We start from the raw sequence: 57,671 nt of genomic DNA, 5'->3' as shown, positions 1-57,671 counted from the left end.
AGCAAAACCTGATTTTAGGATCTTGATATTAGATTCGCTAGCAGGAAGTGATGCATTAGAACAGGCTAGACATTTTGAAAATAATGTTGGATATGATGCAGTAATTCTTACCAAAGTAGATGCAGATGCTAAAGGTGGAATAGCTCTTTCATTAGCGTATGAATTGAAAAAACCTGTAGTATATATGGGAGTAGGTCAGAATTATGACGATTTAATTCCCTTCTCACCAGACTGGTTTGTAGAAAGGATATTCAGTAGTTAAAGTTAAAATTCGTAAATGAAAGTTTTTAGTATAATGAAAATTTCTGACATTATAAAAAGGCTACGAGAAGACTGGAAGAGAATAATTAGTGTAGCCAAGAAACCAGACAAAGATTCATTTAATTACAGTATTAGGCTTACACTTTTAGTTATGGCTGTAGTTGGTCTCATCGCTTACATTGTACAGTTAACTACATCACTAATAATAAGGTAAAAAGGTGCTGTGAATGGAGGACTTCAAGTACAGAAATTATTACGTCCTAAGAGTTACAGGAGGACAAGAAATTAACGTGGCTCTTATTTTAGAAGAAAGAATAAAAACAAATAATATAAATGAGATCTTTTCCGTAGTAGTCCCACCTAATATAAAGGGTTATGTGATACTTGAAGCCACCGGACCTCATGTAGTAAAATTAATTTCATCAGGGATAAGACACGTTAAAGGAGTAGCTCATGGACTAATTCAGAAAGAAGATGTTACAAAATTTGTTTCTAAGTCGGTTGCATTACCCGCTGTGAAAGAAGGAGACTTAGTAGAGGTAATTAGTGGTCCATTTAGAGGTATGCAGGCACAAGTGGTGAGAGTAGAATCAACAAAAAATGAAGTAGTTTTAAATATTTTAGAATCCTCATATCCTGTTCAGGTTACAGTTCCTTTGGAACAAGTTAAACCTGTTAAGAGGTGACAGATAATTGCCTACTAAGACAATAAAAATAATGGTAGAAGGAGGTAGTGCTAAACCAGGTCCACCATTGGGACCTACCCTATCACAATTAGGACTTAATGTTCAGGAAGTTGTTAAAAAAATAAATGATGTTACAGCACAATTTAAAGGAATGTCAGTACCAGTCACAATTGAGATCGATAGCTCAACTAAAAAATATGATATAAAAGTTGGAGTACCTACAACAACATCATTATTACTTAAAGCAATAAACGCTCAAGAGCCTTCAGGAGACCCAGCCCACAAGAAGATAGGCAATTTAAACTTAGAACAAATTGCTGACATAGCAATTAAGAAAAAGCCTCAACTTAGCGCAAAAACTCTAACAGCTGCAATAAAGAGTTTACTAGGAACTGCAAGGTCAATAGGTATAACTGTTGAAGGAAAAGATCCTAAAGATGTGATAAAAGAGATTGATCAAGGAAAATACAATGACTTATTAACTAATTATGAACAAAAATGGAATGAAGCAGAAGGGTGAAGAAAGTGTTAGCGGATAAGGAATCATTGATAGAAGCCTTAAAATTGGCACTTAGTACGGAGTATAATATAAAAAGGAACTTTACACAAAGTGTGGAAATTATACTTACGTTTAAAGGAATTGATATGAAGAAAGGTGACCTTAAACTTAGAGAAATAGTTCCCTTACCAAAACAGCCATCTAAAGCAAAGAGAGTTCTTGTTGTTCCGTCCTTCGAACAACTCGAATATGCTAAAAAAGCGTCTCCAAATGTTGTGATAACTAGAGAAGAATTACAAAAATTACAAGGACAAAAAAGACCAGTGAAAAAATTAGCCAGACAAAATGAATGGTTTTTAATTAACCAGGAATCTATGGCACTGGCAGGAAGGATATTAGGACCCGCCTTAGGACCTAGAGGTAAGTTTCCTACACCTTTACCCAATACAGCTGACATCAGTGAATATATTAATAGATTCAAGAGATCAGTTCTAGTAAAGACCAAGGATCAGCCACAAGTTCAAGTATTCATAGGAACCGAGGACATGAAGCCTGAAGACTTAGCTGAGAATGCAATAGCCGTATTAAATGCAATAGAGAATAAAGCAAAGGTAGAAACTAATCTAAGAAATATTTATGTTAAAACAACAATGGGTAAAGCTGTAAAAGTTAAAAGAGCGTGATCGGTTTGGCAGTTACTACAACTAAAAAAATAGCAAAATGGAAAGTAGATGAAGTAGCTGAACTTACTGAAAAATTAAAAACCCATAAAACTATAATAATAGCTAATATAGAGGGTTTTCCTGCAGATAAACTTCATGAAATAAGGAAAAAATTAAGAGGAAAAGCCGACATAAAAGTAACTAAAAACAACTTATTTAACATAGCACTTAAAAATGCAGGGTACGACAGTAAATTATTTGAAAGCTATCTAACTGGACCTAATGCGTTTATATTTGCTAATACTAATCCCTTCGAATTACAGTTATTCCTATCAAAATTTAAATTAAAGAGATATGCCCTGCCAGGAGATAAGGCAGATGAGGAGGTTGTTGTTCCAGCAGGAGATACAGGTATTGCAGCAGGTCCAATGCTTAGTGTGTTCGGAAAGTTGAAAATAAAAACAAAAGTCCAGGATGGAAAAATTCACATATTACAAGACACGACAGTTGCAAAGCCTGGAGATGAGATACCAGCTGATATTGTACCAATATTACAAAAACTAGGAATAATGCCAGTATATGTAAAATTGAACATTAAGATAGCCTATGATAATGGGGTAATAATCCCAGGAGATAAATTATCAATCAACCTTGATGATTATACTAATGAAATCAGAAAAGCTCATATTAACGCATTTGCAGTAGCCACAGAAATAGCATACCCAGAACCAAAGGTCCTTGAATTTACAGCAACAAAAGCTATGAGAAATGCATTAGCTTTAGCCAGTGAGATAGGTTATATAACCCAAGAGACAGCACAGGCAGTATTTACTAAAGCAGTAATGAAAGCATACGCTCTTGCCTCTTCAATAAGTGGAAAAGTAGATTTAGGAGTTCAAATACAAGCACAACCACAGGTCTCTGAGCAGACAGCTGAGAAGAAAGAAGAAAAGAAAGAAGAAGAAAAGAAAGGACCAAGCGAAGAAGAGATAGGCGGAGGCTTATCATCACTATTCGGTGGATGAGTTTAAATATCACCTCTTTATGTATTTTAAGGTGATTATATATGGAGTACATATACGCAAGTTTACTATTGCACGCAGCTAAGAAAGAAATAAGTGAGGAAAACATAAAGAATGTATTAAGTGCAGCAGGAATAACAGTGGATGAAGTTAGACTAAAAGCTGTAGCAGCTGCTTTAAAAGAAGTAAATATAGACGAAATATTGAAGACAGCCACTGCCATGCCTGTAGCAGCAGTAGCAGCCCCTGCAGGTCAACAGACACAGCAGACAGCTGAGAAGAAAGAAGAAAAGAAAGAAGAAGAAAAGAAAGGACCAAGCGAAGAAGAGATAGGCGGAGGCTTATCATCACTATTCGGTTAATAAGAAAGTCTTTTTTACCATTTCAAATATCATTTTTACCATGGTCAAAGCAAACGAGAACGAGTACAGGTTAAACTTTTTTCTGTCAAGAGGATATGAGAGAAAAATTTGTAGATCCTGTTCTACTCCATTTTGGACTTTAGATAAGTTAAAGGAAAATTGTTCAGATGTTCCTTGTACTGACTATTACTTCTTTGATATCAACATTAAATCTCCCCCATTAACAGTAAGAGAATCAAGAGAAAAATTTCTAAGATTCTTTGAGAAGAGAGGACACACCATAGTTCCACCTAAACCCGTAGTTGCCAAGTGGAGAGATGATCTTTATCTCACTATAGCTAGTATAGTTGACTTTCAACCATTTGTAACGAGTGGATTAGCTAAACCACCTGCAAATCCACTAGTAGTTTCTCAGCCATGTATAAGACTAGAGGACGTGGATAACGTAGGAATAACATTTGGAAGGCACTTGACCACATTCGAAATGGCTGCTCATCATGCATTCAATTATCCTGATAAACAAATTTATTGGAAAGATGAAACAGTAGCATTTGCTAAGGAGTTTTTCACAGAAGAACTAGGAATCCCTGAAGATCAGTTAAACTTTAAAGAATCATGGTGGGAAGGAGGAGGTAATGCTGGTCCATGTTTCGAAGTAACAGTAGGAGGCTTAGAATTAGCAACACTAGTATTTATGCAATATGAAATTAGGGGACAAGATTACGTACCCTTAAAACTTAAGATTGTTGATACAGGATATGGTGTTGAAAGAATCGCATGGTTTACACAAAGAACCCCAACAGCCTTCCATGCAATTTATGGTAATTTAGTGGGTTCATTCTATAAAAAGATTGGCGTTAGCGAAGTAAACAATGAGTTACTTAAAGCTGCTGCTATATACGCAGGTAGAATAGATCCTGACATAAAAGAGACCATAACTACCCATAGAGAGCATTTAGCAAAACAATTAGGTCTCGATTTGAAGTATGTAAATGAGGAACTTACCAGAGCTGCCAGAGTATTTCAGGTCCTTGATCACACAAAAACAATTGCCCTCATGTTAGCAGATGGACTTGTACCCTCTAACTCAGGTGAGGGATATCTAGGGAGGTTATTAATTAGAAGAGCTCTCAGAGTCCTTAGATTATTAGGTAGTGATGTCAAGCTACATGAACTAATAAAGGATCAAATTGATTATTGGAAAGAAGATTTTCCACAGATGTTAAAGAATAAAAACTATATAATTGACGCAGTAATAAATGAGGAGGAGAAGTATAATGATACAATAAGCAAAATTCCTTCTATACTCTCAACGTTATCTAAAAAGAGCAAAGTTGACTTAGATGAACTAATTAACATATACGATTCTAATGGTATTTCCCCAGATCTAATATTAGATGAAGCTAGAAAAAGGAATATAAATATTAGTGTTGAAATTCCTCATAACTTCTACTCCATTGTAGCAAAGAAACATCAAAATGCTCTAGTAAGAGAAAATAAGAAGGATAAAATTCCCAAAGAAGTTATTGATGAAATAAACAATAAAAAAATAGAGCCAACTGTTCCTCTCTACTATAAAGATCAATATCTGAGGACATTCAATGCAAAAGTATTATTAAATTATAAAAATTTCCTAGTACTAGATCAAACAACATTCTATCCTGAGGGTGGAGGTCAAATAGGTGATACGGGAATTATAAGATCAATTGAAGGTAATAAGCAGGTCAAAGTAGTTGATACGCAAAAGTATAAGGGAGTTATTGTACATATACTTGACAAAGATTCCCCCTTCATTCAAGGAGAACAAGTATATGGTGAAATAGACTGGCAAAGAAGATATAGAATTATGAAGCACCACACAGTTACACATGTGATTTTATCAGCCACAAGAAAAGTATTGGGAGAACATGCATGGCAAGCAGGAGCTGAGAAAACAGAGTATAAAGGGAGACTTGACGTAACTCACTATAAGTTGCCTACAGAAGAAGAGATAAGGAAAATAGAAGATTTTGCTAACTACATAATTAATGACCGCAGAAAAGTTAGACCACTATATATTGAGAGGACTGAAGCTGAAATGAAATATGGAGTTTCTATATATGCTGGAGGAATACCTGAAGGATCTGAGATAAGACTAATAGAAATAGAAAATTGGGATATAGAGGGATGCGGAGGGACCCATCTCATAAACACCGGAGAAATTGGAGGAGTTAAAATAGTGAACGTCGAAAAACTTCAAGACGGTGTAATAAGACTAGAATATGTAGCTGGTGATATGGTATCCAATTATGCAAGACAACAGGACGAGAAATTAAATGAAATCTCGAAATTACTGAATTCGCCTATATCTCAGATTAATGTAAGACTCAAAAAACATTTAGAAGAACATGAGAACTTGCAGAATTTGTTAGACAAATACCGTAAAATCTTATTGGATAGAATACAAGAGATTGCAGAGAGAATAAGCGTCAATGGAATTACTATATATATATTGAGAGACTTCATAGATGAACAGCTTATAAAAGAAGTAATGAGGAAGATCACATCTAACAATCAAAATATTGTAATTAGTATCAGAGGCAAAGATACAAAGAACGTTGAAATAGCGACATCAAAGGACATAAAGGTTGATAAAATCGTGGATGAATTAAGGAAAATTGGTGGAAGAGGAGGAGGAAAAGGAACATATGGAAGTGTTTCAATAACCGTTGAAGAGGAAAAGATAATTGATACAATTAAGTCAGCAATTACTAATGGCGTATGAAGATTATAAGTACCTTTTAAACAGAGGATATAACAGAAAACCGGCTTTGGATCTAATTAGTTCAAGATACAATTTAGATAAAAAATCAAGATTGTTATTATATAGATGTGTCCACAGTGACGAAGAAATTCAACATATAAGAAGTAAAAGCGTGAAAAGTGTAACCTATGTAATACTAGACGGTTACAATTTAGCACTAACATTACTCTCTTTAATTTATGGTGATGAAATCTTTCTTTGTGACGATGGTTTTTATAGGGACTTAGGACTAGGTAAGAGAAAAAATAATTCAGAGGAAATCTTTGATATGTTGATCCTTCTCTCAGAATATTTAGATCAGAATAAGATAAAATTCGAAATCATTTTAGATTCACAGATAAGTAGGAGCGGAGAGCTCGCAGGTAAACTTAGATATAGAGGTATATATGCTAAAACTGTTAGAAAGACGGACTTAGAATTAATTTTAAGCAACCATGTAATATGCACGAATGACTTTTTGGTTTTGAACAAGGCAAGGCAAATATATAACCTTTTAGCAAAATTCATAAAAGATAGTAGGCTTGATACAACATTTTCCTTTTATAAGGAAAATCTTTAATTCTTAACCTGGCGAATATATTATCATGGACCCGTAGCTCAGCCAGGACAGAGCGCCGGCCTCCTAGTCGGCGCTGAGAAGACAGCCGGTGGTCCCGGGTTCAAATCCCGGCGGGTCCGCTATACTTTTAATTTAGTTTAATGAAATGTAAACTGTGTTTGCACCTTTACTTGACATTATACATGATATGAATGAAGAGAAAATTGTTGAAGCTGCAGACAAATTATTGAAACTATTGAAAGATACACAAGAGGAAGATCTATTAAAATTAGCTTATGAATTAGAGAAAGAAATTAGAAATTTAAAAGAGGAAGACGAGTTACTTAGATTTTCCATTCCTGAATTAGTAGACCAACTAAAACAAACAATTAAGGAGCTGAACGAATATAGAAAGAGAAAGATTAAGCTCTTAATTTCCATTCTTGTTATTAAACTAAGTGAAAATAACTTCCTTATAAGAGAATCAGTACTGAAAGGAAAAGTTGAAATAAAGCCACAGACCTATATGTAAAGGAGAATAATTATACTCTTAAAATTGATACAGTATTGACTACATGATACTAAATGGAAAGAAAGCTTTTTAGTTAAAATATAACAAAGTATACTTAGCCGGGTCGTCTAGCGGTCAAGGATCCAGGGCTTTGGCCCCTGGGACCAGGGTTCGAGTCCCTGCCCGGCTACCTTTGAAAGGTTAGGGGGATGAACCCTAATACTCCCACTTCTATCTTTCAATTTCAGGTAAGTCTTGACTACGTCAACCAAAACACTAACGTAAGTCTACTTCGTCTCACCACTTGGCTCTTCTCTATAAAGTAAACATAATACCGTCCATAGACTTCCCTTATTCCTATATCATCATATGATTTTATTATTTTATATTTCTATTAAATAAGTCTCGCTTATCAGAACAAATAATAGTTTTAACTTATATGCTAAATACTCTAATAACTCGACAATAATAATAAGAATTTAATTAGTTCTAATAAGTATTTTTCACTCGAAACATTTAAATATATTAACATGTAATTTCTATTCAAACAGCATGTTTTCGTTCGGTGGAAATCTTGAAAAGAATAAAGGGATCTTTAAGTTATGGGCACCTTACGTTAATAATGTTAAGCTGAAGTTAAGTAAAAAACTTATTCCAATGGAAAAAAATGATGAGGGATTTTTCGAAGTAGAAATAGACGATGTAGAGGAAAATTTAACCTATTCTTTCGTTATAGAAGACAAGAGAGAGATACCTGATCCCGCTTCACGATATCAACCTTTAGGAGTTCACGATAAATCGCAACTTATAAAAACAGATTATCAGATTCTTGATCTTGGAAAATTAAAAATAGAAGACCTAATAATATATGAACTCCATGTGGGTACTTTTTCTCCAGAAGGAAATTTCAAAGGGGTAATAGAAAAGTTGGATTACCTCAAAGATCTAGGAATCACAGGAATTGAACTGATGCCTGTGGCACAATTTCCAGGGAATAGAGATTGGGGATATGATGGTGTTTTTCTATATGCAGTTCAAAATACCTATGGTGGACCATGGGAATTGGCTAAGCTAGTAAACGAGGCGCATAAAAGGGGAATATCCGTAATTTTGGATGTTGTATATAATCATATAGGTCCTGAGGGAAATTACCTCTTAGGATTAGGTCCTTATTTTTCAGATAGATATAAAACTCCATGGGGATTGACATTTAATTTCGATGATAGGGGATGTGATCAAGTTAGAAAATTCATTTTAGAAAATGTTGAGTATTGGTTTAAGACCTACAAAATCGATGGCTTGAGACTTGATGCGGTTCATGCAATTTTTGATAATTCACCTAAACATATCCTTCAAGAGATAGCTGAAAAAGCCCATCAATTAGGAAAATTTGTTATTGCTGAAAGTGATTTAAATGATCCCAAAATAGTAAAAGATGATTGTGGATATAAAATAGATGCTCAATGGGTTGACGACTTCCACCATGCAGTTCATGCATTCATAACAAAAGAAAAAGATTATTATTATCAGGATTTTGGAAGGATAGAAGATATAGAGAAAACTTTTAAGGATGTTTTTGTTTATGACGGAAAATATTCTAGATATAGAGGAAGAACCCATGGTGCGCCTGTAGGTGATCTTCCACCATGTAAATTTGTAGTTTTCATACAAAATCATGATCAAGTAGGAAATAGAGGAAATGGGGAAAGACTTTCCATGTTAACCGATAAAAAAACATACCTTATGGCAGCCACACTATATATACTCTCACCGTATATACCGCTAATATTTATGGGCGAGGAGTACTATGAGACAAATCCTTTTCTCTTCTTCTCTGATTTCTCAGATCCCGTATTAATTAAGGGTGTTAGAGAAGGTAGATTAAAGGAAAATAATCAAACGATAGATCCACAATCTGAGGAAGCATTCTTGAAGAGCAAACTTTCATGGAAAATTGACGAGGAAGTTTTAGATTATTATAAACAACTGATAAATATCAGAAAGAGATACAATAATTGTAAAAGGATAAAGGAAGTTAGGAGAGAAGGGAACTCTATTACTTTGATCATGGAAAAAATAGGAATAATTGCATCATTTGATGATACTGTAATTAGTTCTAAAATTACAGGTAGTTTACTTATAGGCAGAGGATTTCCAAAAACATTGAAAAAAGATGAATTAATTAAGGTTAGTAGAGGTGTTGGGGTATATCAATTAGAATGAGAGATCGACCATTAAAGCCTGGTGAACCTTATCCTTTAGGAGCAACCTGGATAGAGGAAGAAGATGGGGTTAATTTTGTGCTATTCTCTGAGAACGCCACAAAAGTAGAACTGTTAACGTATTCTCAGACTAGACAAGATGAGCCAAAGGAAATAATAGAACTTAGACAGAGAACAGGAGATCTCTGGCATATTTTTGTACCTGGTTTAAGACCAGGTCAGTTGTATGGGTACAGGGTGTATGGTCCCTATAAACCAGAGGAAGGGTTAAGGTTTAATCCTAATAAAGTACTGATAGATCCTTATGCAAAAGCTATAAATGGATTATTACTATGGGATGATTCGGTCTTTGGATATAAAATTGGAGATCAGAACCAAGATCTCAGTTTCGATGAGAGAAAAGACGATAAATTTATACCTAAAGGGGTCATAATAAATCCTTATTTTGATTGGGAGGACGAGCATTTCTTCTTCAGAAGAAAGATGCCTTTTAAGGATAGTATAATTTATGAGACACATTTAAAAGGAATAACTAAATTAAGGCAAGATTTACCGGAGAACGTTAGAGGCACTTTTTTGGGTTTAGCATCAGATACTATGATTGATTACCTCAAAGATTTAGGAATTACAACCGTTGAGATAATGCCTATTCAGCAATTTGTAGATGAGAGATTCATTGTCGATAAAGGGTTAAAGAACTACTGGGGTTACAATCCGATAAATTATTTCTCTCCTGAATGTAGATACTCAAGCTCAGGCTGTTTAGGAAATCAGGTCATTGAATTTAAGAAGTTAGTAAATTCTTTACATAACGCTGGGTTAGAGGTAATAATAGACGTTGTATATAACCATACAGCAGAAGGAAACCATCTTGGACCCACTTTGAGTTTCAAAGGAATAGATAATAGTTCGTATTACATGCTGGACCCTAAAAATAAACGTTATTATATTGACTTCACAGGAACAGGGAATACACTTAATTTATCTCATCCAAGAGTTTTGCAATTGGTTTTAGATAGTTTACGCTATTGGGTTCTTGAGATGCATGTAGATGGTTTCAGATTTGATCTCGCATCTGCCCTAGCAAGACAACTATATAGCGTGAATATGTTATCGACTTTCTTTGTTGCTATACAACAGGATCCTATCTTATCACAAGTTAAGCTAATAGCGGAGCCATGGGATGTAGGACCTGGCGGTTATCAAGTAGGTAATTTTCCATATCTATGGGCTGAATGGAATGGTAAATATAGGGATACAATAAGAAGATTCTGGAGAGGGGATCCGGTACCTTATGAGGAGTTAGCAAACAGGTTATTAGGATCTCCTGACCTTTATGCAGGTAGTAATAAAACTCCTTTTGCCAGTATAAATTACATTACTTCTCACGACGGCTTTACATTACAAGATTTAGTGAGTTATAATCAGAAGCATAATGAGGCTAATAAACTGAACAATGAAGATGGAATTAATGAAAATTATAGCTGGAATTGTGGAGTAGAAGGAGAAACTAACGATTCTAATATTCTTTATTGTAGAGAAAAACAAAGACGAAATTTTATGATAACATTATTTGTTAGCCAAGGTATACCAATGATTTTAGGGGGAGACGAAATAGGAAGAACACAAAAAGGCAACAATAATGCTTTTTGTCAGGATAACGAGATAAGTTGGTATGATTGGAACCTTGATGAGAATCGTGTAAGGTTTCATGATTTTATAAGGAGACTTATCAATTTTTATAAAGCCCATCCCATATTTAGGAGGGCTAGATATTTTCAGGGTAAGAAGTTACATGGTTCCCCGTTAAAGGATGTGACGTGGCTAAAACCCGATGGCAATGAAGTTGATGATTCGGTATGGAAATCTCCAACAAATTATATTATTTATATATTAGAGGGTAGTGCTATCGATGAAATAAATTATTATGGAGAAAGGATAGCTGATGACACTTTTCTAATTATTCTAAACGGAGCAAGCAGTAATCTTAAGATAAAAATACCTCATGGAAAATGGGAGTTAGTGTTACATCCTTATCCACATGAGCCATCTGACGATAAAAAGGTAATAGAAAACAACAAAGAAGTAGAAATAGATGGAAAGACTGCACTAATTTACAGGAGGATAGAATTCCAGTGATATCAGCAACCTACAGATTACAGTTAAATAAGAATTTTAATTTTGGTGACGTAGTCGATAACCTATGGTATTTTAACGATTTAGGGATTTCCCATCTCTATCTCTCTCCTGTATTAATGGCTTCGCCAGGAAGTAACCATGGGTACGATGTAATAGATCATTCAAGGATAAACGATGAACTTGGAGGAGAGAAAGAATACAGGAGATTAATAGAGACAGCTCATACTGTTGGATTAGGTATTATACAGGACATAGTACCAAATCACATGGCTGTAAATTCTCTGAATTGGCGACTAATGGATGTATTGAAAATGGGTAAAAAGAGTAAATATTATACGTATTTCGACTTTTTCGCGGAAGATGATAAGATACGATTACCTATACTGGGAGAAGATTTAGATACAGTAATAAGTAAAGGTTTATTAAAGATAGTAAAAGATGGAGATGAATATTTCCTAGAATATTTCAAATGGAGACTTCCTCTAACAGAGGTTGGAAATGATATATACGACACTTTACAAAAACAAAATTATGCCCTAACGTCTTGGAAAAATCCTCCTAGCTATAGACGGTTCTTCGATGTTAATACTTTGATAGGAGTAAATGTCGAAAAAGATCACGTGTTTCAAGAGTCCCATTCAAAGATCTTAGATTTATATGTTGATGGCTATAGAATAGATCACATTGATGGATTATATGATCCTGAGAAATATATTAATGACCTGAGGTCAATAATTAAAAATAAGATAATTATCGTAGAAAAAATTCTGGGATTTCAGGAGGAATTAAAATTAAATTCAGATGGGACTACAGGATATGACTTCTTAAATTACTCCAACTTACTGTTTAATTTTAATCAAGAGATAATGGACAGTATATACGAGAATTTCACGGCGGAGAAAATATCTATAACTGAAACTATAAAGAGGATAAAAGCGCAAATAATTGATGAGCTATTTAGTTATGAAGTTAAAAGATTAGCATCACAACTAGGAATTAGTTATGAAATATTGAGAGACTACCTTTCTTGTATAGATGTGTATAGAACTTATGCTAATCAGATTGTAAAAGAGTGTGATAAGACCAATGAGATAGAGGAAGCAACCAAAAGAAATCCAGAGGCTTATACTAAATTACAACAATATATGCCAGCAGTATACGCTAAAGCTTATGAAGATACTTTCCTCTTTAGATACAATAGATTAATATCCATAAATGAGGTTGGAAGCGATTTACGATATTATAAGATATCGCCTGATCAGTTTCATGTATTTAACCAAAAACGAAGAGGAAAAATCACACTAAATGCCACTAGCACACATGATACTAAGTTCAGTGAAGATGTAAGGATGAAAATAAGTGCATTAAGTGAATTTCCTGAAGAATGGAAAAATAAGGTAGAGGAATGGCATAGTATCATAAATCCAAAAGTATCAAGAAATGATGAATATAGATATTATCAGGTTTTAGTGGGAAGTTTTTATGAGGGATTCTCTAATGATTTTAAGGAGAGAATAAAGCAACATATGATAAAAAGTGTCAGAGAAGCTAAGATAAATACCTCATGGAGAAATCAAAATAAAGAATATGAAAATAAGGTAATGGAATTAGTGGAAGAAACTTTTACCAATAAGGAATTCATTAAAAGTTTCATGAAATTTGAAAGTAAGATAAGAAGAATAGGAATGATCAAGAGCTTATCCTTGGTCGCATTAAAAATTATGTCAACTGGTGTACCTGATTTTTATCAGGGAACAGAAATATGGCGATATTTACTTACAGATCCTGATAACAGAGTCCCAGTGGATTTTAAGAAATTACGCGCAATATTAGAAAAATCAAAAAAATTTGAAAAAAATATGTTAGAGTCTATGGATGATGCAAGAATTAAGATGTATTTAACATATAAGCTTTTATCCCTAAGAAAGCAGTTAGCTGAGGATTTTTTAAAGGGCGAGTATAGGGGATTAGATCTAGAAGAAGGACTATGTGGGTTTATTAGGTTTAACAAAATTTTGGTCATAATAAAAACCAAGGGAAGTGTCAATTACAAACTAAAACTTGAAGAGGGAGTAAGCTACACAGATGTATTGACCGGAGAAGAAATTAAAAGAGAGGTACAGATTAATGAGCTACCTAGGATACTACTTAGAATGTAAGTTATAATAATCCGATTTTTATGTAACAAGATATTGCGCCTACGAAAAGACTGTTAAATTAACTTTTATGTGAATTATGAAACGTAAATTATAAGTTTCCTGAGGATAAACATATATATCTCTATCTCTCATTGATATCACATGAGTATTAGATTAAGGGGAAGTAACTCTTACGGACATTCAGGCTGGTTTACAGTATACTGCAGAATATGTAATAGGAAAATAAGAATAGGAACGGACTTAGTCTACAAATGTCCTAAATGTGAAAAGAAGTATAACGCATTCTTCTGCGAAGCAGATGCTAGGGGATTAAAGAAAAAGTGCCCATACTGTGGTACTGAACTTGTCAGTGCAATTTAAGACTCAAATAGAAGGTAAAAATATTTTTATATTGAATAATGACTTGTTTTACGCTGATAGCAATATAGTTATTCGAAATCAAGATTTTATTAAGAAACTCAACTTTACACAGTATAATAAGATCGCCTATATTGACATGAATATAGAAACAAATGAATTTAAGATATTAAGATTAGTAGTGTGTAAAACTAGAATAAATATTTATGTTTGCAACGTAATTGGTAAATTGAAAGAAACTAATTTTGAAAATCTAGAGGAGATTTATGGTAAAATATTAGAGGAGATTGATAAAGTTATAAGATAACCTTTACTTTTCAGCTTAGATGATACCTCATTTATTAACTCTGCTAGTTTTTTTGCATTAGTAGAGGAAAATCTGACATGTATTTCCAGTTTTCTCAACTGATTAAAAATTGTAAAAACGACTATCAAAGAATCATCAGAAGGAGAACATACTAAAGAACCACCTGTTCTCACCACACTACAAAGATCCATTAACTCTTTTTCTACGATATCAATGACCGTAGCCGACATAACATACTCTGCGTTAGGAGGTAGAATTTTATATTCTAATTCAAACATTAGCTCACCAACTTTACATTAACTCTCTTGATAGGTATCTTTAATTTCTCAAAAATCTTTCTTACATAATCTGCGTAAGCAGGATTTCCTGATACGATTTTAAGTTTAAGTTTACGATAATTCATCTCTAGAACAGTCCTACCATCATTATAAACATATGCCTTCCCTTTTACCCTGCCATAAACATTCTTTATAAACATTAACTGTATAAAAGTTCCCTTATCGGGTATTATCACTAATTGACGAGTTCCGTTCTTGTAAACTGGATTGAGTTTAGATTTTACTTTTATCTCCTTAACCTCTACTATATTCTCTCCTTCTACTTTAAATAATAGAGTTCTTATCGCATGTTTACCAGATTTACTACTAGAGTTTTCTAAGTAAACTTCCACCTTTTATCGACCTCACAGATTCTGCTATCCCCTCAAAAGTTATTTTATCCTCTAGATATGCATCTATTAGAATCTCGTTCTTAAAAAACAATCTTAAAAATTGCTTCCTTAGAGAAAGCGATGAGTTAAGATATAACTTTAGAAACATGTGTTGAACAGAAATTGCGTCATGTATTTTTTTAAGTTCTTCTGATAGATATTTGTTAAAATCTTTCCCATTCTTAATAGCCTCAAACGCTTTTACTGCTGAAATTGCAGAAGGTCTTATTCCTTCACCACTCAATGGGAATAACAAACCCCTAGCTTCTCCTATCTTATAATTCGTTTCATGAATAGGAGAAATCGATATTGGGGCACCTCTTATATCCATTATTTTGTATTCCCTATCACCCAATTTCTCTTTTATATATTTTAACGTTAAATCTCTAGAATTTTTATCTTCAATGAAACCTGCACCTATGTTATAAACTCCGTCTTCAGATGGAAATATCCAATAAAATCCAGTGTATTTCGTATTAAATTCAATTACTGCCTCATCATCAAATTTATCGGTTTTAAGAAGAACTCTGGTTGTGTAAACAACTTTTCTATCTAAATCGTATGGACCTTTTGAGTCTATTGTCATATCAAACTCTTTTCCATTAAAATTACCAACATACGAGAAATCCACTTCTTTCCTCATATCATTGATCCATTTCCACTTATCAATTACTATCCATTTAGTACTCCTATACTGAATGTCGTAAACTCTCTCGCCATCTAGATAAAATGCGAACCTCTTTATATCGTACTTCCTAGGCCACGAATTAGGAGGTTCGAAAACATTAGGTACGATATCTCCACAAGGCTTTATGTACCTATCTTTGATATCAAAAATCTTAACATAATTATTGGTATATTTTTTAATGAGATAAGCTAATAATGATCCTGAGACTCCTCCACCTAATATTGCAATTTTAAGCACATGACTATTTCTGCGTTAGAACTTATAAGCTACTATACTAAGTTTTTATCAATGTTATCTCAAGACGAGATAAACAAGAAACTTGAGGAATGGCCTAAACATTATGATCCTAAGGGGATCGAACTAAAATGGCAAAATTTATGGATGACCAAAGAGTTTTGGGAAAAAGTTTTTCGATTTAGAGACGAAGATGAAAAATCTCCTGTATTTGTAATAGATACTCCACCTCCATTTACGAGCGGAGAACTTCACATGGGTCATGCGTATTGGGTTACTATCTCAGATACCATTGGTAGGTTTAAGAGACTTGAGGGTTATAACGTTCTGTTGCCTCAAGGTTGGGATACACAGGGCTTGCCTACAGAATTAAAAGTACAATACAAACTAAAAATACCGAAAGAAAACAGAGAATTATTTCTGAAAAAATGTATAGAATGGACTGAAGATATGATAAGAAGTATGAGAACAGCAATGATCAGATTAGGATACAGAGCAGAATGGGAGAGGTTTGAATATAGAACCTACGAGAGCAAATATAGAAGAATCATACAAAAAAGTTTGATAGATATGCACAAAATGGGTTTAGTGGAAATGAGAGAAGGACCGGTCTATTGGTGCCCTAAATGTGAAACAGCGTTAGCACAAAGTGAAGTAGGATACAAAGAAGAAGATGGAGTATTAGCTTACATACTTTTCCCATTTGTAGATGGTGAAGGAGGAGTTACTATAGCTACGACTAGACCAGAACTGTTAGGAGCAACTCAAGCAGTGGCTGTAAACCCTGATGATGAAAGATATAAGTCTTTAGTAGGCAGAAAAGTCAAAATACCGATCTTTGACAAGGAAATCAGTATAATTGCAGATAAGGCTGTTGAGATGACATTTGGAACTGGAGCTGTAATGATAAGTACATACGGAGATCCTCAGGATATCCGTTGGCAATTAACGTATAGGTTACCTGTTTATGAAGTCGTAGATGATAAGGGAAAGATCAAAAATACTAACGGGTTGCTGGATGGATTAACAGTTAAAGAGGCTAGGAAAAAAATTATTGAAATATTAAAAGAAAAAGGTTATCTGATAAAAGTAGAGAAAATAACTCATAATGTTTTGGCTCATACGGAAAGAAGTGATTGTTTATCTCCCATAGAGTTCTTGATAAAGAAGCAAATCTACATAAAAGTATTAGAGTGGAGGAATAAACTGCTAGAAGATTATAAGAAAATGAAATTTACCCCACAGAGAATGAGCTATTACCTTGAGGAATGGATAAAAAATCTTGAATGGGACTGGAACATTAGTAGACAAAGAGTCTACGGTACACCAATACCATTCTGGTATTGTGATAATGGGCATTTAATACCTGCCTCAGAGGAAGTGCTACCAATAGATCCCAGTAAAGTAAATCCACCCATAGAGAAATGCCCACATTGTGGATTAGATTTAAAACCTGTTAAAGATGTTGCTGATGTCTGGGTAGACTCCAGTGTTACAGTATTGTATTTGACAGGATTTTATGATGATAAAAGTAGATTTACAAAGACATTTCCATCGTCCTTGAGACTGCAGGGCACTGATATAATAAGAACATGGTTATTTTATACCTATTATAGGACTCTAGCCCTTGCAGGGAACATACCTTTCAAAGAAGTCTTAATTAACGGTCAAGTTTTAGGACCAGACGGAACAAGAATGAGTAAGAGTAAGGGTAATGTAGTTAGTCCCTTAGATAAGGTTGACGAGTATGGAGCTGATGCAATAAGGTTAACATTACTTGATGCGAAAATAGGAGACGACTTCCCATTTAAATGGGATACTGTAAAATCTAAAAAGCTACTACTTCAGAAGCTATGGAATGCAGGTAGATTATCTTATCCATTCATAGGTAAAAAGAAGGTAAACAAACCAAGTAAAATACATGAAATAGATAAATGGATCCTTCAGGAACATAAGAAATTTGTACAGCAATCTATAGAGGCATATAGAAACTATGACTTCTACATTGTGGTTGAGTCCATATATTCTTATTTCTGGGAAACTATTGCAGATGAGTACTTAGAACTAATAAAACACAGGTTATTTATGGAGGATGAGTCAGCAATATATACATTAAGCAGAATAATCAAAGACCTACTTATCTTACTATATCCTATTGCTCCCCACATAACTGAAGAAATGTACGAAAGACTTTACGGTGATAAGATGAGTATAACCCTAGAGAACTTACCTGATATAAGTGATTTAGAGGATGATAGAGAAGCACAGAAATTAGGAGAATATATCAAAAAAGCAACTTCAGCAATAAGGACACTTAAAATACAAAATAGGTTAGCTATACCTACTCCAATTTCGGTTAAAATTTATGGACCTGATGATTTCATTGCAAAAATAAAAATAATAGAAGAAGATCTAAAGAAAACCTTGAAATTAATTGATATTATTTATCAAGAAAATAATGAAATAAAAGTAGAGCTATTATCAGACCATGGGAGTTAAGCTCATCCATCGCTTTTTAACTTCTCATCAACTGATTTATGAACTCGCTCATTCTTTGAACGCCTTCCTTAATAACATTTTCGTCGACAGCAAAACTTAACCTTACAAACTCTTTACCTGCATCTAATGGAAACACTTCTCCTGGAATAGTTACTACTCCTTTTTCTTTAATTAGATTAACAGAGAAATCTTTTGTGGACATACCACTCTTTCTCAGAATTTCGCCCAGATATGGAAACATATAGAAAGCTCCCTGACTCTTATTAACCTGTATTCCCTTAATTTTCTTTAATTCAGAATACATCACATCCCTTCTTTTCTTAAATGTATCTATCATTTTCTTTACGTCATCAAACGTATCAAAGGCAGACACAGCTGCTTTTTGAGCGAAACTTGTTGGACATGTATAAACATTAGCAGCAATCTCAGACATTTTCTTTATTACGCTTTCTTTAGCTACTACATATCCTAATCTCCAACCAGTCATGGAAAAGGTTTTACTAAACCCATTAACATATATGCTGAAGTTTTTCCAGTCTGGATCCTCGAGTACACTTCTCATCTTCCCTTCATAAACAAAATAGTCGTATATCTCGTCCGATAGGACTATCAGATTTTTAGATTTAGCTATTTCTATCAACTGATCTATCTCTTTAGGATCAAATACCATTCCGGTAGGATTATGGGGATTATTTAGTACTATCATCTTCGTTTTGTCAGTAATTTTGTTCTCAAGATCATTGAGATTAAGGGAAAATCCTGTATCTTCTCTCCACTTCATCTTAACATAAACAGGTTTTCCACCTAACATCTTGACTACTTCAGGATAGGAGTAATAGGAAGGATCAAATATTATAACTTCGTCACCTGGGTTTACGTACAGTAGAAATGCTAGATATAAAGATACTTTAGCTCCAGGAGTTATAATAACTTCCTTGCTGGATATATTAGTATTGTATTTACTACTGAGAAAACTTGCTATTTTAGCTCTTAACTCGTCAATACCATATGCTGAAGTATAAGCAGTAAAACCACCATCAAGAGCTTTTTTAGCTTCATCTCTTATCTTTTGGAATGTAGGAAAATCTGGCTGACCTATGCCAAAGTTGACGATTTTTATTCCTTTCTCCTTTTGAACACTCCTAGCTATATCTTGATATAACAGTGTAGTCTCGCCTGATATGGCTAAAGCTCCTTTAGAGAAATTATCTAAGCTCATCAGTATAAGTATTAAATCAACTCCTTTATTTTATTCTGATCCTTTAATAAGGATGTACCTATGAGGAAAGCGTCTGCACCGGAAGCTTTGAGTTCCTCAATGTCTTGTCTGGTACTAATACCGCTTTCAGCTATTTTTAATCTATCCTTAGGTATCATTTGAAGTAATTTTTTAGTTCTATCTAAACTTACTTCCAGTGAATTAAGATTTCTTGCATTTACCCCTATGAAATCATAATTACCTCTTAAAGCTACATCTAAGTCCTCCTCGTCTGATACTTCTACTATTGCCTCTAGTCCATAAGATTTAGCATACTTATATAAACTGACTAGCTCTCTCTCCGTCAATATTTTTGCTATTAATAATATAACATCTGCTCCTATATTATATGCAGAATCTATTTGTTTTTCACTAACTACAAAATCTTTCATTAGTATGGGTAATTTCACATTCTTTGCAACTAGTTCCAGGTCATTATAACTACCGTTAAAGAACTTTTCTTCTGTTAAAACACTTATTCCTATCACGCCATTATTCTCCATAAATCTTACATATTCTATAATGTTAATATCTACATTTATCCCAGAGGGAGACCTTCTTTTATATTCTGCTATTATAGGATTTAATCCTGAATTCTTAGCAGAAATTATACTTTTTTTTAAGGAGAAGATAGGTCTATCTCTTACCTTTTCTATTTTAGGTCGAGAGAGGGAGACTTGTACAACATCAGCTAACCAACCACTTAGAAATCTCGGCATCAAGTTTACACTTTATTCAGAAAGTTATAAAATATTCTCCTACCATATCCTGTTCCCACACTCTCAGGATGAAACTGAACTCCATAGATCCTGTATTCAATATGATGCACTCCCATAATCTCCTTATCTTCTTCCGAATACGCATCAATAACTAAAGGTTCCTTTACGTTATCAATAACTAAACTATGATATCTAGTTGCTTCAAAACGATTCGGAATCCCATCATATAGTGTAGAGGAAGAAGAATGTACTATTTTGCTTATCTTCCCATGATAAATCGTTTTTGCTCTCCTTATAACTGTACCGAAGGTAAATCCGATAGCTTGATGACCTAAACATATCCCAAGGATAGGAATTCTTCTGCCTAAGTATTTAATCACATCATTAACAATTCCTATATCCTCTTTTTTATCTGGAGAACCAGGACCTGGAGATATAACAATTCTATCAGGATTTAATCTTTCAACTCCCTTTAGTGTTATTTCGTCATTTCTTATAACTATCGGATAACTACCAAGTTCACCTATAAGCTGAGCTATATTGTATACAAAACTATCGTAGTTATCAATTATCAACGTTATGTCCGTAATTTTACACCCCCATTGCAACTTTCAAGGCTCTCATCTTATGCTCAGTTTCAAAATATTCCATTTCAGGAACAGAATCATAAACTATGCCAGCACCTGCTTGAATTCTTATAATATCCTTATTTACAAAGGCGCTTCTTATAGTTATTGCAAATTCTGCATCACCATTAGACGAGAAAAACCCTACGCCTCCAGCATATGGACCTCTCTTATAATGCTCAAACAATTCAATAAGATTCATGGCCATAGGTTTTGGTGCACCACTGACCGTACCCGCAGGAAAAGTTGATTTCAAGACATCAAAAGAAGTTAGATTCTTTCTCAAAGTACCAACCACTTTACTAACTATATGTTGAACATATGCATACTTTTCAACATACATAAACTCAGGAACTCTGACAGAACCCATATAACAAACTTTGCCTATATCATTTCGTGCTAAATCAACCAGCATAAGATGTTCAGCTCTTTCTTTTTCTGATGATAATAAATCCCTTTCTAGTTCTAAATCTTCCTCCAATGTTTTACCTCTAGGTCTGGATCCGGCAATAGGATATGTTTCTACTACTCCTCCCTGAACACTAAATAGAGTCTCAGGGCTCGAACCAATTATCTCCCTATCCATGAATTTCATGTAAAACATATAAGGAGAAGGATTAACTTTTCTTAAATTATTGTAAAACCTCATCAAATCTCCATTATATATGTACTTATAAAACCTAGAAAGAACCACCTGAAAGATATATCCGCGCCTTATATAGTCTAATGCTTCTTTCACTATCCCCTCAAATTCTTCTTTCTTTAGGGATTCTTCATAATATGAAAATTTTGTTTCGTCTGATGATATACAATTATACTTAGTAGGTAAGTCGCCATCTAGATATACTTTCCCCTCTGCATGATCATAAACTATTATATTTTGAGGGATGAAAAACTCTGCATAGGGCCATTTCTCAGGCTCAGGCTTCAAATCCTTAATAGTTTCCCAATATCTAACTCCATCATAACCCATATATCCAAATATTCCTCCTTTGAACTTACCTGGAACATTAAGGCTCGGTGCCTTATTTAAAAATTCTGATAAAACCTCTATTGGATCATAGAACTCCTTGACTATATCTCCTGAACTTTTGTTATTATACAGAGATACGTAGCCCCTTCTACCCCAACCAATCATGCTATATCTTGATTTGTATTGGGGACCTGAGCCACTCTCTAATAGAACCGCAAAGTCTTCATCTTTCTTTATACAACTAAAGACTTCATTAGGTTGAGCAAAAGCAGTTATTGGGTATACTTCCACTTTCTAACACCTTCTATTATCTTTAACATTTTACTAGGATCCTTTTTCCCCTTGTATTTCTCGATCCCTGAAGAAACATCAATCCATTTTGGATTTATCGATAGAAAATCATGGAGGTTATCTGGTGATATTCCTCCGCCTATTCCAATTTCGTATTCTTTAGCCCAGCCTCTCGCTAAATCTAGATTGACCTTGCTACCTTTTATCTCTGAGTCAACCAATACATTGAAGCCCATACTCATAACACTCCTGAAATATTCTTGATACGTATCCGAAGAGGGAACATAAAGTATTACTTTCTTTCTATACATATGAATCTCGTCTAATTCTCGTCTAGTTAGTACCCTATGTATTTGGATTAGGTCTGCCTTTGTTTTATCAATTGATTCAGATACATTTCCCTTTACTATTACTTCAACAGTCGGAATTGTTACATACCTTTTCACAAAACCAATAAAATCTTTCTTAACAAATCTAGGGCTCACCGTATCAGTAACAAACCCTAAAAAGTCAGCGCCAAGTTTTTCAGCCAATATTGCATCCTCCAGGTTAGCTATTCCACAGAATTTAACCTTTACCAACTTGCCTCACTAACTGATCAAATTTTTTAATGTCACCGTTAGATTCTATAATCCTTCTTAGATGCTGAATTGTGGATTCCATTAGTTGCATAGCATACTCGAATCCATCCCTAGCGTCTTCCGCTTTACCTATAAGTTTGAGACCTACAGCAACATTAATTCCTATAAAGTCTCTAATATCACTGTCAATCCCCATAACCCCTCTAAGTATTTTTATAGCAGACTCGTTTGCACTAGTGGCAGTAATTTTTTCAATCGGTATCTGTCTCTTCAGACCAAAATCAGTGTAATGAAGTCTATATTGCTGTATTTTCCCATTAGTAATTTCATAAACGGTCGTATACCCATAAGGGCTAATTTCATCAATACCTGGCTCTCCATGATATATGAAAACTTTTTTATAATCTAATAGTGAGGCTGCTCTTGCTACTATATCCATGACTTTAGACGAAAACAGTCCAATTAGTTGATATCTTGTACCCGCTGGATTAGTTAAGGGACCTAGGAGGTTAAATATAGTTCTTATGCCTAAGGTCTTTCTTACATTCGCAACGTTTTTCATAGCTGGATGGTATATTTGAGCAAAGAGAAAGACGAAATTATTCTCTTTTATAAGCTTATTAGCTAACTCAGGGGCAATATTTATGTTATAACCCAGAGCTTCAAGAACATCTGCACTACCTGACTTACCACTCACAGATCTATTGCCGTGCTTAGCTACCGGAAATAATTGACTTAGAATTATTGCCGTAATAGTACTTATATTTATGGTACCTAGTCCATCTCCACCAGTTCCTGCAGTATCAAGAGCTTCTGGATAACTTATCTTGATTGCGTTGTTTCTCATAGCTCTTGCGAAACCCACTATCTCTTCAAAACTTTCTCCCTTCATAGCTAAAGAAGCCAATAAAGCAGAAACCTGAATCTCAGGAATTTCTCCCTTCATTAAAGCATTAGCTATAGCTTCACTATCTTCAGCCGAAAGATCTCTCTTCTCAAATACAATCTTTTTTAGATAATCAGTAATATTCATCCAGCACTCCTCTCAATTTTCTTATGAGCTCAAGTGCTCCATTCACTCCGTTTTTATCAACTTCTTCTATTAGAGATGTCCCAACGGCTATTCCGTCTGCTCCTACTGACATCGCTTTCTTTATATCTTCAATACTATTCAAACCAAAGCCTACAATTAACTTACTTTGAACCATAGTTCTTATTCTATTTATTAGAGAATCAATACTTATTGGAATAACTACACCTGTAGTTGGTCTTACTCCGTAATAAAGAAATAGATCAGTTAGTTTAGATGCTTTAATGATCAGGTCATCCGGCATTAAGGGAGCTGTAAACAAAACAGTTTTTATACCTTCATTCTTTATCAAATTGACATATTTTTCATATTCGTCAACATAATCTATCAGTAAATCTGGTAATAAAACCCCATCTACTCTACTTTCTTTTAATTTTAGTAAAAAATCTCCTAACTTATCTACGTACTCTTCCAGATATGTTAAAATAACAACTGGAATTTTGATCCTCTCTTTGACCTCATGAAGTATCTCGTAGTAGTTCCTTATATTATTACTAACGATTTTATATGTCTTCCTTATTACAGGTCCGTCATATTTAGCATACTTTGGCGGAATCCCAATTTCTAAAATATCTACCCCAAAATCCTCCACATTATCGACGAATTCGTAGAAATCATTTACATTAGGATAGCCTAACGTCATATAGGCTACCAGATACTTTTTACTCATTTCTTCATCACTCTATTTTTCATAGATTCATAGTTGCTCAAATCTAACAACCCATGGCCACTAACGTTAACCAATATCACCTTCTTATCATCGGTTTTTTTAGCCTCTAGTGCCTCATCAATTGCAGCCTTGATAGCATGAGCAGATTCAGGTGCTGGAATTATACCCTGAGTCTTCATAAAGATTTTAGCTGAATTGTATATCTCCTCTTCTGTATACTCGCGCCATTCAATCACTTTCTCCTTCACCAGTAAACTAAGGGTTGGGGCAACTCCGTGATATCTAAGTCCGCCTGAATATATAGGAGGAGGAATGAAATCCTTTCCTAAAGTTATCATCTTTACCAGTGGCAATAGTCCAGCGGAGTCTGGGAAATCATATTCATATTTACCTTTACTGAATTTAGGCACTTCTGAGGAACCTACAGCTATATACTTCTTTCCCTTCTTGGTACCAATAAACGGATATGTAAAGCCACCAAAATTACTTCCTCCACCAACACATCCTATTATGGTATCTGGTTCTTCTCCTATTGCCTCAAGTTGATTAATAGACTCCATACCTATAATGGATTGGTGCAGGATTACTACATCTAATACACTTCCAACTAAATACCTATAATTATTTTCCAGGGCGTACTCTATTGCCTCACTCATGGCTATGCCTAAAGACCCAGGATGACGTGAATTCTCCTTTAGAATTTTTCTACCAAACTCTGTCAGATCAGTAGGGCTTGCATGAACCTTAGCACCATATAATTCCATTATAGTTCTTCTCATAGGTTTGTGCTCATAACTTACCCTGACCATGAATATGGTAGACTCTAAATCATACATGGAAGCAGCCAAAGCTACTGCTGTTCCCCACTGTCCAGCTCCGGTTTCAGTGGTAACATGAGAAACTCCTTCATTTGCAGCAAAATATGCTTGAGGTATTGCTGTATTTATCTTATGAGAACCAGTTGGTGTTGCGCCCTCGTATTTGAAATAAATCCTTGCTGGAGTTTTCAAATACTCTTCTAATCTCCTAGCTCTAATCAGTGGTGTAGGTCTACCTATGTTTATATATCTATCCCTAACCTCATCAGGGATCTTTACAAACCTTTCTATGGTAAACTCTTGCCTCAATACCTCCTTTGGGAGGATTTTTCTTAGAAGATCAATTCTTGAGAACTCTGCGTCTTGCGGATCTCTTGGTGGGGGTAATGGTTTTGGGAGATCGGGTATTATATTATACCAATACTTTGGAATTATATCGAAACTATTTACCATTGGCTCAACAAAAGCACCTGTAAAGAAGAGATGTTAAACTTATTTAAAAATTTTAGTATGTGTCAAAGCTAGCGAATTCCCCTGTGTAGTCATCAAATTTTACATCAACTTTTTCAACTTTAGATAGTGGAGGTCCTCTTTTTATCTGATCTAAGAGTTTATATAGAGCCTCCTCATATCCCTCTGCCAAAATTTCCACTGACCCGTCAGGCAGATTCTTAGCATAACCTTTTATACCTAATCTAGCTGCATGAATCTGAATAAATCTTCTATATCCTACACCTTGAACTATACCATGAACTATGACATACATTCTCTTCAATCCACCCATTAATTTCACCTCAGAGTCGCTCCACTTCTTCACCGTTCAGATATATTCTCTCATCACAATATATTTTAACATCTTGCATTGTATAAATAGTGTATGATTAAAGTAGCTATCGCTGGACTAGGCAATGTTGCTTCTATGTTAATTCAAGGAATAGAATATTATAAACAAAGAGGAGAAAATTACTACGAGGGACTTATAACTCCTATTGTAGGGAAATACAAGATAACAGACATAGAAATAGTTGCTGCATTTGATATTTCAAAAAATAAAGTTGGAAAAGATATAACTGAAGCAATATTCGAAAAACCCAATATAACACCTAAAATTGTGAATATGGAAAAGAAAGGGGTAAAAGTAAGCCCAGGACCGGTTTTAGATGGAGTAGCCCCTCATATGATCGATGTATTTAATCCAGTAGATGATGCAAAAATAGAAAATGTAATACAGGAACTTAAAGACTCAAAAACTGAAATATTAATAAACCTTTTACCTGTAGGAAGCGAGAGAGCAAGTAGAACATATGCCAGAGCAGCCCTTGAAGCTAATGTCGCATTTATAAATGCCATTCCTGTATTCATAGCTAGCGATCCTAAAAAGGAATTTCCGACACTATTTCAGAAAAAGAATTTACCGTTAGCTGGAGATGACATAAAGGGGCAAGTAGGTGCAACAATACTTCACAGGACATTAACATCATTATTCAGACTTAGAGGGGTTAAGGTGGAAGAGACTTATCAATTAAATGTTGGAGGAAATACAGATTTCTTAAATATGAAAACTGAAGAAAGGCTCTATACGAAGAGAATAAGCAAAACTAAAGCTGTAACAAGTACCCTAGAGAATGACTACCTTGAGAGAGAAGGAAGAATAAGAATAGGTCCCTCAGACTATATTCCGTTCCTTGGAAACACTAAGGTAGCATACATATATACGAAAGGATCTGGGTTTGCTGGAATGCCTGTAAAAGTAGAGGCAATGCTAGAGGTAGACGATAAATCAAATGCAGCAGCAGTATTAGTTGACGCGATAAGAGGTGTAAAAGTAGCACTTGATAGAGGAATAGGAGGTCCTTTAGTAGAGCTATCAGCATTTTACTTTAAACATCCTCCTATTCAGGCGAAAGATGATGAAGAAGCTTATAGGTGGTTTAGAAAGTTCATTGAAATGTGAAATATGTGAAGAGGAAATAGGAACTTTCGAATGTAAAATATGCGGAAGAAATGTTTGTAAACTAGATTTTAATGAAGAGAAGAATATTTGTAAAGTATGTGAAATGAGTTTATGTGAAGTATGTGGTGAAAAGTTGTCAATAGGTAAATGTGAGAAGTGTGGAAAAATTATTTGTGAAAAATGTGTTGGATATAATGATGGCGTAAGAAGATATTGTAAAAATTGTTATATTCATTAGCTCAAGATTTTCTCTTGTTCTTCGATAATCCCTCTAATAATATTTTTTGTTCTACTGAGGCTACCTGTCTCCTCACATTTATTACTGCATCCGGATTAACACTTATACTATCTATACCAGCACGAACGAGAAACTCAACAACCTCAGGATATACACTAGGAGCTTGACCACATATAGATACAGTCCTGCCATACTTATGCGCTACAGAAATTAGAGTCTTTATACCTTTAAGAACAGCAGGATCTCTCTCGTCATAGTATCCCATTCTTGCTAATAAATCAGAGTCCCTATCTACACCTAAGGTTAATTGAGCCAAATCATTACTTCCAATACTATATCCATCGACTATTTTTGAAAACTCATCTGCCAATATTACTACAGAGGGTACTTCAGCCATTATCCATACCTTAAACTCTTGATTCCTCCTTAGACCCTCATCCTCCATTATTTCAATTGCTTTCTTCAACTCCCATGACGTTCTCACAAATGGGAACATAACCCAAACATTCTTTAAACCCATTTCTTCTCTAACTTTCCTAATTGCTTTAACCTCCAATCTGAACGCAGGTTCGTATTGCTTACTTATGTATCTTGAAACACCCCTCCATCCTAACATGGGGTTTCTCTCATCAGGTTCAAACTCATCTCCACCATATAGCCTCTTGTACTCATTGGTCTTAAAATCAGAAAATCTAACTACTAGTGGTCTTGGATATATTGCTGAAGCTACTATACTAATGCCCTCTGCTAGTTTATCCACAAATACTTCAGGTTTACCATTTTTTATCAGGTATAAGGGATGATATTTAATCCATTCACTAACTATAAACTCGATTCTCATAAGACCAATTCCGTCGAATGGTAAGTCCAAGTATTTATTTATCACATCTGGTTGCCCAAGATTCATGTAAATCTTAGTTGCTGTTATCGGGTATAAACTCAATATTGTTTCCTTTGAGATACCAGAAATTCCACTTACAGTTTGCTTTTCCTTAACCTCTTCTTCAAACTCTATTTTTCCTTCATATACTATACCCCTAAAAGCATCTATAGTAATCTGTTGCCCATCTTTAATATTATTTGTAGCATTTCCCGTACCTACTACAGCTGGAATACCTAATTCTCTTGATACTATTGCCGCATGGCTTGTCATTCCGCCCTCATCTGTGACTATTCCAGAAGCTATTTTCATTAGTGGAACCCAATCTGGATCAGTCATTCTGGTCACTAAGATCTCTCCCTGATTGAAAGATCCAGCATCTTTAATATCCAGTATCACTCTAGCCCTACCATATGCTATTCCAGGACTAGCAGGTAATCCTTTAGTCAGTATTTTTCCAACAGATGCTTTAACTAACACTTCTTCTTTGGGTTTAACTTGCTTAGAAGACCAGTATGTTTCCGGTCTGGCTTGAAGCAAGAATATATTTTCTGGAAATTTAATATCACTATCTATAGCCCATTCAATATCCATAGGCCTTTCATAATGCTGTTCAACTTTAAGAGCCAGTTTAGCTAATTCTTTAGCCTCCTCTTCAGTTATAGAAATAGAATTGGCTTCATTCTCATCTAACTTTAACTCAACGTTTTTCTTCATCTGCTTATCATATGTGACTTTAATTGTCTTATGAGATATACGCTTCTGAACTATTTGAAGCGTAGATTTATCTATTACTATTTCGTCGGGAGTAACTTTGCCTCCTACCACGCTTTCCCCAAGACCCCAATTAGACTCTATAATCACATAATTTGTGTCACCAGTTGAAGGATGTAACGTGAACATTACCCCTGCAGCTTTAGCATTAACCATTTTTTGTACTACCACAGCCATATGGGCTGATAAGTGATCTATGCCTTTTGCATTTCTATAAGAGATAGCCCTTTCATTATGTAAACTAGCCCAGACTTTCTTAATGTAATTGAATAAATCATTTTTACTTACGTTAAGATAGGTATCCTGTTGGCCCGCAAAGCTTGCCTCCTCGATATCCTCTACCGTAGCAGAAGATCTTACGGCGACAAGAACTTCCTTATTAGATATTTTTTCTAGTTGTTCATACGCATCAGATATAGCTTTCTTTAGATCTGGAGGTATTTCTGCATTTAAAATAAGACTTTTTACTTTCTCGCTAACCTTTTTCTCGTCTTTATCATTTTCAAATATATTTTTTATAACATCATATAATCCATTATATTTTAGGAAATATCTGAACGCATTTGAAGTTATTACAAAACCTGGAGGTACTCTTATACCCAGTGATAATAACTCCCCTAAATTAGCAGCCTTCCCCCCTACTACGTCAATCATATCTTTTGATACATTTTTGAGATCTAGGACAAGCTCCCCCTCTATAAGTGAAGAATCCAAAATAGTTCCCATAAATATTTCCTACTTATATATTAAAAAAAGTTTCTGACATATCAAAAAATCTCATTATTGAATTTATTTTTGATTTGCGTTTGTTTTTTGATCCACCGAAGTTGCAAATGATGGTAAAGATGGGAATTTCTCCTTCATTCTCTGCTCTGCTACAGCTGAGGCTTCGTCTAAGATCTTTCTCGCCTCTGGAGAAGAGGTTGCAAAGTCAACTCTAGCTCCAGTGAATTCACCAGCCTCTAACACTACCTCCTGCAGACCTTCTTCTAAATCAGCCAACTCTATTGATAATTCAGGCATTACACCCTTCATCACATTTCTCAATTCCCTTATAACGCCAATAACTGGAACCAAGGAGGTGAATATATCTCCTATTTCAGTTATAGTCTCTAATCTGAGTTGCACCTGTTCTAGAGCTATTTCAGTAGTCAATAACTGTTTGGTTATTTTCCTTATCTCTGCTATTTCATTAGCATACATTGCAGCCCTTGCACTATCTTTGGAAATCTGAGACTCTACCACTTTCTCAAATAAGCTTCTATCTCTCTCCTGTAATTTTGAAATATAAACATCTAATCTGCTTATTGTTGTTCTCAATCTATAATTAGCCATTACCAATCTATATCTTAAAGGCTGTTGTGACTTAAAGAGATTCTTTATTTTTTCTGATATTGTAGGCTCTTGCCTTCCTCCCCAATTTCTCAGAAAATCATTCACATCTGCCATCTTTTATCTCGTAGTATATTCTTCCGCCGATTTACCTTTAAAAAAGGAAACATTTATAATACTCCTAACCAAATTGGTAATTGAATGAGACTTTTCAAACTAGAGAAGAAACAAAACCAGTTGGAGATAATTAATAACACTCCTAAAAAGGTGTTACTCAGAAGAGTGGCATTATCGTATGAAGTAACTACATTTGGTTATGAAATGGAGAGACTTCCTAAATTGATAACGGAGGAAGTCTATTTGGAAAAAGAGGTTGAACCAGAAAAATCAATTAGAATTCCTCTTAAACTTGATACTTTAAAAAGAGTAAGTATAGTATACAAATCTGAAGATAGTGACATTACTTTGAGAGAGGATATTGATCTTTAATTTTTTTCAAAATCTTTTCCATCCTTTTCACAACTTCAGGATCATCCGAAACCTCCTCTGGCCATTCCCTACCAACTTCCTCTCTGAATTTCCTTGTAGCGTCAATACCTATTTTACTACCAAGAGGAGGATGTGGAGTCGTATGATCCAAAGAGTCTGTCAATACATTATCTACAATTAGCACATCTCTTTTGGGATCAACTGTGCTAGATATCGCGTAGAGTATCTGGTTGATATCATGTACATTTACATCTTCATCAACAACTATAATCATTTTCAGTAAACTCAATTGCCCCACACCCCATAATGCCATCATAGCCCTTTTTCCTTGCCCAGGATAAGTTTTTCTAATAGAGAATATACCAATACCTGTAAATAGACCGTATTCAGGTAAATTCATATCAACTAATTCTGGTACGATCATTTTGAGGAAAGGTAGAAATAATCTTTCGACTGCTCTTCCAATCCATGCGTCTTCTAAAGGTGGTTTACCAACTGATGTGGCGTGAAATATTGGCTGATCCCTGACATAAATTCTTTCGACTTTCAATGTGGGGTAAAAGTCTGCTGGAGTATAATATCCCAAATGGTCACCGAATGGACCCTCTAATCTCACATCGTTCAAATCAACATATCCTTCTATTACTGATTCAGCATTAGCTGGAACCAAAATTCCGTTATCTAAACGGGTTACTTCTACCCCTTCTTGTCTGAGGATACCAGCAAATAAATATTTATCAAGACCAGGAGGAACAGGAGATGCTGCGACAAACGTAGTTATAGGATCAACACCGTTGACTATTGCTACAGGAACCTTTGTTATCCCCTTTTTCAGATATTTATTGGCTGTGATACTTCCTCTTTTAAATGCTTGCCAATGTACTATAGCTTCTTTCTGGTTAACTAGTTGAATTCTGTAGACACTTAAGTTATGTACCTCTGTATCAGGATCCTTTGTAATAGTGATAGAGAAAGTAAAGTACCTTCCAGCGTCTTTGGGCCATGTTCTTAGAGCTGGAAACTTATCAAGTGAATACTCTTCATGCAGTTCAAAAACCGGCTTTTTAGATTTAGGAAAGACCTTTCCTAACTTACTCATCTCAGCAAAGCTTCGTATCTTCTCAAAGAACGTTGTAGGTAACTGACCTAAAAACTCATCAAGAAATTTACCAGAAATTTCTTCGAGTTTATTAGATCCAAAAATGTCATAGAAGACATTAAGTGAATTAAAAATATTAGTAATTACTTTCCATTCTGGGAAATTTTTAACATTAGTAAATAGTAATGCAGGCATTTTAGAATATGTGGCTTCTCTGGTTAGATAGGCTATCTCTAATTCCGTGGAGACTTCATCACTAATCTCTAAAATATTCTTATTTCTCCTAAGAAATTCAATATATTCTCTTAAATCCTTGAACCCCATTACTATATATGTTAAAGAGCGAGGGTAAAAGCTTATATTTTCGAATTTAAAATGAGCTACCGTTAGTGTGGTGATTTGTTGTTGGAAACAAGAAAGGACATATGAAATGTTTAGACTGTGGGTATGAGTTAAGTGAATTAAGACAAGACATAATAACTTGCCCCTCATGTGGAGGATTATTAGAGATAAAAATTGAGTTCCCTAGTGAGTTTGACCTTAGAAAATTAAAGGGAAGAGGAGTATGGAGATATAAAGATGTTATAGCAGGGGAATATGATAAAATTGTAACCTTAGATGAGGGCAATACACCCTTAATAAAATCCAGAAAATACGGTCAGACATATTTCAAGTTTGAAGGAGCAAATCCCACAGGAAGTTTTAAAGATAGAGGAATGACAGTAGCGATTAGTTCTGCATTATCTCTAAATTATAAAATAGTTGTTGCGGCTTCTACAGGAAATACTGCAGCATCAGCAGCCGCCTATTCAAGCAGAGCGGGTTTAAAGAGTTTCATAGTTTTACCTAAAGGAAAAGTAGCATTAGGAAAGTTAGCACAGTCTATATTGTATGGTACTGTAATAATAGAAGTTGACGGAAGCTTCGATATAGCAATGAATAGTGTTATGAAACTTTATAGAGACCACAAAATAGTTTACCCACTAAACTCGTTTAATCCCTGGAGATTAGAAGGTCAAAAAACTATAGCATATGAGATAGTGGAAGACATAGGAGTCCCTGATAATGTAATAGTACCAGTAGGGAATGCTGGAAATATTTATGCGATATGGAAAGGATTTAATGAACTCCTAGAAGAAGGCTTAATAGATAAAGTTCCTAGAATGATAGGAATACAAGCGGAAGGTGCGGCCCCAATAGCTAAGGCACTAGAAAAAGGACTTGAGCAACCAGAATTCGTAGACTCCCCTGATACGATAGCTTCAGCAATAAGAATAGGTAAACCGGTTAATTGGAAAAAAGCCATAAAAGCAATGAAGTCAAGTAAAGGATTCGCAGTGTATGTATCTGATAACGAGATTATAACTGCTCAACAAGAATTGGCTAGAAGAGAGGGAGTAGGGGCTGAACCTGCATCTGCTGCAGCATATGCTGGATATTTGAAGCTCTTGTCATCAAAGAAGATAGAAGAAAATGAGAAAAGCGTTGTAATTCTAACAGGACATGCCCTAAAAGATCCGGATATAATGATAAAAGCAGAAACTAAACGTATTCTGGTGAATCCTGAACATATAGATCAAGTTATTTTAGGTGATCAAATATGATAAAAGTAATAAAAATTGGTGGTTCAATCCAGAAGGACGAAAAAGATTATGAATTGATAGCTGACAAAATCTCCAAATACAGTGACGAGAACAGAACCCTAATTGTAACTTCAGCAATTAAGGGAGTTACAGATCAACTTACTTCAGTAATAAATGAGACTGATAAAGCAGTTGATAAGGTCACAGAAATATATGATAAACACATAAAACTCTTGTCAAAGCTAGTTGATGGAATTGAATTTGAAAAGGCATTTAGAGATATATCAAGGCTGGTAGACGAATTATATAGAATAGCATGGTCAATAAGGGTATTAGATGAAGCCACACCTAGGGTAAAAGATTATATTCTATCTTTCGGAGAAAGATTAGCAGTAATTCTTCTATCTTCATTTTTAAGAACCAGAAGGTTTAGCGTAAATAACTTAATAGAACCGCCAATAGTTACCGACGAGAATTATAGTGAGGCAAATGTGTTATTAGAAGACTCTAAGGAGTTATTGTCTAAAAAATTGGAAGAAAGTCAACAAAAAATAGTTGTGTTACCTGGCTTTATAGGTAAAAGTAAGAATAACAGATATACTACGATTGGTAGAGGAGGAAGCGACTATACGGCAACATTGATTGGAAAGCTAGTAGATGCAAAGGAAGTAAGATTGGTTACAGAAGTTCCAGGGATAATGACTGCAGATCCTAGAAAAATTAGTAATTCAGTAACTATACAAAGATTATCATTGGAAGAGGCAATAGAATTATCACAGCTGGGTGCTAAGAAACTACATCCTAGAACATTTGATCCTCTTTTTGATGCTAACATGAAAGTAATTATTGAAGGACTTTATGAAGAAGGATGTACTATTATAGAAGGGTTATGCACAAGTAAAGATGGATTAAAGGGAATTACAACTAAAGAAGGCTTAAGTCTTATAACTATTGAAAGTACCAGAATAGTAGGAAAAATAGGTTCTGCATCAACAATAACATCAGAAGCCAAAAATGCAAACGTAAACATTATAGCTCTTTCCCAGCCTGCTTCTGAAACCACTATACAATTTGTAGTTGATCAGAAGGATCAGAAAAAATTCGTAGAAAGACTTAGTCAATTATCAGGTTTAATTAAGAATATAGAACTATCTGAGGTAGGTGCAGTAAGCATAGTGGGGTGTGGGTTAAGAAATAAAGAAATTTCGAGTAAAGTGTTGTCAAAAGCATCATCATATAATCCAATATTTGTATCAAGAGGTTTGAAAGGAGTAAGTATAACATTTATAGTAGACAAAAAAGAATTAGATAGCATTTCAAAAGAACTTCATGAGGTGGTAGTAAATTGGTCGATAAATTAAAAGTGTCACTACTTGGCTCGACTGGAATGGTAGGACAAAAGATGGTAAAAATACTTGCAAGCCATCCTTACTTAGAGTTAGTTAAAGTAAGTGCCTCGCCTAACAAAGTTGGTAAAAGATATCAAGATTCTGTAAAGTGGATAGAAACAGGCGATATACCAGAAAACATAAGGAATCTTCCAGTTGTCTCAACTAGTTATGAAGATCACAAAGACGTAGATGTAGTATTATCTGCATTACCAAATGATATAGCTGAAGGAGCAGAGCTGGAATTGGTTAAAAACGGAAAGATAGTTATATCTAACGCAAGCCCCTATAGAATGGATTCAGACGTGCCTCTCATTAACCCAGAAGTTAATTGGGAACATCTAGAACTTCTTAAAGCACAACAACAGAGAAAAGGATGGAAGGGATTTTTAATTAAAAACCCAAACTGCACCGCAGCAATTCTATCAATGCCCATAAAGCCACTACTAGAAATAGCAACAAAATCTAAGATTTTAATCACAACTTTGCAGTCTGTAAGTGGTGCTGGATATAATGGCTTATCCTTTATGGCAATGGATGGAAACGTGATTCCTTATATTAAAGGGGAGGAGGATAAAATAGCCAAAGAGTTAACTAAACTGAACGGCAAAGTAATTAACCAAAAGTTAGAACTAGCAAATTTAGACGTTACAGCGACCACCATAAGAGTTCCAATAAAGGTCGGTCACATGGGTGTCATAAACCTAATTACAGATCAAAAAGTTAGTATTGAGGAAATTAAGTATGCTCTTAAAAATTTCAAATCTTTACCACAACAAAAAAGACTCCCTACTGCTCCAAAAACACCATTAATAATAAGAGAAGAAGAGGATAGACCCCAACCTATGATAGATGTGATAGCAGAAAATGGTATGGCAGTTTCAGTAGGTAGAGTGAGATATGAAAATAACGTGTTAAGGCTGGTTATTCTAGGTGACAACTTAATAAGAGGAGCAGCAGGGATTACAGTATTAACAGTTGAGCTTATGAAAGAGCTGGGCTATATATGAAAATTGATTTTCATGTACACTCTTTTTTTAGTGATGGAAGAGAATCACCCCTAAATATAATAAAATATGCTTTAAGAATTGGCTTAGATGCTATAGCACTAACTGACCACGACACCTCTAAGGGTTATTATACAGTTAAAGATTATCCAGTTATACCAGGACAGGAAGTTACTACAGAATTCGGACATGTTGTAATTTTATGTAATTTTCCTCCTTCTCCACCTAGAGAAATAGCAAAATTAGTAGATTACGCAAAGGATAATAACTGTATAGTCTTTCCATCCCATCCTTTCGATATATTTAGAGCAGGCATAGGAAAACAGGTTTACGAATATAAGTTTAATGCAATTGAAGTGTATAACTCCAAGGCACCTAAAAATGCCAATGATAAGGCATTAGCGGTATCTAAAAATTTGAACCTGCCTGGTCTTGCAAACAGTGATGCCCATGTCATACAGGCATTAGGCTCGGCATATAATTATTTCAAAGATATATCAGAGTTCAATATTGATAACATACTAGAGCATATAAGAAAGAGCAAAATAGAAATTAGTCCTTTAGGTTTGAACATAAAAGCTAAGATTAAGATTATTGAATGGAGTATTTTGAGGAAACTAAAAATTGCCAAAAATACCAGCAGAGTTATGTATCAAGTGCAAGGGACATAAATATTTATGTGGCTTATCAATATGTCCAATACTTGAAAGGTTCAAAAATGTAACAAGTACTGTAAGTAAAATAATAATCAATAATAAAATAGAGGGATCTACGCCCCCTAGCATTTTAATTGGAGAAAAAAATTACCCGAAAGTATCTCTGATTTATAATATACCACCTGGCGTTATAGGAGAAGAAGCGAAAGATTACGAGAATCCAGAGGGCTGGTGGGCAAGAAAGAGCCTTAATGACATAATATCAATAAGAAGTTCCCTAATTTCAACAATATTAGGCGGGCTAAATGTTAGAGACCCGTACAAATTATACGAAAAGGAAATATCTCTAGCTGGAATATCTGAAAAACCTGTAGTTTCAGAAACAGATAGTTCTGGGAAAATAGTTCCTAAACTTAAATTTGATGGTATTTTAATACCCAGAGGACCATCTCTTACTGTTCAGTCAATAAAAGTCAGTGAAAATCCTAAAGTGCCCAGAACAATTCAAAAACTTATATTTGATGACCTTAAAGCAGAAGAAAGCGTAATTAAGCTTTACTTAGACAATGAAAACTACTATAGGATTATAAGTGCTTTCTCTCTTGGTTTTCTAGGACTTAAAAGAAACAGGAAATTAGTGCCGACAAGGTGGAGCATAACAGCAGTAGATCAGATTGTAGGCAATTATCTTTTAGATAATATTAGAACTCTAGACACAATAGATAATGTAGAGTACTATTATGGATCTTATTTAGGCAATTATTTTCATATAATTCTGTATCCTTCTTCACATAACTCCACTTGGATAGAAATATGGCACCCATTATCTTTATGGACCACGGAATTAATTATAAGCGAATTATCTGAGAATTACTGGGGTGAATATGACTCTCTAGATGGTGGATACATTGCAGCTAGATTTTCAGTAATAGAAAAACTATATAAGAGAAGAAGACAAGCTGGTATTATAATAATAAGGGAGATAACTAAAGACTACTTTGCACCAGTAGGTAATTGGCACATAAGAGAGACTGTAAAAAGAGCATTAGAAAATAAACCCAAAACCTTTGATACGATAGAAGAGTCATTAAAGTACGTAAACACAAACCTGAAAGCTAATGATAAAATCAACTTATTGGGTCTTAAGAGTATAAAGAAAATAATTGGTCAAAGAAGAATAGATGAGTTTCTTTTTAAATAAATAGAGAAAGCGCAGCCATAGCAGTATAAAGTCTGTTCTCAGCCTGATCCCATACAGCACTTTGATGACCGTCTATTACATCATCCTCGACTTCCTCACCTCTAACTGCAGGTAAGCAATGCATAAAAATTGCGTCTTTACTGGCATATCTCATTAAATCTCTGGTTACTTTGTAGTCTTTCAACTTCTTTTTCTTCTCTTCTGCTATACTCTCCTGCCCCATACTTACCCATACATCCGTATAAACCACCTTCACTCCCCTTACAGCCTCATAAGGATCTTCATAAAACTCTATGATCGCACCACTTTTTTCACTCTCTTCTTCTATTCTACGCCATATCTCTTGCTTTGGTCTAAACTCCTTTGGACTAGCTACCCTTAATTCTAAGCCCATCTTAGACACAAACTCCATAAGGCTTGTTAGTACGTTGTCCGCTCCATCTCCTATAAATGCCATGTTTGTGTACGTACCAAATCTCTCTTTGACAGTCATAAAATCAGTTAGCGCTTGTAAGGGATGGGATAGATCACTCAACAGATTTATGACAGGCTTCTGAGAATATTTTGATAATATTTCAAGGCTATTATGATTTAAAACTCGTGCTCCTATGCCATCCACATATCTTCCTAGAACTCTAGCAGTATCTTCTACAGTTTCTCCTCTTCCTAGTTGAATATCTGATTTAGACAAGACTATACTAGTACCCCCAAGAAGCTTTACAGCTAACTCAGTACTTATTCTGGTCCTAGTACTCGGCTTCTCAAAAATTAGAGCTATCTTTTTATTTTCTAAAGTTTTAGGAACATTGTTTAAATTAACAGAGCTCTTCATGGAGAATGATAGATTTATAATACTTTCTATCTCATAATTCGAGAAATCCAACAACGTTAGTAGGCTTTTACCCTTTAACATATTTTTATTTTTAAATACGCTACTATAAAAACGTGGAAGAAATAATATCGCTTTTGAAGGTTATTGAACCAAAGAAGGGAAACAGACCTAACTTCGATGAAGCCCACGTGCTAATAGCTTTGGATACCATAAATAAACATCAGCCAATTGGAAGACAATTATTAACGCGTATGTTGTCCCTGTCAGAAGCATCCATAAGAACCATGATAAGAAGACTGAGAGAACTTGAATTTGTGGAGGTGGATAGAGTTGCTGGGATATTTATCACAGATAAGGGTAAAAAACTTTTAGAATATTTACATAAAAGAACAGTTATACTAGAAAATGTTATGATATATAGTATACAATGGAAAGTAAATGGCGTTGTAATCCTAAATGGCATGAACATACTAAACAAAATAGGAATTTTGGATCTCAGAGACAATTTAATTAAATTAGGTGCGTCTAAAATATTAATTGCAGTCAAAAATGATAATCAAATTGAATTACCACCTAAAACATTTGATGAAAGTGAAGAAATCAAGAGATTAAAAACAGAGCTAGTAGAGAAATTTTCAAATATTCCCAGTAATTCATTAATTATTCTTTTTGAACCACAAGATATACATTTAGCATATAAGATAATTTTTACACTACTCAATATACACCTATGAACGAAACAATTTGTTTACTAGTGAACCCTGTAGCAGGAAGCGGAGGAAGAATAGGACATAAGGGTAGTGACGATTTAAGGTTTTATAATCCAGAGATACACTCAAAAATGGAAAGATTCCTTTCTACAATACCAAAACAGGTTAAATTTATAGTACCTCCTGGAATTATGGGTGAAGTCTTTCTTAAAAAACACGACTTTAAATTTAGTGTGATAAATATCCACATAGGCGATCCCACAACAAGACAAAATACTATCGAAGCTTCAAAGATGTTTTTAGAACTAGAATGCAAAATAATTGTGTTTGCCGGTGGAGACGGTACAGCTAGAGACATATACAGTGTTGTAAAGGACAAAAAGCTACTACTTGGTATACCTACAGGTGTAAAGATGCATAGTGGGATTTTCGCTAATACACCAGAAGATGCAGGGCACTTAATTAGAGAGCTAATTAATGAAAGAGTGGAAATAGTTAATGCTGAGATATTGGATATAGACGAAGAACAATATCGAAAAGGAAAGTACGATGTGAAGTTATACGGTTATGCTAAAACCATATCTTTTTCTACGTATTTAACACCTAGTAAGACAGAAATATACTCAGAACAGGAGGAATTAAACGAGATAACAGACTATCTATTGGATAATGTATTTCAGAACCATCCGGAGGCAGTTTTCATAATAGGTCCAGGTTCTACAACTAAGTACATTATGAAGAGGTTAGGTTATGAGACAAATTTCCTTTGTACAGACGTAGTAATTCGGAATAAACTGATAGGAAGTTGTGTTAGTTATAATGATCTGTTAAGTTTAACCGGGGAGTTAAAACTTATAGTTACACCTATTGGTGGTCAAGGATTTTTGCTGGGTAGAGGAAATCAAGAGATAGGACCAGGAGTGTTAAAGAGAGTAAATAAGGATGATATAATAGTGATCTCCTCAAGAAGAAAATTACAAACATTTGAGTGTTTGAGGATAGATACAGGGGATCCCGAAGTAGATAAGAAGTTCTTAGGGATATATAAAGTAATAATTGGTTATAACGAATTTAAACCTATTAAAATATGTAATATTACCTAATTAGAAGATTTTGGAAATACTCATGGAGTATAATTTGGAGTATATTATATTTTAGTTTGCATAATAGTAACTGATGCCCAAAGAAGATAGCGAGATTGACATCACAACGATTGAAGAGAAGATCCTTAAGAGCGGTCCTAGGTCTAAACTTATGGAAGCTGTGATGATACTCCTTCTCGCCAGACCCCTCAGAACTTCAGAGATTGCCACAAATCTGAACCTTGATACCAAATACGTAAGTAGTTATCTGAGTTATTGGAGGAAAAAAGGTCTTGTATATCAGGAAGCGGGAAGATGGCACTTGTCAAGAATAGGGGAAGATTTAGCTAAAGAGATCTTAGAGAGTAAAAACAACACTAAATTTACTGAATATCTTGCAATAGCGAAAGAATTATACAATGAAAAGGTTAAACAGACAATAAATGACAAAACAAAGAAAAAAGATAACAAGGATAGAAAAGAATTTTTGTCGTTTATTGACCAACAAACCAGTCAAGATATAAATAAACGACAAAATAAGGAACCTGAGGTTTGTATCGAAGAAGTACTAGAAAAATTAGACGCAGATGAGAAAGATTTGGTCTCTTTCTTATTGAAGAAATATAAAGAGTGGGGAGCTACTTATGTATATTTAGATCAACTTCAAGAAGAATATGGAGCTGATAGTGGTTGGTTATTCAGAGTTTTAAGAAAATTACAAACTAAAAGAATTCTCTATTTGTATCATGATCCTAAATTGGGTCTCAGGATAGGTTTTACACAGTCCTTAAAAGATAAGTTAAATGAGTGTTAAAACACTTATTTTGCTACCATAATATCTTCTACTACAACTCAAGTTTAAACCACGTTACTTTATGCTAATAAGCTTAAAACTTTATACAAACTCTGGAAATAGTTTTTATACCATCTACCAAAATACTTTTAGTAGTTGTAGTAGTAATCTATTTTACTGTTTGCATAAAATTAATCCTATTGTGGTGGAAAGTTTGACAAGCTCAACAAGATCCTCAAAAATATCTGAAGATGAGATGAATAAGGTATTGGCAAAAGCCGAGAAAGAAGCTGAAAAGAAAGATCATAAAAAACAATGGATCGAAAAAATGATAAAAAGTGCAAAAACTTACCATAAATTATGTCCACATTACGACAGGAAGTCCAGTATTTGCTTCCTAACTCTAGGCGGTGCCAAATGCACTAGAGAAGGTAGATTTGAAAATTGTCCTGTATTTATAGAAGATTTGGAGAAAAAATATAATGACATAGTATCAAAAGGTAAAATGCTTCCGATGGATTATCTTGATTTATCACATACAGTTTAAAAGATGTTTTTAAATAATCAGGAATAACATAGGGGATAAATTGCCTAAACGTAAAAAACAGGAAGAGGAGAAGAGTAAGGAGAATAGTGCAGAGGAGGAAAAAACTAAATCTACTAAGAAAAAATCCACTAAGGAGAAGTACGTAAATCCTTTAGAACTATTAGACGAATATTTAGATGAGGTCATAAACTCATTAGGAATAGCATATCTTAACCTAGATAGAGAAGGTTTCAAAGAGTTAATTAAGGAACCATTTTCCGCAGCTGTTGGGGAGGTAAAAAGTAAGCCTAAATCAAGGACTATAATCAATAGGTTATTAGCCAATAAAGAAGCATTAATGGAATTCCTTGCAGTCAAATTACTAAGGGTAGTCAATCCTGAAAAACTTACTAATGACCAGCTGGACTTTGTCGTATTCAATATAAAGTCTGCAATTAAGGATTTAGGACCATGGCTATATGAGAAGTGCAACCATTTGAACAGGAAAGACTTAGAAGATATTTTGAGGTCAACATGGGCTACTTATGGAATTAACTCCCCGGTTAAATGTCCAAAATGTGGATTTAATTCAATAATGCCAGATTTATCTTGTTATATTTGTAAATCAGTAATCTCAATGAAACAATTAAAGGAAATAATAGGAGTAATTTCAGTTCTCCAGGATTATTATGAATTTGATAAGGAGGGATTTAGGGAAATTCTTACAAAGGGATACTTCTATTACAGCTGGGATGGAGTGATTCCTCCAGGTAAATCGAAAAGTTCAGATTTATCTCTAGTGTTTGAGGTTATTTTAAATAAAGATGAGAAGGAGAAGCTAAATAAGTTTTACACCGCTCACAATATTCCTGCCCAGAGTTGATATAAGCCCCGCAGTTCTTACATTTATTATCAGTCCTAAACAGATTGATCGTATTAAAGTATGTATGAAAGAGTTCATAATTTTCTCTCAACTGCTGGTTAACCCAATCAAATATAGTATTGAAGAGTTCATCCTTAAATTTGATTTTATTATAATCAATTTTGGAGAAACATTCTATCTCTTGAATAGGAGTCGAATATAGTGGTATGAATATGATTGTTGTATCAATTATACTGTAGGGGTTGAACAAGCTCAGATAAGAGTAATCAGATATAGATATTGATTCTAACATATATGCCAAGAAAAAGTTAGATGTAAAAGGAAGAACCTTTATTTTATAATCTGATAATTTTTTACTTTCCAAAAGCAAATTCCAGATATACTCATTTATATAATTATAATTCGAAATCGAAATTTCGACTTTTTCTATCTTTAAGTTTACTCTATAAAACGCTTTACCTATTATTGATTCAACTATATCAGATATTTGCTGGAGCGGTTCTGGGCTTATTATAGCTACACGGTCATTGTAATTAAAGAGTTTAGATTGATGCATCTCTTTCCTTACTCTTTTTACTATTTCGTCCTTTCCGCACATAGAACATAGTTTTCTTCCACCAATAACTGTGAAGTACTCCCTCTTTCCACATCTCTGGCATAAATCCATACTAAGCCTTATCTCTTTTGAAAGTCAAAAATTTATGTGTAAACAGCGATATATTCTTGAAACTACTTAAGAGAAAAATTTATATATAACCGATTCTAATGCAAACCAGAAACGGTGTCTCAAATGGCTGGTCCAGTTCTCCTATTTAAGGAGGGTACTTCAAGAAGCAGTGGTAGAGATGCTTTAAGGAATAACATTTTAGCTGCTGTAACTTTAGCCGAAATGTTAAAGAGTAGCTTAGGACCTAGAGGCTTAGACAAAATGTTGATAGACAGTTTTGGAGATGTGACTATAACTAACGATGGTGCAACTATAGTCAAAGAAATGGAAATTCAGCATCCTGCAGCAAAATTACTAGTAGAGGCAGCAAAGGCTCAGGATGCTGAAGTGGGAGATGGTACAACATCTGCAGTAGTATTGGCAGGTTTATTGTTAGATAAGGCAGAGGAACTTTTAGAGCAGAATGTTCATCCAACCATAGTCATAGATGGTTATAAGAAAGCTTTGACTAAGGCTTTGGAAATCATTGACCAATTATCTCTAAAAATAGACGTAAATGACTTAAGTTCTCCCAATGCAAAGGCTCAATTAAAGAAGATTGTATCAACTACAATGTCCAGCAAGTTCATAGCTGGAGGAGCAGAGGAAATAGATAAAATAATTGATCTTGTGATAGATGCAATCACTATAATTGCAGAGAAGAGACCAGACGGCACATATAATGTACCTCTTGACTTAATAAAGATTGATAAGAAGAAAGGAGGAAGTATTGAGGATAGTATTTTAGTTCATGGTCTTGTCCTAGACAAAGAAGTAGTACATGCAGGAATGCCAAGAAGAGTAGAAAAGGCAAAAATTGCTGTATTAGATGCAGCTTTAGAGGTTGAAAAGCCAGAAATATCTGCAAAAATCAGCATAACTAGTCCTGAGCAGATAAAGTCTTTCCTTGACGAAGAGGCTAGATATCTCAAGGAGATGGTAGACAAGCTAGCTTCAATTGGAGCAAATGTAGTCATCTGCCAGAAAGGAATTGATGATGTAGCCCAGCACTTCCTTGCAAAGAAGGGAATATTAGCTGTTAGAAGAGTTAAGAGGAGTGACATAGAGAAATTAGAAAAAGCATTAGGAGCTAGAATTATTAGTAGTATTAAGGATGCTACACCAGAGGATTTAGGATATGCTGAACTAGTTGAAGAAAGAAGAATAGGAAATGACAAGATGGTATTTATTGAAGGTGCAAAGAATCCAAGAGCTGTCAACATCTTATTGAGGGGATCCAACGATATGGCTTTAGACGAAGCAGAAAGGAGTCTTAATGATGCCCTACATTCATTAAGAAATGTTCTAATGAAGCCAATGATAGTTGCAGGTGGCGGTGCAGTTGAGTCAGAGTTAGCCTTGAGGCTAAGAGAGTATGCAAGATCTGTTGGTGGCAAAGAGCAGTTAGCCATAGAGAAATTTGCTGAAGCATTAGAAGAAATTCCTATGATATTAGCTGAAACAGCAGGAATGGAACCTATTCAGGCTTTAATGGATCTAAGAGCTAGACATGCAAAAGGATTAGTGAATTCTGGTATTGATGCAGTTAATGGTAAGATTGTGGATGATATGATGAAGATTAACGTAATAGAACCAGTGAGAGTAAAATCTCAGGTACTAAAGAGTGCTGTAGAGGCTGCTACTGCAATATTGAAGATCGATGATTTAGTAGCTGCATCTGCACTGAAGACTGAAAAAGGTAAGAAAGAAGGTGGAGAGGGAGCAGGAGCAGAAACTCCTGGCGCACCTTCATTAGAGTAAATATGGTATATTATTATTTTTTATTTTACATTCTCTCATTTATACATCATAAGTTGATTTGTTTCTTCACCAGAATAACCATCTAATTCTTCAAGTATTTTGTTAACTGCATCTTTTATTTTCTGATTATTATAACTTTCATTTACTATAAGAAGTAATTTTTTAGATAAGTTCACACCTATAATGAAAACTAGGTTGATAAAATCTGGACTGAGCAAATAATCGGCTAATTTTTCTGGTTCTCCTCCATAAGAGGAAAAATTGTATTTAGCCTCTGCTTTAGCAAGTAGTTTCCTAGCCTCATCTAATCTTTTTACATCCAGTGTAGTAGGTGTTAAAACTTTTGTGACTATATGCCTTAAGAAGTCGGGCTCTCCCAATTATGTCGCCTAATATATGTAATTTTATATTGTCATATATAAGTTGTAATTAGTAATGTCTTTTCACTCTTCATGAATACTTTTAAGGTATATAGATTATAATTCATATTGTAAAAAGTAAGAGAGTGTAGGTTCATGTCGTCTATGAGTAGAAGAGGTAAAAAAGCATCAAGTAAGGCTGAAGACGACAAAATATTAACTAATGTGGAACGAAAACTAAAAGTTCTTTATTCAGACAAAGAAGTTGTTGTAATGACAGCCCCAAATGAAGAGGAGTTAAAAGAAATAATATTAGATTTACTTAAGGATAAGCCAATGAACTTGAAGGAACTTCATTCTGCTTTATCTGGAATTGCTAGCGAAGATAAGATAAGGAAAGCCTTATCTGATTTAGCGGAAAAAAATATGGTTACCCTAATGGAAGACGGAAAGTATGCTAAGTTAGGCTAAGTTTCTAAAGGGACAATCTTCCCACTCTTTATTACATAAAACTGCTTGTGATATGGTTAAGACTCTTCCCAGAACTTTACAATGCGCAACTAATCCCTTTTCTGTTCTAACTAACTGAAAATATTTACACTCACTATCCAATGGAGTATCCAATATGTTTATCTTATTATAAAACGAGATTTCTTGTTCTATTTGACTATCCTCTATTACATACTTGTTTAGCCCTTCTTCACTGTCTTCGTCCCTCGCCACATAATACCTGCATGATCTAAAATTACCCATACACCTGTTAGAACTGGTCACAGAGTCTGTAGGACTATCAAGTATAGGTGATGTACAGTAGCTATTTTTAAAGTATGGGCATATATTACGTTTCTGCAACCTCTCTCACTATTACATGAACACCTAACAGGTTATTATTTTCCTCATAGCTAGGAATGGTTATTCTATTTATGACAATGTTATCTACATCATTTATTTTATCTAATATTTCTCTAACCACATTTTCATCGATTTTAGCACTATTTATTATATTATTTACTATTAATATTTCAGCCCTTTTCATGATTAGTAAGTTAGAATAAAAAAAGATATAAACACAGTGGCTTATGCACAGTTGTGAATCCTATAAGAAGTGTAAAAGAGGAATTTTGTGAAATTGTTGCTAATGGATTGGGTATTAGCAAAGATGCAATATTTAAAACCATAGAATATCCTCCTAGGGAGGAATTAGGAGATATATCATTACCCTTACCCTCATTAAAACTAAATGTTAGAACCGAAGTAACGTTTTCCCGTGGAAAATTAATAAAAGAGGTAAGAAAAACAGGAATATATGTAAATGCCTTTATCGACGAGAAGGAACTATTCAAATTACTCTTCACTGAAATGCAGGATAATTACGGAGTGGAAAAAACTGAGAATCCAAAAAGAATTGTAGTGGAACACACTAGTGCTAATCCTATACATCCTTTACATATAGGTCATCTGAGAAATTCAATATTAGGTGATACGATATCAAGAATGCTTAAGATAAGAGGGCATGATGTAAATAGAAGATTTTATGTTAATGATGCGGGAAGACAAGTTGCAATACTAACATTAGGATATATTCTTTTAGGTGAACCTGAGCCATCACCCAAAGTTGATCATTGGTTTGGGCTAATCTACTCTATCACGAATGTTATAATAGAAATAAGGGAATTAAAAGAGGAACTTAAGAAAGATTTAGATCCTGATACTTATAAAGATAAAATAAACAGGCTTGATGAACTTGTAGCTACTGCTCAATCATTAAGAGAAAGAAACCCTGAATTCTTTGATAAATTAGCAGATGCAATAAACTCAATTCCTGATGTAGAAAGTGAAATCCAAAAAATTATAAAGAGTTATGAGAAAGGCGATGATCCGAAAATTAAGCAGATTGTGAGAAAGATCGTTAATTTAAATTTGGACGGATTTAGGGAAAGTCTCGATAAGTTAGAAATCAGTTTTGATGTATATGATTACGAAAGTGAGTTATTATGGAGTGGTATGGTAGACGAGGTTTTGAGTAAGGCATTCCAAATTGCTAAAGACTATAAGGGAACTAAGGCTCTCGAACTCGAAGATATTAACGAGAAAATAAAGGAAATTCTTAACATACCGAAAGGTTTGAAATTACCACCATTAGTTTTAACTAGATCAGACGGAACATCATTGTACACAACTAGGGACATTGCATATACTGTGAAAAAATTCTCGGATTTCAAAGCAGATACTGTAATTAACGTGATAGCTGAACAACAATCAATTCCTCAGATGCAATTACGAGCATCACTTTACCTTTTAGGATATGAGAGATTAGCCCAAAATTTGGTACATTACTCGTATGGTATGGTAAATCTTCAAGGTATGAGAATGAGCGGAAGATTAGGGAGATTTATTTCATTAGACGATGTAATTGAAAAGGTAAGCGAAGTAGCAAAAAAGAAAATTGAGGAGAAGTCTGGCGATATATCTAATTTGAGAGATATAGTTAATTCAGCGATAAGATACGCAATATTATCTGTTGCTTCAAATAAACCTGTAACATTTAATATTAATAACATAGTAGATTTTGAACAGAACAGCGGCCCATATCTCCAATATACCTATGCTAGAGCTTACAATATATTAGCTAAAAATCAGGACGAAATAAAACTCAATGATGCAGATTTGTCAGATTTAATTGGAGATAAAAGACGTCTTCTCTTGCTAATAGCAAGATTTCCAGAGACTTTTAATAAAGCCATAGATGAATTAAGACCTGAAGATCTAATTGACTTTCTAAGAAGAACAGCTGATGTCTTTAATAGATGGTATAATTTTGAAAGAGTACTACAAGAGCCTGATTATAGGAAAAGGATTACAAGACTATTTATTGTTAAGGGAATTGAGAGGGTATTATATAATGGTCTTAATCCATTAGGGATAAAGCCTCTCAGTAGGATGTAAAAAATTCGAATTAAAACTATATTTTTCCTAATATTACAGAAAGTGAGACGTTAGATTATACTTTTTGATTCGTGGAACAAGATAATAAGTTATGAAGAGGAAGTTTGCGTACTATTAATTTCTAAATAATGAGTCACGAGTTTGTAAAATTTTGGTATTTTACGAGGTTTTTACTCCCCAGTTCACTCAATAAAATTGTAATGGTTACTGTGCATATTTTTAGTATTTTTAGTATTACTAATGAGTAGTTTTTAACGCCAACTTTCAACTCCACACTTGATCTTGTAACTTTTTACGCGTTACCAAATACTTATAAACGCTAATTGGTAACCATAATACGGAACGTGAAAATGGCGAATAAAAAGCCTCGTTATAAATATGACGACTATATTATACGTGAAATAAAAGAGCGGTATTATATGTGTAAGGTAGAGAATGTGTGCTGTGACATAAGGAAAACTTACGTTGGTCCCTTAATTGACGTCGCCGAGAGTTAAATCAAATTGAAAGATGGATTTGGGGATGTTGGTATCCCCACAACGGACCCGCCGGGATTTGAACCCGGGACCACTGGCTCCGAAGGCCAGCGCTCTGTCCTGGCTGAGCTACGGGTCCATAAACTAACATTTCCTTAAGACTTTATATAAACTTTGTACTTAGATCGTTCATAAAATAAGAGTTGTCAGAAATTTGATTTTTTATGGTTCAGAAAGAAGAACAGTAAAAAAGTTTGTAGGTTTATATTTAAGAGATTTTAATCATTGATCTGCCATCTCTATTTTTCATAATACTTGCAAGGGCTTCTTTACCATCTTCAAGATTATATACCTTAGATACCTTTACTTTGCAGTCTTTACATAACGAGATAAGTTCTGCCATTTCTTTTCTGCTTCCTCCAGTAGTTCCTATTAACTTTTGGTGCTTTCCATATAGTTCTGAGATATTTATTTTTCCTTCAAATCCCGTAAGTCCACCGAAGAACACTAGTCTACCATTCACTCCTAGTACTTTTAGGCTTAAGTCCCATACTGACGTTCCAACAGAATTAATTACTACATCAGCTAATTTCCCACCTGTTAAATCTTTAATCTTATTTTCAGCATTTTCGTAGTCGATAACATAATCAGCAAAATCCTTAACCCACTGTTTTCTGCTTACAGCTATTGTTATGGCACCCATCTTTCTAGCTAATTGTAATGCAAATTGTCCTGTGTTACCTGAGGCTCCAAATACTACTACAACATCTGTTGGTTTAACGTTTGCTTCCTTTAATGCATGATAAGAGGTCAAAGCTGCAACGGGTAGACTTGCAGCTACTTCATCAGGTAAGTTAACTTTAAATACGTTCTTTTCTGGTACAGCAAAATATTCTGAGAATCCACCATTTGTTATAACACTAATTATTCCACCATTTCTACATAACATTTCCATCCCGGCAAGGCAGAAGTCACACTCTCCATCAAATACTCTATTATATACTACTACTTTGTCTCCTGGCTTTACTGATTTAGCATGTTCTCCTACTTTTACGATTTCTCCGTAAATTTCTGCTCCTGGAATATGTGGTAGTGGCTCTACTGGTATTCCCTCCACAACGAAGTAATCTATAGGGTTTACTCCTGTCATTTTAACTCTTATTAATACATCATGTGCACCTATCTCAGGTTCTTTCATATTCCCAAATTTTAGGTTATTTAAACCACTCTTTTCGAAGAATAACGCTTTCATGTCAGATATAATCATTAACGCTTTAGTAAAAAAGGAATTAAGTTACCTTTTAGTAATTAACTTTTAATTTTAAAATAGATAGAAAATGATTTCTGCTTAATATAATCCTTTTCATATGGTGTTAACAAGGAATAAAACTTTAAATCCGTTAAAGACTATTTTTATTTGCCGCCGTAGCTCAGCACGGCCAGAGCGCTGGCCTTGTAAGGATGGCTTCAGGACAGCCAGTGGTCCCGGGTTCAAATCCCGGCGGCGGCTTACTTCCTGTCTTTTAAATACCTTATTAGTGCTTCTCTTATAATTTCGCTTCTACTAGATTTAGAGTTTATAGCGTAAAGATCTAGCTCTTGTAGTAGATCTTCATCTACTTTAAATGTGATTACTCTCATCATAAATCGAGTATTACCATCTCAAATGGTTATATATTAAAAATATGTCCACAAATGAAAATAGAGAGACTAGACTGAAACTAATATCTTACGCTCCGTAAGTATTTCATTAATGAGATCGACAAGGAATTTAGGATCATTCTCGTCAATCATAAACCCTTTTATTATGAGAGACTCAGCTTCCTTTCTGCTAAATCCTCTAGATTCCAAATAGAATATTAAATCTTCAGGAACTTTAGATATAGATGCCGAATGTTTAGCCATTTGTACTTTTCCTGTCTTAACTTCTAACATAGGTGCTACTATTGCCTTTGAATCTTTCCCTATGGTATAGGCTTTTCCAATTATTGATGTGGAGGAGTCAATTCCGCTTTCACTTATTATTGCATTTCCTCTAACTATAACTAGGGAGTTATCTGTAGAAATTCCTCTGAGAGTTCCTTCACTTCTACTCTGGACTCCTAGGTGATTTACAGCAACTCTAATATCTACATTATTATCCTCTATGCCTATTGCCCTTGATGAAAATGTGGACTGAGCCTTTTCGTCTAAATCAACATAATAATCTATATGAGTTAGCTTAGTTTTAGATGAAAATATATTCGCATTTATTGTTCCCTTAACTAATCCTTTTGTATAAATGAAGGAATGGGCTGAAAGAGAAATTATGGACAAGTTAAGAGTAGAGTTTTGGGGTACTACAAACGAAATCAAACTTGAAGTCATTGAGTTCTGATCATCGGTTTCACTAAAGTACACTACATCAACATTTTCACCTTCAGGGATCTTTAGCTCTATATTAGCTGGTATTAATGAGTTACTGGATGAATTATGGTAAATTAGTAATTTTCTAGGTGTGATTGCAGATAGATCAATTACTGTCTTTTTAGATAGTGCAAGGACTAAACTTACTAACTTATGCTCATCAGCTTTTATTAGAGCATTCTCCGGCTTATCTTCTATCTTTATAAATCCATCTAATTTTGTGGCTTGAGGTATAGTTAGGATTTTATACTCCTGGTCTAAGATAGATTTAGAAGGTTCTTTAATATTAATATCTTTTATTTCTAAATTTAATGCTTCAAGTCTATTCCAGTCAGTGTAATGCTTCAAAGAAGGAGAGTCATTTATTCTCTGGTATGGCATTGTAAGAAACTGTGAAAGAAGTCTTTCTCTTTCGCTTCTATTTTCTAATTTAGAAATGTAATTTTGTGCAGAAGAAAAATCAATTAAGCCCATTTAAGCCACTGCACCTAGCTTATCAAGTTCTAGCTTAATAACTTTATTCAGCATTGTAGCATATTCGAAAGGCATCTCCTTCATTATTTCGTCAATAAATCCTAGAACTAACATTGATACAGCTTCCTTCTCGTCTATCCCCCTTGTCATCAAGTAAAACAGCTGATCCTCATTCATTCTGAATGTATGAGCCTCATGGGCTACATCAGCATCTTCCTCGAATACTTGATTATGAGGGAATGTGTAGGCTTTTGTCTTTTCATCTAACATCAATGAATCACATTTTACAAATGCTTTAGAGCCTACTGCTCCCTTATTAACTCTAATTAGTCCTCTGTATACATTAAGACCTCCTCTGAAACCTATATTTTTACTAACTACTTTACTCTTAGTGTATGGTGCTGCATGGATCATTTTTGAGCCACTATCTTTCCACTCACCTTCTCCGCTTGTGAATGTTACTACTAAGCTAGTTGAGGATGCTCCTTTACCTCTCAATATCGTGGATGGGTATACAAAACTATATCTAGAACCTAAGGAACCCTCAACCCATTCTACTGTTGAGTTTTCATCAGCCCATGCCCTCTTATTGTTGAAATTGATTATGTCTTTACTCCAGTTTTGAATAGTTGTAAATTTAATGTAGGCATTTTTCTTTGCATATAATTCAACCATTCCATCATGGAATGAGAATTTCTTTAGCTGTGGTGCACTACAACCTTCAATGAAGTGAATGTATGATCCTTCATCAGCTATAAGCAAAGTATGCTCAAATTGACCTTCCATCTCTCCACCTATTATGAAAAATCCCTCAACTGGCATTGTTATTTTTACTCCCTTTGGTACATACACAAATACTCCTCCACTCCATAAAGCACCATGAAGTGCAGCAAACTTATGATCTGATACGGGGAATATTCTTGTAAAGTACTCTTTTACGATATCTGGATATTTCTGAACAGCCTCCTCAGGTGGCATCATAATTACGCCTTTTTTCTGTAACTCTTTCTTTACATTACTGTAAATAGGTTCTGATTCAAATGTAGCTACTAGACCTCCTAAATATTTTTGTTCAGACTGAGGTACTCCTATTTGTTCATAATATTGTCTAATTTCTGGTGGGATTTGTGACCAGTCTGAAGTTCTCTCTACATCTGGTTTAACATAAATCTCCATTTTGGAGATATCTAATGCTGATAAGAAATCTGGTAACCAGTTAGGTGTTGGGATTTTCTCAAATAACTCAAGGCTTTTGAGCCTTAGTCTAAGCATCCATTCAGGCTCTTTTTTAACTTTTGATATTTCAGCTATTACATCTTTACTTAAGCCTGACTGTACAACTCTTTTATGAAATTCTTGCTGAGATATTTGATTATGCTTAGCTTCTATGGCAGCATTAATTATCTCGTTCAAGTCAACGGATATTTTTTCTTCTGGCAATTGAATTACCCAATATAAACTCTGTTAAAGATAACATTTAAACTTAGTCATCAATATTTTATGAATAGTTTTATAAAAACTGTTTTAGAGCTCCTTCGTAACCTTTCTCATCGACTAATTTTGCTAATTCCATACCTCCGCTTCTGACTATTTTACCGTTGTACAGTATATGTACTTTATCTGCATTTAGATGCTCCAATATTCTTCTGTAATGAGTTATTATCAAGAAGCCAGTATTTGATTCAGACTTTAATTTTAATATGGCATCTGAAATGGCTTTAAGCCCATCCACATCTACACCAGAGTCGGGTTCATCAAGTATGGCTATTTTCGGTTTTATTAATAACATCTGTAGAATTTCTGTCCTCTTCTTTTCTCCTCCACTAAAGCCATCAAATATTCCCCTATTAAGTAGAGAGTCATTAACTCCTACTGACTTGCTGACTTCTTTTATCTGTTTGATAATCATTTGAGGTTGCGCTGTTGAACTATGCATTCTGGAATACTCTGCTATTAATAAAGTTGATAGTTTAACCCCACTAATTTCTATAGGATTCTGGAAGGCAAGAAATATGCCTTTTCGTGCTTTTTCGAAGGTCTCTAGGCTGGTTATATCCTCATTATCAAGTAATATTTTGCCTTGAGTTATTTTATATTTAGGATGACCCATTAATGCTAAGGAAAGTGAAGTTTTTCCACTTCCATTAGGTCCCATTAATACATGTATTTCTCCTGACTTTATTTCCATGTCTATTCCTTTTAGTATTTTTTTACCTTCAACTTCAACATGTATGTCCTCTATTTTTAACATGACCATTTCTCCGTCACCTGTTTATATTTGTTTTATGAGTTAAAATTTCTCTCTATCCAAGGAGCGTCCTCCAAGAATATGGAACAAGAGGAGTTATTTAAAGCTTCTTCAAGGTTAAATATAAGATCTTCAAAATAATTTCTAATTAAATTATCTTTTATATCCAATCTTTCATATTTTTGTTTAAGCTGATTTATTAATGTATAACCATTCGAAATTCTCTTAATACTGGGGAAAAGTATGCTCATAATGATCTCGTCAAAAAGATCATTAGTCTCCCTGAACATATCAATTAAAGTTTTAGCTTGTTCTTGTGGAAGTGAAATCTGGTTATGTTTGATTTCATCATGCAATTTGGATATAATTCTGTAGACTCTCATCATTATTGTAGAATTGATTGCTATTATGAAGTTCCTTACTTTATCCCTTTCTGCCATATATTTATTCCCTATACTTCTTCTCAGTAGCATGAGGTATACTCTTCTTAAATCTTCTAATGTTTGTTGAACCTCTGTGCTCTGTTGCACTCTTAAATATTCAATTATTTCATCTACTTTCTTAGAAATAATATTTAATATTCTTCTAAGTAATGTCTCTAAACCAAGTTTTTCAGTATCAAGTAAGCAATCTAATCTTATTAGGTTATTATTGTTCTCTGCGACTTCAATTCCTACTAGATTCTTAGACAAAGTAATTACATTTTCAATCTCTTTTGGATCTAGGTTTTTCTTAGTCGTAAATAACATTTCGTCATATCCCAAAATGTAGAGAGAGGGTATGGCGTTTACTATACTTTGTTTATAATTATCCACGTCAATTTTAATGCTCTTTTTAGTGTAGGTATTTTTCACCTTTTCCGCAACGAGTCTGAGACCTCCATCCTCGGAAATTTCTATAATAATTTTATCACCAGGTTTTACTCCCCATTTATTGATCCACTTCTTGGGTAAAGTTATAAAGAGTGAAGATGAACCTAATCTTTGTACCTTTCTAGTCTCTACGTCTTTAGAAAATCTTCCAGCTCCTTCACTCAAAACCAGCTCACTGTTTATCCTATTTTAACACAGTTTATAAAAATCTTTCTAAGTATTATTAAGAGTATGAAAATTATCTATGCTTTTTCAAAGTAACTATAATAAGCCATTTTTCTCTTCTTATGTTAGCTGTACCTGGGTCAATGTCTGGTGGTAATCTTATCCTCAGAAAGTATCTTCCACCAGATTTGGTCATACACTCTACTCTCATCATATCTTTAACTACATCAACTTTTAGACTCTGTAAGTCTGCTTTTGGTATATCAATTATATATTCATATTCATCCATTAATTCTCTCATTGTGTACAAGGGCTCTCTGGAGAACCCTATACTTTCTTCTACTTCCTTGATTTCTTTCTCGATCTCTCTCCTTATCTTCTTTAGTCTCTCTTCTTCTTTCTTTATCAAGTTATTAATTAAGTCCTCTAAATCTTTAAAAACTGGCATAATCTCACGCGTATGTCATCGGTCTACCTGTTGCGTACTTTGGTAATTCCTCTCTAGTCTGAGACATAAGTCCCCTAATTCTCTCTCTAACTTCCTCAGCCTCTTTAAGTAGTTCTTCTGTATCCAAGGGGAAACCAATGTATTTTGACAAGATAGATAAAGCTATTGCGGAAGCTTCTGGATCTGGCAAATCCATAAAAGATTCGACGACTATTATTATATTATTTAACTTTTCCCTTTGGGAATAGGATAATATGGGAGCATAAGGACCTGCTATATATCCTTCACCAAACTTTTTCGACAATCCCATTTTTTCTATCTCTTCAGTTACTTGTTGATTATTTCCTATTACAAATGAATTTAGTGTAGTTGCAGATAATCTGTTCTCTACTGGTATGCCTGTTATGGAAATTATGTTATTTATCCCATACTTCTTTGCGAAGTCGATCAAAGTTTTAGCTATCTGGTTAATCACTGAGAAAGGTAATGCTATATATGAGTGAAATACTATCATGTTTTTACCATTATGATAAAACTTCAATGGTGATTTAGCTATTCCGTCTCTTACATGCATTATCGGTGGTAAAATATCAGGTGCATGAATAGTAGCAAATTCACTTAATCCTAATTTTTTAACAAGGAATTCAGTAGCAATTGTACCTACTAATCCAGCATCGGGTAATCCAACAATAAGGTAAGAAGGTCTTGTTAACTGTGGTATATAATCCTCTAATATTTCTATATTACTCATCAAATTCCCTCTCTTTGTTTTATCGAAATAATGTATTGTTCGAAATTTAGTAATTTAGATACCTCTTTCTCATCTTTTATCTTTAGTTTGAATATCCATCCCCTACCATAAGGATCCTTATTAATTGTCTCAGGGGAACTCTGTAATTCCTTATTTACTTCTAGCACACTACCGGAGAGAGGCGAGAATATATCTGCAGCAGCCTTAACAGATTCCACAACAGCAACTTGTTCTCCTATAATTACTTCTCTACCCACTTGTGGTAGTTCTATTCCTACTATATCCTTAAGTTTCTTCTGAGCATAATCTGTTATTCCAACTGTTGCAATGTTCCCGTTGATTAATATCCACTCATCGGTCTCGGTGTAATGCCTATCTTTAAGAATCAGATATTTACCATCGATTACTACACTCATTAAAGTTTCACCTCGTATTAATAAGAGGGAAATCGGAAATTTTTGCTTTTACTTGTTTCCCTCTAATATCTATTGCAAGCTCATAACCTATGTAAGCGTACTCAGGTTTTATGTACCCCATTCCAATAACCCTGTTTAAATAAGGACTGAATGTGCTACTTGTTACGTATCCGACATCCCTTGAGCCTAAGGGAGACTTTATCTTATAATCTTTTCGAGGAAGAAGTCTATCATCTTTCTTAAGTTTGAATCCTAATCTTATTCTATTAACACCATTCTCTATATGTTCCATTATTTTTTCTTTACCTATGAAATCCTTATCGAGTGAAAACACCCAATATCTTGCTTCCACTGGTGTAATGTTAGAATCTATGTCCTCTCCGTACAATACATACCCCATTTCTTGCCTCAAACTATCTCTAGCTATTAATCCTGCCGGTTTTATACCAAGTTTCAATAATTTCTGAATTATCGAAGTTAGTGTGTTGGCATCAGCCCAAACTTCTAAGCCATCTTCTCCTGTCCACCCTGA

The 57,671-nt window shown here is 34.4% G+C and carries 62 protein-coding genes and 4 tRNA genes (2 of these 66 cut by a window edge); 35 read left to right on the top strand and 31 right to left on the bottom strand.

Annotated elements, in window-relative coordinates:
• From SUSAZ_06940 to SUSAZ_06860, 17 genes are all read left to right on the top strand, one after another.
• Positions 1-262, top strand: the end of a protein-coding gene (locus SUSAZ_06940; protein AHC51700.1) for a cell division protein FtsY. It extends 848 nt beyond the left edge of the window; the window shows 262 of its 1,110 coding nt (coding positions 849-1,110); its start codon lies off the left edge, out of view; its stop codon occupies positions 260-262.
• Between the two features lie 33 nt (positions 263-295).
• The gene (locus SUSAZ_06935) at positions 296-475 is read left to right on the top strand and encodes a preprotein translocase subunit SecE (protein ID AHC51699.1); all 180 of its coding nucleotides are present in this window, start codon (positions 296-298) and stop codon (positions 473-475) included.
• A gap of 13 nt (positions 476-488) precedes the next feature.
• Complete coding sequence (locus SUSAZ_06930) at positions 489-947, top strand: transcription antitermination protein NusG (protein AHC51698.1); 459 nt, start codon at positions 489-491, stop codon at positions 945-947.
• Between the two features lie 7 nt (positions 948-954).
• Positions 955-1,467 carry a 50S ribosomal protein L11 gene (locus SUSAZ_06925; GenBank protein ID AHC51697.1) on the top strand — a complete coding sequence of 171 codons (513 nt, stop codon included), beginning with the start codon at positions 955-957 and terminating at the stop codon, positions 1,465-1,467.
• Entirely contained in the window at positions 1,464-2,129 is a 666-nt protein-coding gene (locus SUSAZ_06920) for a 50S ribosomal protein L1 (protein AHC51696.1), read from the top strand. The genes SUSAZ_06925 and SUSAZ_06920 overlap by 4 nt, the downstream gene beginning before the upstream one ends.
• Complete coding sequence (locus SUSAZ_06915; GenBank protein AHC51695.1) at positions 2,126-3,133, top strand: acetoin utilization protein; 1,008 nt, start codon at positions 2,126-2,128, stop codon at positions 3,131-3,133. The genes SUSAZ_06920 and SUSAZ_06915 overlap by 4 nt, the downstream gene beginning before the upstream one ends.
• Positions 3,134-3,174: 41 nt before the next feature.
• Positions 3,175-3,492 (top strand): 50S ribosomal protein L12, encoded by a 318-nt coding sequence (gene rpl12p, locus SUSAZ_06910; protein ID AHC51694.1) that lies wholly within the window; start codon positions 3,175-3,177, stop codon positions 3,490-3,492.
• Between the two features lie 40 nt (positions 3,493-3,532).
• Positions 3,533-6,256 (top strand): alanyl-tRNA synthetase, encoded by a 2,724-nt coding sequence (locus tag SUSAZ_06905; GenBank protein ID AHC51693.1) that lies wholly within the window; start codon positions 3,533-3,535, stop codon positions 6,254-6,256.
• A complete protein-coding gene (locus SUSAZ_06900; protein ID AHC51692.1) occupies positions 6,219-6,854 on the top strand; it encodes a hypothetical protein in 636 nt (211 codons plus the stop codon). The genes SUSAZ_06905 and SUSAZ_06900 overlap by 38 nt, the downstream gene beginning before the upstream one ends.
• 27 nt (positions 6,855-6,881) lie before the next feature.
• A tRNA-Arg gene (locus SUSAZ_06895) sits at positions 6,882-6,973 on the top strand.
• Between the two features lie 35 nt (positions 6,974-7,008).
• Positions 7,009-7,365 carry a hypothetical protein gene (locus tag SUSAZ_06890; GenBank protein AHC52534.1) on the top strand — a complete coding sequence of 119 codons (357 nt, stop codon included), beginning with the start codon at positions 7,009-7,011 and terminating at the stop codon, positions 7,363-7,365.
• A gap of 96 nt (positions 7,366-7,461) precedes the next feature.
• A tRNA-Gln gene (locus tag SUSAZ_06885) sits at positions 7,462-7,534 on the top strand.
• A gap of 362 nt (positions 7,535-7,896) precedes the next feature.
• On the top strand, positions 7,897-9,567 hold the full coding sequence (locus SUSAZ_06880) for a malto-oligosyltrehalose trehalohydrolase (GenBank protein ID AHC51691.1): 1,671 nt from the start codon (positions 7,897-7,899) through the stop codon (positions 9,565-9,567).
• A complete protein-coding gene (locus tag SUSAZ_06875) occupies positions 9,564-11,705 on the top strand; it encodes a glycogen debranching protein (GenBank protein AHC51690.1) in 2,142 nt (713 codons plus the stop codon). The genes SUSAZ_06880 and SUSAZ_06875 overlap by 4 nt, the downstream gene beginning before the upstream one ends.
• Entirely contained in the window at positions 11,702-13,864 is a 2,163-nt protein-coding gene (locus tag SUSAZ_06870) for a malto-oligosyltrehalose synthase (protein ID AHC51689.1), read from the top strand. Before SUSAZ_06875 ends, SUSAZ_06870 begins: the two co-directional genes overlap by 4 nt.
• A gap of 141 nt (positions 13,865-14,005) precedes the next feature.
• Positions 14,006-14,224, top strand: a complete 219-nt coding sequence (locus SUSAZ_06865; protein AHC51688.1) for a hypothetical protein — start codon at positions 14,006-14,008, stop codon at positions 14,222-14,224.
• On the top strand, positions 14,208-14,528 hold the full coding sequence (locus SUSAZ_06860) for a hypothetical protein (GenBank protein ID AHC52533.1): 321 nt from the start codon (positions 14,208-14,210) through the stop codon (positions 14,526-14,528). The genes SUSAZ_06865 and SUSAZ_06860 overlap by 17 nt, the downstream gene beginning before the upstream one ends.
• On the opposite strand, the gene SUSAZ_06855 is transcribed toward SUSAZ_06860, so the two are convergent.
• From SUSAZ_06855 to SUSAZ_06845, 3 genes are read right to left on the bottom strand one after another with little or no spacing between them, the layout of a single operon-like run.
• Entirely contained in the window at positions 14,486-14,806 is a 321-nt protein-coding gene (locus SUSAZ_06855; protein AHC52532.1) for a hypothetical protein, read from the bottom strand. The genes SUSAZ_06860 and SUSAZ_06855 overlap by 43 nt on opposite strands.
• Positions 14,806-15,198, bottom strand: coding sequence for a hypothetical protein (locus SUSAZ_06850; protein ID AHC51687.1), 393 nt, complete (start codon positions 15,196-15,198; stop codon positions 14,806-14,808). The genes SUSAZ_06855 and SUSAZ_06850 overlap by 1 nt, the downstream gene beginning before the upstream one ends.
• Positions 15,173-16,162 carry a dehydrogenase gene (locus tag SUSAZ_06845; GenBank protein ID AHC51686.1) on the bottom strand — a complete coding sequence of 330 codons (990 nt, stop codon included), beginning with the start codon at positions 16,160-16,162 and terminating at the stop codon, positions 15,173-15,175. The genes SUSAZ_06850 and SUSAZ_06845 overlap by 26 nt, the downstream gene beginning before the upstream one ends.
• 51 nt (positions 16,163-16,213) lie before the next feature.
• On the opposite strand from SUSAZ_06845, the gene SUSAZ_06840 reads away from it, so the two are divergent.
• Positions 16,214-18,658, top strand: coding sequence for a valyl-tRNA synthetase (locus SUSAZ_06840; protein ID AHC51685.1), 2,445 nt, complete (start codon positions 16,214-16,216; stop codon positions 18,656-18,658).
• Between the two features lie 16 nt (positions 18,659-18,674).
• On the opposite strand, the gene SUSAZ_06835 is transcribed toward SUSAZ_06840, so the two are convergent.
• The 9 genes from SUSAZ_06835 to SUSAZ_06795 are packed head-to-tail and all read right to left on the bottom strand — an operon-like array spanning position 18,675 to position 26,459.
• Positions 18,675-19,877 (bottom strand): aspartate aminotransferase, encoded by a 1,203-nt coding sequence (locus tag SUSAZ_06835; GenBank protein AHC51684.1) that lies wholly within the window; start codon positions 19,875-19,877, stop codon positions 18,675-18,677.
• An 11-nt stretch (positions 19,878-19,888) separates the two neighbouring features.
• Positions 19,889-20,635: an indole-3-glycerol-phosphate synthase gene (locus SUSAZ_06830; protein AHC51683.1), complete on the bottom strand. Its 747-nt coding sequence runs from the start codon at positions 20,633-20,635 to the stop codon at positions 19,889-19,891.
• Positions 20,636-20,640: 5 nt separating this feature from the next.
• Positions 20,641-21,243, bottom strand: a complete 603-nt coding sequence (locus tag SUSAZ_06825) for an anthranilate synthase subunit II (protein AHC51682.1) — start codon at positions 21,241-21,243, stop codon at positions 20,641-20,643.
• Positions 21,227-22,525: an anthranilate synthase subunit I gene (locus tag SUSAZ_06820; protein AHC51681.1), complete on the bottom strand. Its 1,299-nt coding sequence runs from the start codon at positions 22,523-22,525 to the stop codon at positions 21,227-21,229. The genes SUSAZ_06825 and SUSAZ_06820 overlap by 17 nt, the downstream gene beginning before the upstream one ends.
• Positions 22,507-23,106 carry an N-(5'-phosphoribosyl)anthranilate isomerase gene (locus SUSAZ_06815; GenBank protein ID AHC51680.1) on the bottom strand — a complete coding sequence of 200 codons (600 nt, stop codon included), beginning with the start codon at positions 23,104-23,106 and terminating at the stop codon, positions 22,507-22,509. Before SUSAZ_06815 ends, SUSAZ_06820 begins: the two co-directional genes overlap by 19 nt.
• The gene (locus SUSAZ_06810) at positions 23,093-24,139 is read right to left on the bottom strand and encodes an anthranilate phosphoribosyltransferase (GenBank protein ID AHC51679.1); all 1,047 of its coding nucleotides are present in this window, start codon (positions 24,137-24,139) and stop codon (positions 23,093-23,095) included. The genes SUSAZ_06815 and SUSAZ_06810 overlap by 14 nt, the downstream gene beginning before the upstream one ends.
• Positions 24,126-24,851, bottom strand: a complete 726-nt coding sequence (gene trpA / locus SUSAZ_06805; GenBank protein ID AHC51678.1) for a tryptophan synthase subunit alpha — start codon at positions 24,849-24,851, stop codon at positions 24,126-24,128. The genes SUSAZ_06810 and trpA overlap by 14 nt, the downstream gene beginning before the upstream one ends.
• Positions 24,852-24,862: 11 nt before the next feature.
• Entirely contained in the window at positions 24,863-26,137 is a 1,275-nt protein-coding gene (locus tag SUSAZ_06800; GenBank protein ID AHC51677.1) for a tryptophan synthase subunit beta, read from the bottom strand.
• A 52-nt stretch (positions 26,138-26,189) separates the two neighbouring features.
• Entirely contained in the window at positions 26,190-26,459 is a 270-nt protein-coding gene (locus SUSAZ_06795; protein ID AHC51676.1) for an acylphosphatase, read from the bottom strand.
• Positions 26,460-26,561: 102 nt separating this feature from the next.
• On the opposite strand from SUSAZ_06795, the gene SUSAZ_06790 reads away from it, so the two are divergent.
• Complete coding sequence (locus SUSAZ_06790; GenBank protein AHC51675.1) at positions 26,562-27,638, top strand: inositol-3-phosphate synthase; 1,077 nt, start codon at positions 26,562-26,564, stop codon at positions 27,636-27,638.
• Complete coding sequence (locus tag SUSAZ_06785; GenBank protein AHC51674.1) at positions 27,628-27,876, top strand: hypothetical protein; 249 nt, start codon at positions 27,628-27,630, stop codon at positions 27,874-27,876. The genes SUSAZ_06790 and SUSAZ_06785 overlap by 11 nt, the downstream gene beginning before the upstream one ends.
• A gap of 1 nt (position 27,877) precedes the next feature.
• Here SUSAZ_06785 and SUSAZ_06780 read toward each other — a convergent pair whose 3' ends face one another.
• Both SUSAZ_06780 and SUSAZ_06775 read right to left on the bottom strand, forming a co-directional pair.
• Entirely contained in the window at positions 27,878-30,256 is a 2,379-nt protein-coding gene (locus tag SUSAZ_06780) for a phosphoenolpyruvate synthase (GenBank protein ID AHC51673.1), read from the bottom strand.
• A 63-nt stretch (positions 30,257-30,319) separates the two neighbouring features.
• Positions 30,320-30,979, bottom strand: a complete 660-nt coding sequence (locus tag SUSAZ_06775) for a hypothetical protein (GenBank protein AHC51672.1) — start codon at positions 30,977-30,979, stop codon at positions 30,320-30,322.
• An 84-nt stretch (positions 30,980-31,063) separates the two neighbouring features.
• On the opposite strand from SUSAZ_06775, the gene SUSAZ_06770 reads away from it, so the two are divergent.
• The gene (locus tag SUSAZ_06770; GenBank protein ID AHC52531.1) at positions 31,064-31,351 is read left to right on the top strand and encodes a hypothetical protein; all 288 of its coding nucleotides are present in this window, start codon (positions 31,064-31,066) and stop codon (positions 31,349-31,351) included.
• Here the strand turns inward: SUSAZ_06770 and SUSAZ_06765 are convergent.
• Positions 31,323-32,774 carry a hypothetical protein gene (locus tag SUSAZ_06765; GenBank protein AHC51671.1) on the bottom strand — a complete coding sequence of 484 codons (1,452 nt, stop codon included), beginning with the start codon at positions 32,772-32,774 and terminating at the stop codon, positions 31,323-31,325. The genes SUSAZ_06770 and SUSAZ_06765 overlap by 29 nt on opposite strands.
• Positions 32,775-32,875: 101 nt before the next feature.
• On the opposite strand from SUSAZ_06765, the gene SUSAZ_06760 reads away from it, so the two are divergent.
• Genes SUSAZ_06760 through SUSAZ_06740 form a run of 5 tightly spaced genes read left to right on the top strand, consistent with a single transcriptional unit; the run spans position 32,876 to position 38,285 of the window.
• The gene (locus tag SUSAZ_06760) at positions 32,876-34,054 is read left to right on the top strand and encodes a threonine synthase (GenBank protein AHC51670.1); all 1,179 of its coding nucleotides are present in this window, start codon (positions 32,876-32,878) and stop codon (positions 34,052-34,054) included.
• Complete coding sequence (locus SUSAZ_06755; GenBank protein AHC51669.1) at positions 34,054-35,394, top strand: aspartate kinase; 1,341 nt, start codon at positions 34,054-34,056, stop codon at positions 35,392-35,394. The genes SUSAZ_06760 and SUSAZ_06755 overlap by 1 nt, the downstream gene beginning before the upstream one ends.
• Positions 35,379-36,431 (top strand): aspartate-semialdehyde dehydrogenase, encoded by a 1,053-nt coding sequence (locus tag SUSAZ_06750; GenBank protein AHC51668.1) that lies wholly within the window; start codon positions 35,379-35,381, stop codon positions 36,429-36,431. Before SUSAZ_06755 ends, SUSAZ_06750 begins: the two co-directional genes overlap by 16 nt.
• On the top strand, positions 36,428-37,099 hold the full coding sequence (locus SUSAZ_06745; protein AHC51667.1) for a phosphoesterase: 672 nt from the start codon (positions 36,428-36,430) through the stop codon (positions 37,097-37,099). The genes SUSAZ_06750 and SUSAZ_06745 overlap by 4 nt, the downstream gene beginning before the upstream one ends.
• Complete coding sequence (locus SUSAZ_06740; protein ID AHC51666.1) at positions 37,080-38,285, top strand: hypothetical protein; 1,206 nt, start codon at positions 37,080-37,082, stop codon at positions 38,283-38,285. The genes SUSAZ_06745 and SUSAZ_06740 overlap by 20 nt, the downstream gene beginning before the upstream one ends.
• Here SUSAZ_06740 and SUSAZ_06735 read toward each other — a convergent pair.
• Positions 38,278-39,198: an ornithine carbamoyltransferase gene (locus SUSAZ_06735; protein ID AHC51665.1), complete on the bottom strand. Its 921-nt coding sequence runs from the start codon at positions 39,196-39,198 to the stop codon at positions 38,278-38,280. The genes SUSAZ_06740 and SUSAZ_06735 overlap by 8 nt on opposite strands.
• 32 nt (positions 39,199-39,230) lie before the next feature.
• On the opposite strand from SUSAZ_06735, the gene SUSAZ_06730 reads away from it, so the two are divergent.
• The 5 genes from SUSAZ_06730 to SUSAZ_06710 all read left to right on the top strand — a co-directional run bounded on the left by SUSAZ_06730 (position 39,231) and on the right by SUSAZ_06710 (position 43,111).
• Positions 39,231-39,851, top strand: a complete 621-nt coding sequence (locus SUSAZ_06730; protein AHC51664.1) for a hypothetical protein — start codon at positions 39,231-39,233, stop codon at positions 39,849-39,851.
• Positions 39,848-40,930: an ATP-NAD kinase gene (locus SUSAZ_06725; GenBank protein AHC51663.1), complete on the top strand. Its 1,083-nt coding sequence runs from the start codon at positions 39,848-39,850 to the stop codon at positions 40,928-40,930. The genes SUSAZ_06730 and SUSAZ_06725 overlap by 4 nt, the downstream gene beginning before the upstream one ends.
• Before the next feature lie 73 nt (positions 40,931-41,003).
• Positions 41,004-41,723, top strand: coding sequence for a replication initiator protein WhiP, Cdt1-like protein (locus tag SUSAZ_06720; protein AHC51662.1), 720 nt, complete (start codon positions 41,004-41,006; stop codon positions 41,721-41,723).
• A gap of 193 nt (positions 41,724-41,916) precedes the next feature.
• On the top strand, positions 41,917-42,249 hold the full coding sequence (locus SUSAZ_06715; protein ID AHC51661.1) for a hypothetical protein: 333 nt from the start codon (positions 41,917-41,919) through the stop codon (positions 42,247-42,249).
• Between the two features lie 40 nt (positions 42,250-42,289).
• Complete coding sequence (locus SUSAZ_06710) at positions 42,290-43,111, top strand: hypothetical protein (GenBank protein AHC51660.1); 822 nt, start codon at positions 42,290-42,292, stop codon at positions 43,109-43,111.
• On the opposite strand, the gene SUSAZ_06705 is transcribed toward SUSAZ_06710, so the two are convergent.
• Entirely contained in the window at positions 43,038-43,778 is a 741-nt protein-coding gene (locus SUSAZ_06705) for a hypothetical protein (GenBank protein AHC52530.1), read from the bottom strand. The two genes, SUSAZ_06710 and SUSAZ_06705, sit on opposite strands and share 74 nt — an antisense overlap.
• A gap of 123 nt (positions 43,779-43,901) precedes the next feature.
• On the opposite strand from SUSAZ_06705, the gene SUSAZ_06700 reads away from it, so the two are divergent.
• Positions 43,902-45,578, top strand: a complete 1,677-nt coding sequence (locus SUSAZ_06700; GenBank protein AHC51659.1) for a thermosome subunit — start codon at positions 43,902-43,904, stop codon at positions 45,576-45,578.
• A gap of 35 nt (positions 45,579-45,613) precedes the next feature.
• Here the strand turns inward: SUSAZ_06700 and SUSAZ_06695 are convergent, their stop codons facing one another.
• Positions 45,614-45,958 carry a hypothetical protein gene (locus SUSAZ_06695; GenBank protein AHC51658.1) on the bottom strand — a complete coding sequence of 115 codons (345 nt, stop codon included), beginning with the start codon at positions 45,956-45,958 and terminating at the stop codon, positions 45,614-45,616.
• 135 nt (positions 45,959-46,093) lie between these two features.
• On the opposite strand from SUSAZ_06695, the gene SUSAZ_06690 reads away from it, so the two are divergent.
• Positions 46,094-46,408: a hypothetical protein gene (locus tag SUSAZ_06690; GenBank protein AHC51657.1), complete on the top strand. Its 315-nt coding sequence runs from the start codon at positions 46,094-46,096 to the stop codon at positions 46,406-46,408.
• On the opposite strand, the gene SUSAZ_06685 is transcribed toward SUSAZ_06690, so the two are convergent.
• A complete protein-coding gene (locus SUSAZ_06685; GenBank protein AHC51656.1) occupies positions 46,400-46,789 on the bottom strand; it encodes a hypothetical protein in 390 nt (129 codons plus the stop codon). The two genes, SUSAZ_06690 and SUSAZ_06685, sit on opposite strands and share 9 nt — an antisense overlap.
• Entirely contained in the window at positions 46,776-46,973 is a 198-nt protein-coding gene (locus SUSAZ_06680) for a hypothetical protein (GenBank protein AHC51655.1), read from the bottom strand. Before SUSAZ_06680 ends, SUSAZ_06685 begins: the two co-directional genes overlap by 14 nt.
• 53 nt (positions 46,974-47,026) lie before the next feature.
• Between SUSAZ_06680 and SUSAZ_06675 the strand changes: the two genes are divergently transcribed.
• Entirely contained in the window at positions 47,027-48,883 is a 1,857-nt protein-coding gene (locus tag SUSAZ_06675) for an arginyl-tRNA synthetase (protein AHC51654.1), read from the top strand.
• Positions 48,884-49,423: 540 nt separating this feature from the next.
• On the opposite strand, the gene SUSAZ_06670 is transcribed toward SUSAZ_06675, so the two are convergent.
• Positions 49,424-49,498: transfer RNA gene (locus tag SUSAZ_06670), tRNA-Arg, on the bottom strand.
• Positions 49,499-49,627: 129 nt separating this feature from the next.
• A complete protein-coding gene (locus SUSAZ_06665) occupies positions 49,628-50,611 on the bottom strand; it encodes an alcohol dehydrogenase (GenBank protein AHC51653.1) in 984 nt (327 codons plus the stop codon).
• A gap of 167 nt (positions 50,612-50,778) precedes the next feature.
• Here SUSAZ_06665 and SUSAZ_06660 point away from each other — a divergent pair.
• A tRNA-Thr gene (locus tag SUSAZ_06660) sits at positions 50,779-50,869 on the top strand.
• Here SUSAZ_06660 and SUSAZ_06655 read toward each other — a convergent pair.
• The 9 genes from SUSAZ_06655 to SUSAZ_06615 form a co-directional block, all read right to left on the bottom strand.
• Complete coding sequence (locus tag SUSAZ_06655) at positions 50,869-51,000, bottom strand: hypothetical protein (GenBank protein ID AHC51652.1); 132 nt, start codon at positions 50,998-51,000, stop codon at positions 50,869-50,871. The genes SUSAZ_06660 and SUSAZ_06655 overlap by 1 nt on opposite strands.
• Positions 51,001-51,069: 69 nt before the next feature.
• Entirely contained in the window at positions 51,070-52,239 is a 1,170-nt protein-coding gene (locus SUSAZ_06650; protein ID AHC51651.1) for a hypothetical protein, read from the bottom strand.
• Positions 52,240-53,679, bottom strand: coding sequence for a Fe-S cluster assembly protein SufB (locus SUSAZ_06645; protein ID AHC51650.1), 1,440 nt, complete (start codon positions 53,677-53,679; stop codon positions 52,240-52,242). It lies immediately after the preceding gene.
• A 70-nt stretch (positions 53,680-53,749) separates the two neighbouring features.
• Positions 53,750-54,496, bottom strand: coding sequence for an iron ABC transporter ATP-binding protein (locus SUSAZ_06640; GenBank protein ID AHC51649.1), 747 nt, complete (start codon positions 54,494-54,496; stop codon positions 53,750-53,752).
• A gap of 26 nt (positions 54,497-54,522) precedes the next feature.
• Positions 54,523-55,524: an AbrB family transcriptional regulator gene (locus tag SUSAZ_06635; GenBank protein ID AHC51648.1), complete on the bottom strand. Its 1,002-nt coding sequence runs from the start codon at positions 55,522-55,524 to the stop codon at positions 54,523-54,525.
• A gap of 73 nt (positions 55,525-55,597) precedes the next feature.
• Positions 55,598-55,972, bottom strand: a complete 375-nt coding sequence (locus SUSAZ_06630) for a hypothetical protein (protein AHC51647.1) — start codon at positions 55,970-55,972, stop codon at positions 55,598-55,600.
• Positions 55,973-55,976: 4 nt separating this feature from the next.
• Positions 55,977-56,723: a carboxylate-amine ligase gene (locus SUSAZ_06625; GenBank protein AHC51646.1), complete on the bottom strand. Its 747-nt coding sequence runs from the start codon at positions 56,721-56,723 to the stop codon at positions 55,977-55,979.
• Positions 56,723-57,139 carry a glycine cleavage system protein H gene (locus tag SUSAZ_06620; GenBank protein ID AHC51645.1) on the bottom strand — a complete coding sequence of 139 codons (417 nt, stop codon included), beginning with the start codon at positions 57,137-57,139 and terminating at the stop codon, positions 56,723-56,725. The genes SUSAZ_06625 and SUSAZ_06620 overlap by 1 nt, the downstream gene beginning before the upstream one ends.
• A gap of 7 nt (positions 57,140-57,146) precedes the next feature.
• Positions 57,147-57,671 carry the 3' portion of a glycine cleavage system protein T gene (locus SUSAZ_06615; GenBank protein ID AHC51644.1) on the bottom strand. Its footprint extends 531 nt past the window's final position, so only the last 525 of its 1,056 coding nucleotides appear in the window; its start codon lies beyond the right edge, outside the window — the gene reads right to left on this strand; the stop codon is at positions 57,147-57,149.

Origin of the sequence: Sulfolobus acidocaldarius SUSAZ (genome assembly GCA_000508305.1) — an archaeon.
In the GTDB taxonomy this organism is placed as follows: Archaea; Thermoproteota; Thermoprotei_A; order Sulfolobales; family Sulfolobaceae; genus Sulfolobus; species Sulfolobus acidocaldarius_A.
This window is presented reverse-complemented; position numbering and strand designations above follow the sequence as displayed.

Bases quoted from the DNA above. Each gene is read 5' to 3' on its own strand.
- SUSAZ_06935 (AHC51699.1), top strand. From the start codon at position 296: ATGAAAATTTCTGACATTATAAAAAGGCTACGAGAAGACTGGAAGAGA.
- SUSAZ_06930 (AHC51698.1), top strand. From the start codon at position 489: ATGGAGGACTTCAAGTACAGAAATTATTACGTCCTAAGAGTTACAGGA.
- rpl12p (AHC51694.1), top strand. From the start codon at position 3,175: ATGGAGTACATATACGCAAGTTTACTATTGCACGCAGCTAAGAAAGAA.
- SUSAZ_06905 (AHC51693.1), top strand. From the start codon at position 3,533: ATGGTCAAAGCAAACGAGAACGAGTACAGGTTAAACTTTTTTCTGTCA.
- SUSAZ_06880 (AHC51691.1), top strand. From the start codon at position 7,897: ATGTTTTCGTTCGGTGGAAATCTTGAAAAGAATAAAGGGATCTTTAAG.
- SUSAZ_06875 (AHC51690.1), top strand. From the start codon at position 9,564: ATGAGAGATCGACCATTAAAGCCTGGTGAACCTTATCCTTTAGGAGCA.
- SUSAZ_06865 (AHC51688.1), top strand. From the start codon at position 14,006: ATGAGTATTAGATTAAGGGGAAGTAACTCTTACGGACATTCAGGCTGG.
- SUSAZ_06855 (AHC52532.1), bottom strand. From the start codon at position 14,806: ATGTTTGAATTAGAATATAAAATTCTACCTCCTAACGCAGAGTATGTT.
- SUSAZ_06840 (AHC51685.1), top strand. From the start codon at position 16,214: ATGTTATCTCAAGACGAGATAAACAAGAAACTTGAGGAATGGCCTAAA.
- SUSAZ_06835 (AHC51684.1), bottom strand. From the start codon at position 19,877: ATGAGCTTAGATAATTTCTCTAAAGGAGCTTTAGCCATATCAGGCGAG.
- SUSAZ_06830 (AHC51683.1), bottom strand. From the start codon at position 20,635: ATGCCGAGATTTCTAAGTGGTTGGTTAGCTGATGTTGTACAAGTCTCC.
- SUSAZ_06810 (AHC51679.1), bottom strand. From the start codon at position 24,139: ATGAATATTACTGATTATCTAAAAAAGATTGTATTTGAGAAGAGAGAT.
- SUSAZ_06800 (AHC51677.1), bottom strand. From the start codon at position 26,137: ATGGTAAATAGTTTCGATATAATTCCAAAGTATTGGTATAATATAATA.
- SUSAZ_06790 (AHC51675.1), top strand. From the start codon at position 26,562: ATGATTAAAGTAGCTATCGCTGGACTAGGCAATGTTGCTTCTATGTTA.
- SUSAZ_06780 (AHC51673.1), bottom strand. From the start codon at position 30,256: ATGGGAACTATTTTGGATTCTTCACTTATAGAGGGGGAGCTTGTCCTA.
- SUSAZ_06775 (AHC51672.1), bottom strand. From the start codon at position 30,979: ATGGCAGATGTGAATGATTTTCTGAGAAATTGGGGAGGAAGGCAAGAG.
- SUSAZ_06770 (AHC52531.1), top strand. From the start codon at position 31,064: ATGAGACTTTTCAAACTAGAGAAGAAACAAAACCAGTTGGAGATAATT.
- SUSAZ_06765 (AHC51671.1), bottom strand. From the start codon at position 32,774: ATGGGGTTCAAGGATTTAAGAGAATATATTGAATTTCTTAGGAGAAAT.
- SUSAZ_06760 (AHC51670.1), top strand. From the start codon at position 32,876: ATGAAATGTTTAGACTGTGGGTATGAGTTAAGTGAATTAAGACAAGAC.
- SUSAZ_06745 (AHC51667.1), top strand. From the start codon at position 36,428: ATGAAAATTGATTTTCATGTACACTCTTTTTTTAGTGATGGAAGAGAA.
- SUSAZ_06735 (AHC51665.1), bottom strand. From the start codon at position 39,198: ATGTTAAAGGGTAAAAGCCTACTAACGTTGTTGGATTTCTCGAATTAT.
- SUSAZ_06725 (AHC51663.1), top strand. From the start codon at position 39,848: ATGAACGAAACAATTTGTTTACTAGTGAACCCTGTAGCAGGAAGCGGA.
- SUSAZ_06720 (AHC51662.1), top strand. From the start codon at position 41,004: ATGCCCAAAGAAGATAGCGAGATTGACATCACAACGATTGAAGAGAAG.
- SUSAZ_06705 (AHC52530.1), bottom strand. From the start codon at position 43,778: ATGGATTTATGCCAGAGATGTGGAAAGAGGGAGTACTTCACAGTTATT.
- SUSAZ_06700 (AHC51659.1), top strand. From the start codon at position 43,902: ATGGCTGGTCCAGTTCTCCTATTTAAGGAGGGTACTTCAAGAAGCAGT.
- SUSAZ_06690 (AHC51657.1), top strand. From the start codon at position 46,094: ATGTCGTCTATGAGTAGAAGAGGTAAAAAAGCATCAAGTAAGGCTGAA.
- SUSAZ_06680 (AHC51655.1), bottom strand. From the start codon at position 46,973: ATGAAAAGGGCTGAAATATTAATAGTAAATAATATAATAAATAGTGCT.
- SUSAZ_06665 (AHC51653.1), bottom strand. From the start codon at position 50,611: ATGAAAGCGTTATTCTTCGAAAAGAGTGGTTTAAATAACCTAAAATTT.
- SUSAZ_06655 (AHC51652.1), bottom strand. From the start codon at position 51,000: ATGAGAGTAATCACATTTAAAGTAGATGAAGATCTACTACAAGAGCTA.
- SUSAZ_06650 (AHC51651.1), bottom strand. From the start codon at position 52,239: ATGGGCTTAATTGATTTTTCTTCTGCACAAAATTACATTTCTAAATTA.
- SUSAZ_06640 (AHC51649.1), bottom strand. From the start codon at position 54,496: ATGGTCATGTTAAAAATAGAGGACATACATGTTGAAGTTGAAGGTAAA.
- SUSAZ_06630 (AHC51647.1), bottom strand. From the start codon at position 55,972: ATGCCAGTTTTTAAAGATTTAGAGGACTTAATTAATAACTTGATAAAG.
- SUSAZ_06625 (AHC51646.1), bottom strand. From the start codon at position 56,723: ATGAGTAATATAGAAATATTAGAGGATTATATACCACAGTTAACAAGA.
- SUSAZ_06620 (AHC51645.1), bottom strand. From the start codon at position 57,139: ATGAGTGTAGTAATCGATGGTAAATATCTGATTCTTAAAGATAGGCAT.